General features: G+C 53.7%; 56 protein-coding genes. 25 read left to right on the forward strand and 31 right to left on the reverse strand.

All coding sequences use genetic code 11. The annotated features are described in order from the left end of the window. Nucleotides 1-877 precede the first annotated feature (877 nt). Nucleotides 878-3,625, reverse strand: coding sequence for an aconitate hydratase AcnA (gene acnA / locus B2Z72_RS05850; RefSeq protein WP_297004362.1), 2,748 nt, complete (start codon nucleotides 3,623-3,625; stop codon nucleotides 878-880). A 202-nt stretch (nucleotides 3,626-3,827) separates the two neighbouring features. Then, complete coding sequence (locus B2Z72_RS05855) at nucleotides 3,828-4,229, reverse strand: MAPEG family protein (protein WP_296980613.1); 402 nt, start codon at nucleotides 4,227-4,229, stop codon at nucleotides 3,828-3,830. 257 nt (nucleotides 4,230-4,486) lie between these two features. Here B2Z72_RS05855 and B2Z72_RS05860 point away from each other — a divergent pair, with 257 nt between their 5' ends. The 3 genes from B2Z72_RS05860 (at nucleotide 4,487) to B2Z72_RS05870 (ending at nucleotide 7,195) form a co-directional block, all read left to right on the forward strand. Continuing rightward, nucleotides 4,487-5,437 (forward strand): glycine betaine ABC transporter substrate-binding protein, encoded by a 951-nt coding sequence (locus B2Z72_RS05860; RefSeq protein WP_296980616.1) that lies wholly within the window; start codon nucleotides 4,487-4,489, stop codon nucleotides 5,435-5,437. A gap of 172 nt (nucleotides 5,438-5,609) precedes the next feature. Further along, nucleotides 5,610-6,548, forward strand: coding sequence for a S1/P1 nuclease (locus B2Z72_RS05865; protein WP_296980618.1), 939 nt, complete (start codon nucleotides 5,610-5,612; stop codon nucleotides 6,546-6,548). Nucleotides 6,549-6,664: 116 nt separating this feature from the next. Next, nucleotides 6,665-7,195, forward strand: a complete 531-nt coding sequence (locus B2Z72_RS05870) for a hypothetical protein (protein ID WP_296980620.1) — start codon at nucleotides 6,665-6,667, stop codon at nucleotides 7,193-7,195. Between the two features lie 75 nt (nucleotides 7,196-7,270). On the opposite strand, the gene B2Z72_RS05875 is transcribed toward B2Z72_RS05870, so the two are convergent. From B2Z72_RS05875 to B2Z72_RS05885, 3 genes are all read right to left on the reverse strand, one after another. Next, entirely contained in the window at nucleotides 7,271-8,164 is an 894-nt protein-coding gene (locus B2Z72_RS05875) for a hypothetical protein (protein WP_296980622.1), read from the reverse strand. 276 nt (nucleotides 8,165-8,440) lie between these two features. Then, nucleotides 8,441-10,147 carry an acyl-CoA dehydrogenase family protein gene (locus tag B2Z72_RS05880; protein WP_297004364.1) on the reverse strand — a complete coding sequence of 569 codons (1,707 nt, stop codon included), beginning with the start codon at nucleotides 10,145-10,147 and terminating at the stop codon, nucleotides 8,441-8,443. A 97-nt stretch (nucleotides 10,148-10,244) separates the two neighbouring features. Then, nucleotides 10,245-10,934: a TetR/AcrR family transcriptional regulator gene (locus B2Z72_RS05885; RefSeq protein WP_296986270.1), complete on the reverse strand. Its 690-nt coding sequence runs from the start codon at nucleotides 10,932-10,934 to the stop codon at nucleotides 10,245-10,247. A gap of 204 nt (nucleotides 10,935-11,138) precedes the next feature. On the opposite strand from B2Z72_RS05885, the gene B2Z72_RS05890 reads away from it, so the two are divergent. Continuing rightward, nucleotides 11,139-12,023, forward strand: coding sequence for a prenyltransferase (locus tag B2Z72_RS05890; RefSeq protein ID WP_296986267.1), 885 nt, complete (start codon nucleotides 11,139-11,141; stop codon nucleotides 12,021-12,023). A gap of 1 nt (nucleotide 12,024) precedes the next feature. On the opposite strand, the gene B2Z72_RS05895 is transcribed toward B2Z72_RS05890, so the two are convergent. The 5 genes from B2Z72_RS05895 to B2Z72_RS05915 form a co-directional block, all read right to left on the reverse strand. Continuing rightward, a complete protein-coding gene (locus B2Z72_RS05895) occupies nucleotides 12,025-12,654 on the reverse strand; it encodes a TetR/AcrR family transcriptional regulator (protein WP_296986265.1) in 630 nt (209 codons plus the stop codon). 239 nt (nucleotides 12,655-12,893) lie between these two features. Next, nucleotides 12,894-14,969 (reverse strand): M48 family metallopeptidase, encoded by a 2,076-nt coding sequence (locus B2Z72_RS05900; protein WP_296986262.1) that lies wholly within the window; start codon nucleotides 14,967-14,969, stop codon nucleotides 12,894-12,896. A gap of 68 nt (nucleotides 14,970-15,037) precedes the next feature. Continuing rightward, the gene (locus tag B2Z72_RS05905) at nucleotides 15,038-15,634 is read right to left on the reverse strand and encodes a LemA family protein (RefSeq protein ID WP_296986259.1); all 597 of its coding nucleotides are present in this window, start codon (nucleotides 15,632-15,634) and stop codon (nucleotides 15,038-15,040) included. Nucleotides 15,635-15,646: 12 nt separating this feature from the next. Beyond that, complete coding sequence (locus tag B2Z72_RS05910; protein WP_296986258.1) at nucleotides 15,647-15,967, reverse strand: YdbL family protein; 321 nt, start codon at nucleotides 15,965-15,967, stop codon at nucleotides 15,647-15,649. 28 nt (nucleotides 15,968-15,995) lie between these two features. Then, nucleotides 15,996-16,172: a YnbE family lipoprotein gene (locus tag B2Z72_RS05915; RefSeq protein WP_296986256.1), complete on the reverse strand. Its 177-nt coding sequence runs from the start codon at nucleotides 16,170-16,172 to the stop codon at nucleotides 15,996-15,998. Between the two features lie 408 nt (nucleotides 16,173-16,580). On the opposite strand from B2Z72_RS05915, the gene B2Z72_RS05920 reads away from it, so the two are divergent. The 4 genes from B2Z72_RS05920 (at nucleotide 16,581) to B2Z72_RS05935 (ending at nucleotide 18,905) form a co-directional block, all read left to right on the forward strand. Then, nucleotides 16,581-17,309, forward strand: a complete 729-nt coding sequence (locus B2Z72_RS05920) for a substrate-binding periplasmic protein (RefSeq protein ID WP_296986255.1) — start codon at nucleotides 16,581-16,583, stop codon at nucleotides 17,307-17,309. Between the two features lie 160 nt (nucleotides 17,310-17,469). Then, complete coding sequence (locus tag B2Z72_RS05925; protein WP_349676766.1) at nucleotides 17,470-17,871, forward strand: c-type cytochrome; 402 nt, start codon at nucleotides 17,470-17,472, stop codon at nucleotides 17,869-17,871. 373 nt (nucleotides 17,872-18,244) lie between these two features. Beyond that, entirely contained in the window at nucleotides 18,245-18,541 is a 297-nt protein-coding gene (locus tag B2Z72_RS05930; RefSeq protein ID WP_296986253.1) for a hypothetical protein, read from the forward strand. Between the two features lie 154 nt (nucleotides 18,542-18,695). After that, nucleotides 18,696-18,905 carry a hypothetical protein gene (locus B2Z72_RS05935; protein ID WP_296986252.1) on the forward strand — a complete coding sequence of 70 codons (210 nt, stop codon included), beginning with the start codon at nucleotides 18,696-18,698 and terminating at the stop codon, nucleotides 18,903-18,905. A 110-nt stretch (nucleotides 18,906-19,015) separates the two neighbouring features. Here B2Z72_RS05935 and B2Z72_RS05940 read toward each other — a convergent pair whose 3' ends face one another. The 9 genes from B2Z72_RS05940 to ftsY form a co-directional block, all read right to left on the reverse strand. Beyond that, nucleotides 19,016-19,726 carry an HAD family hydrolase gene (locus B2Z72_RS05940; RefSeq protein WP_296986249.1) on the reverse strand — a complete coding sequence of 237 codons (711 nt, stop codon included), beginning with the start codon at nucleotides 19,724-19,726 and terminating at the stop codon, nucleotides 19,016-19,018. A gap of 2 nt (nucleotides 19,727-19,728) precedes the next feature. Then, entirely contained in the window at nucleotides 19,729-20,400 is a 672-nt protein-coding gene (locus B2Z72_RS05945) for a DUF484 family protein (protein ID WP_296986246.1), read from the reverse strand. A 79-nt stretch (nucleotides 20,401-20,479) separates the two neighbouring features. Further along, nucleotides 20,480-21,310, reverse strand: coding sequence for a diaminopimelate epimerase (gene dapF, locus B2Z72_RS05950; protein ID WP_296986245.1), 831 nt, complete (start codon nucleotides 21,308-21,310; stop codon nucleotides 20,480-20,482). A gap of 10 nt (nucleotides 21,311-21,320) precedes the next feature. Continuing rightward, the gene (lysA, locus tag B2Z72_RS05955; protein ID WP_296986243.1) at nucleotides 21,321-22,574 is read right to left on the reverse strand and encodes a diaminopimelate decarboxylase; all 1,254 of its coding nucleotides are present in this window, start codon (nucleotides 22,572-22,574) and stop codon (nucleotides 21,321-21,323) included. Further along, nucleotides 22,574-22,705, reverse strand: coding sequence for an LPS translocon maturation chaperone LptM (lptM, locus tag B2Z72_RS05960; RefSeq protein WP_296986240.1), 132 nt, complete (start codon nucleotides 22,703-22,705; stop codon nucleotides 22,574-22,576). The genes lysA and lptM overlap by 1 nt, the downstream gene beginning before the upstream one ends. A gap of 134 nt (nucleotides 22,706-22,839) precedes the next feature. Beyond that, a complete protein-coding gene (gene rpoH / locus B2Z72_RS05965) occupies nucleotides 22,840-23,709 on the reverse strand; it encodes an RNA polymerase sigma factor RpoH (protein ID WP_296986238.1) in 870 nt (289 codons plus the stop codon). Between the two features lie 216 nt (nucleotides 23,710-23,925). Continuing rightward, complete coding sequence (ftsX, locus tag B2Z72_RS05970; protein ID WP_297004367.1) at nucleotides 23,926-24,939, reverse strand: permease-like cell division protein FtsX; 1,014 nt, start codon at nucleotides 24,937-24,939, stop codon at nucleotides 23,926-23,928. Next, entirely contained in the window at nucleotides 24,932-25,615 is a 684-nt protein-coding gene (ftsE, locus tag B2Z72_RS05975; protein ID WP_296980681.1) for a cell division ATP-binding protein FtsE, read from the reverse strand. Before ftsE ends, ftsX begins: the two co-directional genes overlap by 8 nt. A 56-nt stretch (nucleotides 25,616-25,671) precedes the next feature. After that, the gene (gene ftsY / locus B2Z72_RS05980; protein WP_296980679.1) at nucleotides 25,672-27,024 is read right to left on the reverse strand and encodes a signal recognition particle-docking protein FtsY; all 1,353 of its coding nucleotides are present in this window, start codon (nucleotides 27,022-27,024) and stop codon (nucleotides 25,672-25,674) included. A gap of 136 nt (nucleotides 27,025-27,160) precedes the next feature. Here ftsY and B2Z72_RS05985 point away from each other — a divergent pair, with 136 nt between their 5' ends. Beyond that, nucleotides 27,161-27,970: a hypothetical protein gene (locus B2Z72_RS05985; protein ID WP_296980677.1), complete on the forward strand. Its 810-nt coding sequence runs from the start codon at nucleotides 27,161-27,163 to the stop codon at nucleotides 27,968-27,970. 13 nt (nucleotides 27,971-27,983) lie between these two features. Next, entirely contained in the window at nucleotides 27,984-28,538 is a 555-nt protein-coding gene (rsmD, locus tag B2Z72_RS05990) for a 16S rRNA (guanine(966)-N(2))-methyltransferase RsmD (protein WP_296980676.1), read from the forward strand. Nucleotides 28,539-28,637: 99 nt separating this feature from the next. On the opposite strand, the gene B2Z72_RS05995 is transcribed toward rsmD, so the two are convergent. Together B2Z72_RS05995 and B2Z72_RS06000 are read right to left on the reverse strand one after the other, a co-directional pair. Then, complete coding sequence (locus B2Z72_RS05995) at nucleotides 28,638-29,690, reverse strand: DUF3080 family protein (protein WP_296980675.1); 1,053 nt, start codon at nucleotides 29,688-29,690, stop codon at nucleotides 28,638-28,640. Then, entirely contained in the window at nucleotides 29,690-30,400 is a 711-nt protein-coding gene (locus B2Z72_RS06000; RefSeq protein WP_296980674.1) for a TetR/AcrR family transcriptional regulator, read from the reverse strand. Before B2Z72_RS06000 ends, B2Z72_RS05995 begins: the two co-directional genes overlap by 1 nt. 398 nt (nucleotides 30,401-30,798) lie before the next feature. On the opposite strand from B2Z72_RS06000, the gene B2Z72_RS06005 reads away from it, so the two are divergent. From B2Z72_RS06005 to elyC, 8 genes are all read left to right on the forward strand, one after another. Beyond that, on the forward strand, nucleotides 30,799-32,241 hold the full coding sequence (locus B2Z72_RS06005; RefSeq protein ID WP_296980672.1) for a coniferyl aldehyde dehydrogenase: 1,443 nt from the start codon (nucleotides 30,799-30,801) through the stop codon (nucleotides 32,239-32,241). A gap of 51 nt (nucleotides 32,242-32,292) precedes the next feature. Then, entirely contained in the window at nucleotides 32,293-32,829 is a 537-nt protein-coding gene (locus B2Z72_RS06010) for a hypothetical protein (RefSeq protein WP_296980670.1), read from the forward strand. A gap of 61 nt (nucleotides 32,830-32,890) precedes the next feature. After that, a complete protein-coding gene (locus tag B2Z72_RS06015; protein WP_296980668.1) occupies nucleotides 32,891-34,594 on the forward strand; it encodes a GMC family oxidoreductase in 1,704 nt (567 codons plus the stop codon). A gap of 176 nt (nucleotides 34,595-34,770) precedes the next feature. Then, nucleotides 34,771-35,403 carry a TIGR02466 family protein gene (locus B2Z72_RS06020; protein WP_296980667.1) on the forward strand — a complete coding sequence of 211 codons (633 nt, stop codon included), beginning with the start codon at nucleotides 34,771-34,773 and terminating at the stop codon, nucleotides 35,401-35,403. 113 nt (nucleotides 35,404-35,516) lie between these two features. Further along, nucleotides 35,517-35,993, forward strand: a complete 477-nt coding sequence (coaD, locus tag B2Z72_RS06025) for a pantetheine-phosphate adenylyltransferase (RefSeq protein ID WP_296980665.1) — start codon at nucleotides 35,517-35,519, stop codon at nucleotides 35,991-35,993. Nucleotides 35,994-36,018: 25 nt separating this feature from the next. Beyond that, nucleotides 36,019-36,276 (forward strand): YfhL family 4Fe-4S dicluster ferredoxin, encoded by a 258-nt coding sequence (locus B2Z72_RS06030; protein ID WP_296980663.1) that lies wholly within the window; start codon nucleotides 36,019-36,021, stop codon nucleotides 36,274-36,276. A 70-nt stretch (nucleotides 36,277-36,346) separates the two neighbouring features. Next, a complete protein-coding gene (ggt, locus tag B2Z72_RS06035) occupies nucleotides 36,347-38,119 on the forward strand; it encodes a gamma-glutamyltransferase (protein ID WP_296980662.1) in 1,773 nt (590 codons plus the stop codon). 1 nt (nucleotide 38,120) lies between these two features. Beyond that, complete coding sequence (gene elyC, locus B2Z72_RS06040; protein ID WP_296980661.1) at nucleotides 38,121-38,861, forward strand: envelope biogenesis factor ElyC; 741 nt, start codon at nucleotides 38,121-38,123, stop codon at nucleotides 38,859-38,861. 85 nt (nucleotides 38,862-38,946) lie between these two features. Here the strand turns inward: elyC and B2Z72_RS06045 are convergent, their stop codons facing one another. The 5 genes from B2Z72_RS06045 to radC form a co-directional block, all read right to left on the reverse strand. Then, nucleotides 38,947-39,789, reverse strand: a complete 843-nt coding sequence (locus tag B2Z72_RS06045; protein WP_296980659.1) for an outer membrane beta-barrel protein — start codon at nucleotides 39,787-39,789, stop codon at nucleotides 38,947-38,949. Nucleotides 39,790-39,908: 119 nt separating this feature from the next. Then, nucleotides 39,909-40,718, reverse strand: coding sequence for a bifunctional DNA-formamidopyrimidine glycosylase/DNA-(apurinic or apyrimidinic site) lyase (mutM, locus tag B2Z72_RS06050; RefSeq protein WP_296980657.1), 810 nt, complete (start codon nucleotides 40,716-40,718; stop codon nucleotides 39,909-39,911). Between the two features lie 121 nt (nucleotides 40,719-40,839). Then, nucleotides 40,840-40,998, reverse strand: a complete 159-nt coding sequence (gene rpmG, locus B2Z72_RS06055; protein ID WP_296980655.1) for a 50S ribosomal protein L33 — start codon at nucleotides 40,996-40,998, stop codon at nucleotides 40,840-40,842. A 10-nt stretch (nucleotides 40,999-41,008) separates the two neighbouring features. Next, entirely contained in the window at nucleotides 41,009-41,245 is a 237-nt protein-coding gene (gene rpmB, locus B2Z72_RS06060) for a 50S ribosomal protein L28 (protein ID WP_296980652.1), read from the reverse strand. Between the two features lie 226 nt (nucleotides 41,246-41,471). Beyond that, the gene (radC, locus tag B2Z72_RS06065; protein WP_296980650.1) at nucleotides 41,472-42,146 is read right to left on the reverse strand and encodes a RadC family protein; all 675 of its coding nucleotides are present in this window, start codon (nucleotides 42,144-42,146) and stop codon (nucleotides 41,472-41,474) included. Nucleotides 42,147-42,261: 115 nt separating this feature from the next. On the opposite strand from radC, the gene coaBC reads away from it, so the two are divergent. From coaBC to slmA, 5 genes are all read left to right on the forward strand, one after another. Continuing rightward, nucleotides 42,262-43,509, forward strand: coding sequence for a bifunctional phosphopantothenoylcysteine decarboxylase/phosphopantothenate--cysteine ligase CoaBC (gene coaBC, locus B2Z72_RS06070; RefSeq protein WP_296980647.1), 1,248 nt, complete (start codon nucleotides 42,262-42,264; stop codon nucleotides 43,507-43,509). 2 nt (nucleotides 43,510-43,511) lie between these two features. Next, nucleotides 43,512-43,967, forward strand: coding sequence for a dUTP diphosphatase (dut, locus tag B2Z72_RS06075; protein ID WP_296980645.1), 456 nt, complete (start codon nucleotides 43,512-43,514; stop codon nucleotides 43,965-43,967). 43 nt (nucleotides 43,968-44,010) lie between these two features. Further along, nucleotides 44,011-46,491, forward strand: coding sequence for a phosphomannomutase/phosphoglucomutase (locus B2Z72_RS06080; RefSeq protein ID WP_296980643.1), 2,481 nt, complete (start codon nucleotides 44,011-44,013; stop codon nucleotides 46,489-46,491). A 108-nt stretch (nucleotides 46,492-46,599) separates the two neighbouring features. After that, nucleotides 46,600-47,502, forward strand: a complete 903-nt coding sequence (gene argB, locus B2Z72_RS06085; protein WP_296980642.1) for an acetylglutamate kinase — start codon at nucleotides 46,600-46,602, stop codon at nucleotides 47,500-47,502. Between the two features lie 11 nt (nucleotides 47,503-47,513). Further along, the gene (gene slmA, locus B2Z72_RS06090; protein WP_296980640.1) at nucleotides 47,514-48,131 is read left to right on the forward strand and encodes a nucleoid occlusion factor SlmA; all 618 of its coding nucleotides are present in this window, start codon (nucleotides 47,514-47,516) and stop codon (nucleotides 48,129-48,131) included. A 75-nt stretch (nucleotides 48,132-48,206) separates the two neighbouring features. Here slmA and B2Z72_RS06095 read toward each other — a convergent pair whose 3' ends face one another. Both B2Z72_RS06095 and pyrE read right to left on the reverse strand, forming a co-directional pair. Further along, entirely contained in the window at nucleotides 48,207-48,881 is a 675-nt protein-coding gene (locus B2Z72_RS06095) for a hypothetical protein (protein WP_296980639.1), read from the reverse strand. A gap of 2 nt (nucleotides 48,882-48,883) precedes the next feature. Then, on the reverse strand, nucleotides 48,884-49,531 hold the full coding sequence (gene pyrE / locus B2Z72_RS06100; RefSeq protein ID WP_296980638.1) for an orotate phosphoribosyltransferase: 648 nt from the start codon (nucleotides 49,529-49,531) through the stop codon (nucleotides 48,884-48,886). A gap of 142 nt (nucleotides 49,532-49,673) precedes the next feature. Here pyrE and B2Z72_RS06105 point away from each other — a divergent pair, with 142 nt between their 5' ends. Next, nucleotides 49,674-50,447 carry an exodeoxyribonuclease III gene (locus B2Z72_RS06105; protein ID WP_296980636.1) on the forward strand — a complete coding sequence of 258 codons (774 nt, stop codon included), beginning with the start codon at nucleotides 49,674-49,676 and terminating at the stop codon, nucleotides 50,445-50,447. A gap of 58 nt (nucleotides 50,448-50,505) precedes the next feature. Here the strand turns inward: B2Z72_RS06105 and B2Z72_RS06110 are convergent, their stop codons facing one another. From B2Z72_RS06110 to rph, 3 genes are read right to left on the reverse strand one after another with little or no spacing between them, the layout of a single operon-like run. Further along, on the reverse strand, nucleotides 50,506-50,721 hold the full coding sequence (locus tag B2Z72_RS06110; RefSeq protein ID WP_296980634.1) for a hypothetical protein: 216 nt from the start codon (nucleotides 50,719-50,721) through the stop codon (nucleotides 50,506-50,508). A gap of 60 nt (nucleotides 50,722-50,781) precedes the next feature. Continuing rightward, nucleotides 50,782-51,321 carry a hypothetical protein gene (locus B2Z72_RS06115; RefSeq protein WP_296980632.1) on the reverse strand — a complete coding sequence of 180 codons (540 nt, stop codon included), beginning with the start codon at nucleotides 51,319-51,321 and terminating at the stop codon, nucleotides 50,782-50,784. 60 nt (nucleotides 51,322-51,381) lie between these two features. Then, complete coding sequence (rph, locus tag B2Z72_RS06120) at nucleotides 51,382-52,116, reverse strand: ribonuclease PH (RefSeq protein ID WP_296980630.1); 735 nt, start codon at nucleotides 52,114-52,116, stop codon at nucleotides 51,382-51,384. Nucleotides 52,117-52,231: 115 nt separating this feature from the next. Here rph and B2Z72_RS06125 point away from each other — a divergent pair, with 115 nt between their 5' ends. After that, on the forward strand, nucleotides 52,232-53,095 hold the full coding sequence (locus B2Z72_RS06125; RefSeq protein WP_296980628.1) for a YicC/YloC family endoribonuclease: 864 nt from the start codon (nucleotides 52,232-52,234) through the stop codon (nucleotides 53,093-53,095). The last annotated feature ends 95 nt before the right edge of the window (nucleotides 53,096-53,190 follow it).

The raw sequence follows: 53,190 nt of genomic DNA on the forward strand, positions 1-53,190 counted from the left end.
GATCAGGTCTGAACTAATTCAATTTATGACTTTACGTCTGTAATCAAGACATCCCTCAACAGCTTCCCAAATACTCTCTAAGGATTTTTCTGGGTTCTCTATAAAACAGAAATCCTTTGGGATAATCAGCTGTGACCTTTTACCTCCTTTTTCATTATAAATACCTGACCTAAACTTTCGAAAACAGTTGATAAAGTAGCCAGTATTCTGCTTTCGTTTTTCTCTTCCATCTATGGAAATAGGTCCGAATTTCCTTACATGCTTAAGTCGCTTAAAAGATTTAACCCTTTGGACTGATCGCAAGTGTCTTCGCCATCCCCTCTGCTGATATATAGAAGACCCTCTTTTACCAAATCCATTCATTCATTGTTTCCCTTGCAACATAGTGTATCAAAAGCCACTCAAATCAGATGATATTATTAATTGTTATCAATATAACATTTTGTCTTCCAACTGATCACTAAAGCCTTCCTTCCATTAAGACCACACACGCTATAAATAATACCATCAATACAGACTACCAACAGCCTTCTACTCACGATCCGAATGCCTATCACGAACTTCACTTAAACCCAAACTTCGATCTTAAAACCAGCTCATAGATGTCATCCAGACGATAATGGGACTAATAGACTATTCAACGGGTCAATTTTATTAGTTGCTCATAAGGTATGACAGCTTGCCAACCTACCACTAGCCCTCTCAAATTTCCTCTGCGGCATTACTGCACCAGGCAAGTAGTCAACAGGAAAACCCCGGCTGCTTTCACAGCCGGGGTTTCTGCGCTAAGTCTCTCACCAGGAGAGACATATGTTTAAAGCACCGCTTTAATCTGAAGCGACGTTTTTATTTAACGCAATTCAGCAAAGCTCACTGCTCAGGCTGCTGATCCCAGCATACGACGCAGCACGTAGTGCAGGATGCCGCCGTTGCGGAAGTATTCCAACTCGTTGAGTGTGTCGATACGGCACAGTGCTTTAAAGGTCACTTTGCTGCCGTCGCTTTTCTCAGCTTCAACTTCAAGTTGCTGATGCGGTTTGAGCTCGTCGCTGATGCCTTTAATGCTGAATATTTCATCACCTTTCAGGCCCAGTGAGTCGATGCTTTCGCCGTCGGCAAACTGCAGTGGCAGCACGCCGAAGCCCACCAAATTTGAACGGTGAATACGTTCAAAGCTTTCTGCGATCACAGCTTTAACGCCCAGCAGTTGGGTACCTTTGGCTGCCCAGTCACGGCTGGAGCCGGTGCCATATTCTTTACCGGCCAGTACCACCAGTGGTGTATTACTTTGCTGGTATTTCATCGCCGCATCGTAAATCGCGACTTTGTCTCCAGTCGGAAAATAGATGGTGTTACCACCTTCTTCACCGTTGAGCAGACGGTTGCGGATACGGATGTTGGCGAAGGTACCGCGCATCATGACTTCGTGATTACCCCGGCGTGAACCGTAGGAGTTAAAGTCCTGCGCTTTAACGCCCTGCTGCTGCAGGTAAATACCCGCCGGTGATTCCGGTTTGATATTACCCGCCGGTGAAATATGGTCGGTAGTAATGGAATCACCAAACACGGCCAGTGCCCGGGCGTTTTCGATATTGCTCAGTGCTGGCAGCGGCTGATCGATGGCGGTGAAGTACGGTGGATTACGCACGTAGGTGGAATCCTCACGCCATTGGTAAGTCTCGCTATCGGCCACGGCGATGCTGCGCCAGTGTTCGTCACCGGTAAATACATCGGCGTAACGGCTGCGGTACATATCGCTGCTGACCTGGGCCACAGCGGCTTTTATCTGCTCACTATCGGGCCATACGTCTTTCAGATACACCGGCTCACCCTTGTCGTTCAGACCCAGAGGTTCAGCTTCAAGGTCCATGGTGGTTTTACCGGCCAGTGCGTAAGCGACAACTAACGGCGGCGAAGATAACCAGTTTGCCCGTACCAGTGGGTGAATACGGCCTTCAAAGTTACGGTTACCGGACAGCACTGCGGACACGGTCAGATCGTGCTCGGCAATGGCTTTGCTGATCGGTTCCGGCAGTGGGCCTGAGTTACCGATACAGGTGGTACAGCCGTAGCCACTCAGATAGAAACCGAGTTTTTCCAGATACGGCATCAGGCCAGCTGCGGTCAGGTAGTCGGTCACGACTTTAGAACCTGGGGCCAGTGAGGTTTTTACCCAGGGTTTGGTGACCAGACCTTTTTCCACGGCGTTTTTCGCCAGCAGACCAGCGGCCATCATCACGCCCGGGTTGGAGGTGTTGGTACAGGAAGTAATCGCGGCAATCACCACCGCGCCCTGCGGCAGGTCGTGAGTTTCGCCGTTCAGTTCAAAGCTGGCGCCGCTGTCTTCAGCCTGAGCACCACCCTCGCTTTCGAGACGGGATTCTTCATTGTTCTGTGGCACCAACTGCAGTGCTAACAGATCGTGGAATGCGTCTTTGACTTTAGCCAGAGGTACACGGTCCTGCGGACGACGCGGACCGGCCAGTGCAGGTTCGACTGTGCTCAGATCCAGCGTCAGGCTGTCGGTGAAAGCGGGTTCTTCTTCCGCCGGATCGTGCCATAAGCCCTGAGCTTTGCAGTAATCTTCCACACGCTGAATCACGGCATCATCACGGCCGGACAGGCGCAGATAATTCAGGGTTTCGTTATCCACCGGGAAGAAACCACAGGTTGCCCCATATTCCGGTGCCATATTGGCGATGGTTGCACGGTCAGCAAGTGCTAACTGGCTCAGACCCGGGCCATAGAATTCAACGAATTTACCGACCACACCTTTCTGGCGCAGCATTTCGGTTACGCGCAGCACCAGGTCGGTGGCGGTAACACCGGCCGGCAGGCTGCCTTCAAATTTAAAGCCCACCACTTCCGGCACCAGCATAGAAACCGGCTGACCGAGCATGGCGGCTTCGGCTTCAATACCGCCGACACCCCAGCCGAGAATACCGAGGGCGTTAATCATGGTGGTGTGTGAGTCTGTACCCACTAAGGTATCCGGGTAGAGCACATCGGCATCACCCTCTTTACCCTGCCAGACGACCTGCCCCAGATACTCAAGGTTTACCTGGTGGCAGATACCTGTGCCCGGCGGCACCACGCTGAAATTATCAAACGCTTTCTGACCCCAGCGCAGAAACTCGTAACGCTCGCCGTTACGTTCCATTTCTTTTTTCACGTTGTCATCAAAGGCGTGGGAGGAACCGAATTCATCGATCATCACTGAGTGGTCGATGACCAGATCCACCGGAGACAGCGGGTTAATCTGCTCAGGGTCGCCACCAGCTTTCACCACCGCATCGCGCATGGCAGCGAGATCGACCACGGCGGGTACGCCGGTAAAATCCTGCATTAATACCCGCGCCGGACGGTATTGGATTTCACGGTCGGAAGATCGGGTTTTCAGCCAGTCGGCCAAACCCTGAATATCGTCTGCGGTAACGGTTACGCCATCTTCGTGGCGCAGCAGATTTTCCAGTAAGACTTTAAGAGAGCGCGGTAAACGCTGGATGTTGCCGATGCTTTCGGCGGCTTTTGGCAGGCTGTAATACGCGGTGGACTTACCGCCTGTGGATAACGTGCTTCGGCTGTGGAAGCTGTCTTTGGAGCGACTGTCATTCTTCCCGGACATAACTCATCTCCTTATCTCGGTTGATTAACCGACAGAGCGGAGACAGTCAGCCTGCATCCGGCCCTGCTGGTAATACTTTTTAAGTACTGCATTACCGACAAGGCCGTTGCGGGCTTAGTTCATTCCATGTGGCGAACGCACTATTACACTGATGAATCAGTATTAATACGCATGCTTTGCCGCTGCTCTCATCAAGCGCTTATCAGGCGCCCAGCAGAGCCACAGAACGAACCAGAACGGTTACGATCAGAACCAGCATCACCAGCCAGGTAACCATGGTGCCGTACACACGACCGGAATGGGTGCCACCTTCACTGATGGTAAAGCCCCAGGCATGCAGCAGGCGGGCAAGAAGAAATACGATGCCGCAACCATGCAGCAGCCAGACTGGCGCACCATTGGCCTCAGCCACCATTAACAGCAGCAGAACCGGCAGCGCATGTTCCAGCAGGTTAGCGTGGGTACGGATAGCAACGGCAAGCTGCGGCAGACCGCCATCATGAATACCGACATTGTTTTTTAAACGGGAACTGACGACCCGATAGGCTAATACCAACATCAGCAATGCGGATAATGCGACATAAATTCCGCTGACGGGAAACATAGATAACTCCTGAGTGATGGTTAATACTTACGGAGGATACACACTGACGCTGTACGAAAAAACAACGGAATGAAAAGATGATTAAAAAGTCCGGCTTACACAGATACCTTTTACCCTGAATTTAACGCCTTTTTCTTTCTTTTAGGTATTTACATAAGTATTAATACCTAAAATTGAGTGCCTATTCCGGGGAAGTGTTCACTTAGTCTGCGCTGCATACACTGGCGATTTGATTATTCGTTAACAGCGGAGCAGCTATGAAGATTTTTCTGACCGGATTGTTACTGATTCTGGCACTGAACACTCAGGCATCCCCCTCTCCTGACGCCTGCCATACCGTGAATATCGGCGTGGTCGACTGGACCGACCTGCACGTTGCCAATGGCATTGCCGAACAACTGTTGCTGCGCCTTGGCTATAACGTCAACCTCAACGAACAACCGGCTACACCGGAGATATTCGCCAGCATGGCAGACAACCAGATTGATGTTTTTCTGGGCTACTGGACTCCGGCGATGAGTACTATTGCCCGCCCCTATTTTGCTGACGACAAAGTCGTACTGATTAACGACAACCTGCAGAACGCACGCTGGACATTGGCAGTGCCGACGTATCTGTACGAACAGGGCCTGCAGAGCTTCGCCGATATTGCACGCTTTGACGCGCAACTGGAAAGCCGCATTTATGGTCTTGAAAAGGGCAGCAGTGGTAACGCCGCTATTCAGGATATGATTGAGAAAAATTCTTTTGGTCTGAAGGATTTTAAGCTGATTGAAACATCGGAACGACTGATGCTGGCGCAGTTGCGCGGCCGCAGCCGGCGTCAGGAAGCCGTGGTCATCCTCGGCTGGGCACCACATCCGATGAACCTGAATTACGATATCCGTTACCTTGCCGGTGGCGATGATTACTTTGGTCCGGATTATGGTCATGCCACGGTGAACACCACGGCACGACGGGAGTTTGTTGATCAGTGCTCCAACCTGAAACGGTTTTTCAGCAACCTGAAATTCACCGCCCCAATGGAAGAAGCCATTATGGATCAGACCACCAATGGCTTTGTGCCGGTGGATCGTGCAGTGCGCATGTGGATGCATAAAAATCCACAGCAGGTCAAAGTCTGGCTGGATGGTATCACCGACCTGAACGGTAAGACGCCGGATATTGATGGTCTGATTGATGGTATGAAACTGAGCATGAACGACTGAGCCGTTTACGCCAGCGGCTTTTGTTCACCAACTTCTGCCAACACCTTATTATTCCGTCTGCCACTACTCCCACAAAATGGATGAACAGTGGCAGCGTAATAGCATTGAGTATCCGGGCAAACACGGGCAGCATAAGCGGACAATAAGGAAATTCCGCAGGCGGTACCGTCCTATGCAACGACCTATGCAACGACTTTGTGTCCGTTACTCTCTGGCGCTGATGCTGATCTTTCAGCTGGCTGTTCTGAGCGCCCCCCAGGCCCGGGCTTTTGAAGTCCGTGCGCATATCGCTGCCTGTGAACTGGCCTGGCAGCTGGCCCAACCACAAACCCGCCAGTGGCTTAAAGACACATTAAGAGACAGCCCCTTCAAACGTTTTAACGCTGCCTGCCCATGGCCGGATAAGGCACGGGATGAATCGCGCTTTAAAGATACCGGCCCCTGGCATTACGTCAATGTCGATGAAAATGCTGTTAAGGTGTCAGAGCAGGACTGCTCGCGCAAAGGCTGTGTTTTAACGGCCATTGAGGCTATGAAACAACGGCTGCTGCAGGCGTCCTCGCCCTCGCCTTCAACCTTAACCTCAACCCCAACCCCAACTTCAGCCCAGACTGGAGCAGAAATCAGCGGGCTGAACCGGCAATACCGCACAGACGAACTTGAGCCCTGGCAGGCGTTATTATTTTTCAGTCATTTTGTAACCGATCTGCACCAGCCACTGCATGTCAGCTACGCCGATGATCGTGGCGGCAATCGTGCAAAAATTAAATTTAATGGTGAGTGGACTAATCTGCATCGGCTGTGGGATGGCGAATTACTTGGCATGTACAGCGTCAGTCAGCTGATTAACGACTGGCAGCAGCACCCCGTCAGCGACGACAGGCTACAGGGCACAACAGCGGAGTGGGCAACAGAATCTCTGCTGCTCACACGGCGGATTTATCTCGACTATCAACAGCGCAAAAACAAGCAGCAAAAAGAAATCGGCGACCAGTATCAGGCTATGCTTGCACCTGCGCTGGAACAGCGTCTGCAGCTGGCGGGCAGCCGCCTTGCAGCCGAATTGGATGCAATTGCGACACAGGTCACAGCCCGTGCACAGGCAGATTGAACCTTTACCGGCATCCGGGTTCAGTGACATACAGGTTCACCGGATATGAAGCCCAGGCATCCGGACTTCAGATGAATCGTCGCTCTCAACAGACAACGTAAGCAGAAGGAAAAACAATGAAAACATTGATGTTCACCAGTGCGGCAACCGCCGCAATTTTATTGGCTGCCCCTGCAGCTCAGGCCGGCATGGTCAGCACCTGCACCCACGCGGATCAGACCCGCGTTATTGAAGTGGTTTATACCGGCGAGGGCGTACTGCCCTGCGAAGTTCACTACAGCAAAGATGCCGGCACCCAGACATTGTGGAGTGCAACCAACGTCGCCGGTTACTGTGAAGAAAAAGCCGCAGCCTTCGTCGAAAAACAGCAGGGCTGGGGCTGGGAATGCACCACCGCTATCAGCGACGATATGCAACAGACCATCGACGAATCGGTTGCCGCTCCGACAACGCAGGAATCAGAATCTGTTGAGACTGTCAGTGAAGCTGAGATGACCAGCAGCGCAGAAACTGAAGCAGCTGCAATGCCTGTGACTGAAGCAGCATCGGCAGCGCCAGAAACTACAGCGCCAGAAACTACAGCACCAGAAATTGCAGAGCCGGAAGAAAACGTACCGGCGGCAACAACACAGGCGATTGCTGACTGAGTTATTCGCTTGGGTGAATAGAGTGGCAATAAAAAACCGGCAAATGCCGGTTTTTTATTGCTTAAAGCAAATCGATTACAACGCCTTCAGATTAAACGACACGCCCACATAGGACGAATCATCAATATCGTATTTGTGCTCGATATCGGTATCAAAACCATGGCTGTCGTCAATTTCCAGACGCTGACCAACCTGACGGCCCGCTTCCAGCTGCATTTCAAATGGTCCACCAACATCAAAGGTTATACCCGCACCAACACGGAAACCGGTCTGGCGTAAGTAGTAATCACGGTTGCTGTGGCCATCGTCATACACGTGCCAGCTGCCACCGTAAGGGAACAGGCCAGCAAAATAACTGTAGGTTTTTTCCGGGAAGTAACGCACTCCTGTAGCCGGAAAGCCCAGTGTAACTTCCAGATTGGATACACCTTTGTAGCTGTAGCCACCAATCGGAATCAGACGGTCGGCGCCCAGCAGACGGCCATACATCAGACCCAGGCTGTAGTTGTGATTACCGGCATCCCAGGTGTATTGACCAAAGGTACTGAAGGTAAAGTCTTCACTCTGAATATCGTCCAGAGATGAGCGGATGGATGGATTTGCACCAAATGAAAAGCTGTCACCACTGGCCAGTTGCTGACGGAAACGCAGTGGCATAGAAATATCATATACACGCAGTGTCTGATCCATAAAGCCGGTATCTTCCACCTTAAACTGACGTTCAGCCACGTTTACTTGCATCAGAAACATGCTGTCTTCAGGGGAACCAAAAGTGCCTGCTGGTACCGTCAGACGGATATCCTGCTGTTTTACTTTACCGTCACCGTCTTCAAAATCGGCGGATGAAAAGTAGGTGTAACTCAGCGTGCCGGACGGTGGTGCGGCAAAAGTGACCGGGGCTGCCAGAAGCATGCAGGTGGTTGGTAACAGGAATTTACCTGACGTCATCAGGTGACTGCGCAAGAACATATTAAGTACCGTCGCTGAGAAATTTCACGAACGATAGCAAAATAATTGATCATTAATCTGAACAAGTCTGTTACGATTGGCCGTAATACTCCCATTCCGGTCAATAATCGGCGGATTAATTACAGCGACTCATTAAAGATTTAAATATCAGCGGATACAGGCAGTATTTATCTGCCTGCATCATAATGTAATAAAAAACAAAATCCCTGTTAATACGATGTTAATGCTTTATCGCTGATTATGATTGCTCGATCAGCGTGACATCAGAGATGTGATTTACACCTTAGGCAATGCTCTTGCCATAATCGCTTCACAATCGATTCCGCTTTCCAGCGTACCGTAGTTAAAGGCACCATTGCGGGCGATCCGCGAACGGATGAAGGCATCGGCAATCAGAGCGTCACCGTGCTGAATCAGCACACTGGCCTGCAAACCGACAGCAAGTTTATCCACCACGGTGCGGGAGCGATATTCCAGCGTGCTTATATCGCTGAACTCGCCCTGCAGATCCTGCAGAAACTGATCGTATTGCGGGTATTTACCACAGCCTTTTTTCAGTTCGTTAAAGAAAGCGTCAACGACTTTTGGCTCTTTGCTCATGGCGCGCAGCACATCCAGACACTGTACATTGCCGGAGCCTTCCCAAATAGCATTAACCGGCGCTTCGCGGTAAATACGCGGCAGAATGTTATCTTCTACGTAGCCAACACCGCCAATACACTCCATCGCCTCATAGGCAAAATGTGGGGCGCGTTTGCAGATCCAGTATTTACCGACGGCGGTGGCCAAACGCGCGAATAAGTTTTCCTGTTCATCGTTAAGATTATCCAGCGCGTGACCAACACGCATGGTAATGGCCAGTGCCGCTTCACTTTCAATGGCCAGATCCGCCAGCACATTCTGCATCAGTGGCTGCTGGTGCAGATTTTTTCCGAAGGCTGCACGCCCGGACGTATGGTGCATTGCCTGGGCCAGTGCGCCGCGCATTAAAGCTGATGAACCGATCATGCAGTCGAAGCGGGTCATGGACACCATTTCGATAATGGTGCGTACACCTTTACCTTCTTCCCCCACCATCCAGGCAAAGGCACCGCGATATTCAACTTCTGACGATGCGTTAGACACGTTGCCGAGTTTATTTTTCAGGCGCTGAACGTACATCTGGTTTTTGCTGCCGTCCGGACGCCAGCGCGGTAGCAGAAAACAACTCAGACCTTTTTCTGTATGCGCCAGCATTAAAAACGCATCACACATAGGCGCAGAGCAGAACCACTTGTGGCCAACGATTTCGTATTCACCGCCATTGCCGGTTTTTTCATTCAGAGGATAGGCCCGGGTGGTATTGGCGCGCACATCAGAACCGCCCTGTTTTTCCGTCATGGCCATGCCGATGGTCACGCCTTTCTTATCGAAGTAAGGGACGTTACGTTCGTCATACACAGGCGCCATAATTTTCGGCAGCCATTCTTTTGCTACTTCTGGCGCGTGCTGTAACGCCGGAACAGCGGCAAAGGTCATGGTCAGTGGGCAACCGGAACCAGCATCGGCATTCATGTGCTGATAGACCATTCCGGCGCGGGCAACATGGGCGCCTTTTTTATCGCTTTTCCATGGCAGCGAATGCATATCGGCTTCGATCGCCGTACGCATTAACTCATGATAAGCCGGATGAAATTTCGCCAGATCAATGCGCTTACCAAAGCGGTCGTGGGGATAAAACTCCGGTTTATTTTCGTTGGCCTGAAAACCGGCTTCGATCAGATCACCACCACAGCGTTCGCCATATGCAATTAACTGCTCTTCCGCCCAATCCCCGCTGTAGGCTTTTACCCAGTATTGCAGCGCGGTATCGCTGAGGTAGGTGTTAAAGTTTTCCAGCGCCGTTGGCTGGTTAAAAACCGGATGGGTTTCTGCCTGTGTTTTATGCTGCTGGCAGTCAAACTGTTGATAATCCAGCGCTGTAAATTCTGTGTGTTTGTTCATTACCGCCTCCTGATTTTTTTAGTTATCGTTATTCACTTTTTATTTTTAAAGGTCGCATGCTTTACGACTGAATGTTTTATGACTGAATGCTTTATGACTAAACAGTCACCGCAGTCCCCAGTGCACGCATGCACAATGCAGTTAACTGTCTGACCAGCTGTGCCTGCTGCTCGTCGGTTTTCTTGCCATCACAAATATCGCTGTCACTCTGAGCGTCGTCACCATATTCAGCAATACAGGCTCCACGCTGGGTCGACAGCGGACCGACTAATGCTTCAGACAACAGGCCAACCAGCGCCGCCGCACTGATGCTGGCATCCTGCAGAGCAAACTCACCACGCTGCATGCCTTCGTCGATCAGATCTTCAAAAATTTCGGCATAGGCCAGACGATACTTAAGACGCTCCTGTTCAACCCTTGGGTCGACCGGCTCAGCGATCAGGGCGTATGCCAGTTTTGGCCCCTGCAATGCCCGCCGGGCAAATACCGTGACGGCGCGGGACAGTCGTTTAGCACAGGCTTCGTCATCACTTAACGGCGCGCTGGCAGTCAGCACATTAGCGACTTCATGCTCAGTGGCGTAGCGGAACACCTCCGCCACCAGCTCGGATTTATTGGCGAAATGGCGATAAATACTGCCGGCAGCTACGCCGGAGCGTGAGGCAACCGCCACCGCAGTGGCCGCAGCAAAGCCGGATTCGGCCACCAGATCACGGGCCGCTTTCAGCAGGCGTTCGCGGGTCTGGGACTTCTTTGCCCGGGTATGTTCTGTCTCGCGGTAGACCATATCATCAGCACACAAAGTAATCAGATACAAACAAGTGAATCACGATTCATTTTTTATCTCAAGGGCAATTCCGCGGCCATTACTCGGACCCGCTTTGTGCGCATCGGCAATCAAGCTGACGTTATCGCTAGACACCTGTCATATCCCCTCTTTAAGCTTGGTTTAAAATCCATTGAGTCATCTTTGCCAAGAAAGGAATCCAGCATGCAAGCCGTTATTCAGTCCGCCCGTGGACCGTTTCTGATTCTTACCCCGATGTGCGTGCTCGCCGGCGTTGGCGCTGTGGTTGAGCAGGGCATTGCGGTGCAGCTCACTGACCTGCTGCTGGTACTGCTGGGGGCTATGTGTGCGCACATCAGCGTCAATGCGCTGAATGAGTATCTGGACTTCCGCAGCGGTATCGACCTGCACACTCAGCGTACACCGTTCAGTGGCGGCAGTGGTGGTCTGCCGCAGCATCCGCAGGAAGCCGGTGGCGTGCTGATGCTGGGCATTGTGACGCTGGCCATCACCATTCTCACCGGTTTTTATTTTCTGTTTCAGGGCGAATATGGCCTGCTGCCGCTGGGGTTGGCCGGAGTAGTTATTATCATCGCGTATACGCGCCCGATTAACCGCAGCCCCTGGCTGTGTCTGATCGCACCGGGCTTTGGTTTTGGTCTGGCGATGGTTGCCGGCACAGGTTATGCGCTGGGCGCCTCCGACAGTGCGACTTTGTGGCTGGCGGCTCTGGTGCCGTTTTTTCTGGTGAATAATCTGCTGTTGCTGAATCAGTATCCGGATATTGAAGCCGACCGCGCCGGCGGCCGCCGTCATTTTCCGATCGCTTATGGCGTGAAGAACAGCACGCTGGTATTTGCTCTGAACCTGCTGGCCACGGCACTGACGATTGTCATCGGCGTGGCTCTGGGCAGCTTTCCGCTGTGGTCTCTGCTGGCTCTGGCCGGTCTGATTCCCGGCGTGATTGCCTGGCGGGGCGCGGTGCTTAATGGCGCTGATATTGGCCAGCATCCGCAGTTTATGGCTGCCAATGTGGTGGCCAATCTGCTGACACCGGCCCTGCTCGGTGTAACGCTGATTGTGTTCTGAATCAGCTCTGAATACGCGGCTCAGGTAACGGCGGTAATTCTGCGGTTGCCAGTGCCCGCGCTCTCTCTTCCGATACCCCTAATGCACGCAGCAGCAGTTCCGCACAATCGGTACCGGCATCGCGCCAGGTGCGTAAACCTTCACGCACCAGATAAATAGCGCCAAGCACCGAACTGCCGATCATGGTGATCACCGCCGACAGCTGATCCGCACGGATACGGTATTGTCCGGTCTGCACGCCATCCATCAGGATCTGCATCGGAGCACCGGAACCAAGACGACGCAGCGCAGCGCTGCTGAAGCCAAAGCGGCTGATAAAGTTACCCCAGGCCGGATCTTCGTGGGCGCGGCGGATGTAATGACGTACGCCGGTGGCCAGTTTCAGCGCCGGGTCCTGCTGCTGACGCAGGGCACTGAGAATACGCTGGTTCATTTCGTTGGCCAGATGCACGGCAACGTCTTCAAACAATGTCTGTACCGAATCGACGTGGTTATAAATGGTGCCACGGGCAACGCCCGCGGTGTCTGCCAGCTCACTGACCGTTACCTGGGTGGAGCCTTTTTCGGCGAACAGATAGATGGCGGCGTTATAAATACGTCGCTGGGCGGATGTCAGCTGAGGCTGCAACATCGTCTGCTCCTGTTTTTAATTCAGCTATCCCTGACCGGTAAAGTCACAGGGTCCGTTCGTCCGATTACTCAGACGACTATTGAGGGTAAGGCAGGCTGTTTTATTCGACACCGCCTCGTACTGCCGCGGGCGGTTTGTTGAACCTGCCGGAACCGGCAGGTCAGATTTTGTGCAAGAATATCACAGTACGCAGATAGCCGGTGTTATCCGTCTGTGACTATTCAGTAACCATGTATGAGTCAGACGGCGGACAATACCACCGGCACTTCCAGAATCGCGGCAATAGTACGCACCAGATCCAGCTCCACCGGACGCTGTACACCATCGTGATCCATACAAGTTTTCATCGCTTTCACGAAGCGGCCTTTAATGTGCGGATAAGCTTCCGTGAGCTTTGCCAACGCCAGATTGAGCGGCTTCAGGCTGTGATCGCGCGGCTGTAACTGCACACCGCTGAAGCCAGCGCTTTTGGCCGCAGCATCCAGCGCGGCGCGGGCGGCGTTTTCGTTATCGTTACCGTACCAGGCCAGTGCCGACAGGACGGTGGCGATTTCGGCGCTGAGTTTTTCCGCCTTGGCGTGCTTCGCCGCCACCGGCTGTACCGTTTCAAAATGCGGATTCAGATACTGCAGTACAAGGCGATAGAGACACCATTCAAAAATGTCGATCTGACCATCGGCTTTGGCCAGCTTCACCAGCAACTGGCGATAACTCTGATACTGGCTGAGTGACAGCTGCTTCAGTGCCGGAATGGCTTTTTCTACCAGAATCAGACGCTCGTCCGCCGGAAAACCATTCAGCACAGGCAGCAGCCGCAACACGTGTTTAAGGAAATCCATGCCCTGCTCGGCCTGCACCATATCCAGCTGCTGCTGGTGTACAAAGCGTTCTTCCGGTGCCAGTAACAGAGCGACGACCAGGGCCCGTGCGGTATACGTATCGCGGGCGGTTTCTTCCAGAACCTGGCGCCTGGAGCTGGTGTCGGAGCTGGCGCTGTCATCCTGCTGAGCAAAGTCGTCATCGCCCTGCTGGTAATCAATGGCCTCAAAAGCCTGATGCTCATCCTTGCGATCGGTGCCATCACCCACCTGATTCTGCACGCCTCTTAAGCGCCCGTTCATGCCGGCTGCGACAGCTGCTGCACCCATTCCGGCTGCAGTCAGGGCAGCAATGGTCGCTGCCGCGCTGGGTTTATCCGACTCAGCGGCGATCTCTGCATCTTCTGCTTCGGCCTGTTGCAGCAGCTGCGGTGGCAGATACCTGCCATCCCAGTTGGGTTCAACGCGGCGGATGCGGTCTTCCAGAGGCGGATGCGTAGCGAACATACGCATGTGAAAACTCATCGCCTGACCGAAAAACATGTGCGCGGTCTCTTCCCGCTCCGGACTGCTGATTTCAGAACCGGCACCATAGCCGATCACTTTCAGCGCACCGCCGATGCTTTCCGGATTGCGGGTAAACTGCACCGCTGAGGCATCGGCGAGAAATTCACGCTGGCGCGATACTGCGGCCTTAATCAGATTGCCAAAAAAGACGCCACCGTAACCTATAACGATCAGGCCAAAACCCAGCGCCAGAAACGGCACTGTACTGTTGTTGCGGTTATTGCTGCGCACCCGCGCACCACGCCCGGCGGCTTCGAGCATAAAACGGCCGATCATGCCGATGAACAGAATGCCGAACAGTACCGCCATCAGGCGGATATTAAGGCGCATATCACCGTTAAAAATATGACTGAATTCGTGGGCCATCACACCCTGAAGCTGATCGCGGCTGAGCTTGGTCATACAGCCACGGGTCACGCCGATCACCGCATCGGAAGGCTGATAGCCGGCAGCGAAAGCATTGATACTGGTGTCTTCCAGAACGTAGACCGGCGGCACTGGCATGCCGGAGGCAATGGCCATTTCTTCAACCACATTAAGCAGGCGGCGCTCGTAGAAATCGCGGGTCTGAGGTAACAGCAGACGACCACCAAGCGATTCCGCTACCCGGCGGCCACCGCCACGCAGCATCATCCATTTCACCGCACTGGCCCCCAGCACAACGATCAGTACGCCAGCAGTCACCAGCAGCCACTGCTCAATGCTCATGTAGTCGAATAAGCCAAGGCGGCCGGGCATCCCGGTGTACGGGTCATCGGCCAGATAGACGGTGTCGCGGTAGGTGCCGACCAGATTTTCATCCATGCCCCACAATACGGCCGCTAACAGCAGGTTAAGCAGAACAATCAAGGTGATGACAGCGCCGGCGAAGAGAAAAACCAACTGACCCGTGCGCTTGCGGGCCTGATCCTGATGAGCAAAAAAATCCATGGCGGGGCCTGGCTGCGAACTAAATTAAATCCCTGTCCGGCCGCCGGGCGGCAGCCGGACAATCCACATCAGAAGCTGACTTTTGGCGCAGCCTGAATCTGCGCACTGTCTTCAAATTCCAGCAGCGTAGCATCGGTCGGATGACCAAAGGCGGATGCCAGCATCACAGGCGGGAAAGACTGACGGAAAGTGTTGTAAGCCATCACGGCATCGTTAAATGCCTGGCGGGCAAACGCTACTTTGTTTTCAGTGTTGGTGAGTTCTTCCGATACCTGCATCATATTCTGATTGGCTTTCAGATCCGGGTAGGCTTCCATCACCACATTCAGACGACCCAGCGCGCCAGCAAGGTGACCTTCAGCACCGGACAGCTGCTTCATGGCATCTGCCGCACCCGGCGTGCCGGCGGCGGCTTTCAGCATGGAGGCTGCTTCGTTACGGGCAGCGATCACAGCTTCCAGCGTTTCACGTTCGTGCTTGAGGTAACCCTTGGCGGTTTCCACCAGATTGGGAATCAGGTCGTAACGGCGCTTGAGCTGCACTTCGATCTGCGCAAAGCCATTCTGGTAACGGTTTTTCAGGGCCACCAGCTTGTTATAAATACTGATGGCATAAACCACCAGCAAAGCGATGACGACCAGAATAACGATGGTAGATGTCTGCATTTTATTATGTCCTTATCGGGTCCAGTTTCCTGCGGTGTTCTGATAATAGCTGCCTTCTGAGGCGGCTTTTTGCGTCAGTTTTTCACCGGCAATTTTTTCGATATTCACCAGTTCGGTGTTCTGTTTGGAGGCGATCTTCATATACGCAGACTTGCGCTTGTTGTTGATCTCCGCCACCAGGGCTTCCACATCAGAATTACCCGCCACCACAGGTGCCAGGTAACCATTCAGTGCTTCACCCACCAGCCCCATTTCTTTGGCGCTGTCGAGATCCATTGCCCAACTGCTTAACGATACCAGTAAAGCCATCAGCGTCAGTGTGATTCGTTTCATAAATATCTCCGTTTTTCCCGACCTGAGCTCAGAACAGTTCATCGTTTTGTTCGAACAGGTTATCCAGGTCTTTTTCTACTTTGACGCGGATTTCATGTTCAATTTTTACGTTCAGATTAATCACTATGGGTTCTTCCGGCGCCGCCAGTCTGACCGTACAGGCAGTCAGCGGGAGCAGCAGCAATAATGTAAGAAACGGTTTCATTGGGGTTCCTGCCAATTAGGATATAAATCTCAGACAATCACTCTACCGGCAGGTGCCATGAAAGCAACAACAAAACAGTCCTTAATAGTCCGTTCCACGCGTTGTCCGAATCCATCAGCGCCGTGCCAGCTTCAGCTCGCTGGCGCAATCCGCCTGTCGTCATAAGCTAAACTTTGACCAGAAGGTCAGGTATTTGTACACAACCCCATCGACGCCAGAAATCCTCAGAATAATTACTGAGGCCACGCCATTCGTGGCCTGCAGAAATCCACTGCACAGACACAGCTGAAAACCTGACCACAGCAGGTTGATAAATCTGACATTTACCCATTCTGGACTGACTGGTCAACTTTTAGACTGCTGCGCAACCCGTTTGTTAATCCAACCCAATGATGGAGCGCGACCCCAATGAAAATAATCTGTGCCCTGATTTCCTGCCTGCTGGCTGCCACTGCAGCCAGAGCCGATACCGTAACCGTTGCCGTCGGGCTGGCCCTGCCACCCTACGTATTAGCCGACGATGACCGCGGTGCGGAGCTGGATGTTGTACGTGAGGCACTGGCCGTGAAAGGCCATGAACTCAAACCTGTGTATGTCCCTTTCCGCGAAGTCGTACCTATGGTGGTTGGCGGCAAAGTGGATGCCTCCATGACACTGAACGAAGACTCTGGCGCCGCCTCACTGTTTTATTCTGACGTACATATGATTTACCAGAATGTGGCCGTCGGCCTGAGTGAGCGTGAAATCAACGTGGAATCGATCGCAGACCTCGGCCGCTACTGGGTGCTCGGGTTCCAGGATGCCGCCAAATATCTGGGTGATGAGTTTGCCCTGATGTCCCGGAACAACCCCAGATACGGCGAAACCTCGCGCCAGAAGAGCCAGGTAAGCATGCTGTTTAAGGAGCGGGTCGACCTGGTCGTCTCTGATAAGAACATTTTCAACTGGTACCGCCGCCAGCAGGAAAGAGTGAATGTGAAGCGCCCGGTAACCCAGTTCGCGCTGTTTCCTCCGACTTATTACAAAGTTGCCTTCAACCATGAGAATCTACGCGATGACTTTAACGCCGGACTGGCAGAACTGAAGAAAACCGGGCGTTACGACCAGATTCTGGAGTACTACTTCCGCGAAAGTTAAGGCTGCTGATATGGGTGTTTTTTTGAGGCGTGTCATGGCTTTTGCGCAGGGTTTTAATTTAAACCCCTACAAAATGCCGCTATAATGCCCGGCGATTTTAACTACGCTTAGCCGTGACCCGGAAAGTAAGCCGTGAACTCCGATTAGAGAGGACCCTCAAGTGAAACAACTGAAAGCACTGATTCTGGCCGCTGCCACCCTGATCATGGCACAGGCCCATGCTGCAACTGACGCTCAGGCAGACAAAATTGCTGAGCGCATCAAGCCTGTAGGCGAAGTCTGTGTAGGTGCAGAATGTGGCGGTGCCGCAGTAGCAGCTGCAGAGCCACGCTCTGGTGAGGAAGTTTACAATGGTGCATGTACTGCATGTCACGGCAGTGGCCTGCTGGGCGCACCAAAAACCGGTGATAAAGCCGCATGGGATGACCGTCTGGCCAAAGGTATGGACGCAACCCTGCAGAACGCTATCAATGGTATTAACGCTATGCCGCCTAAAGGCACCTGCGCTAACTGCTCTGACGATGAGCTGATGGCTGCTATCAAGTACATGTCTGGCCGCTAAGCGCCGGATGTAAAAAGAACCGCGCCGGGAACACCCTGCGCGGTTTTTTTGTGCCTGCAATCTGCCCCGCCGGGCACAGCACAAGGTCCCGCCGTCAGCTCTGTCTTTATATGCGCCTTCATATCTGACCGCGGCGCTGCATCACCTCAACACTTTGTAATTACTGAACAACTGCTCGTTAGGTTTCAGTCGCGCAACGCGCTTTCTGACGGATAAAAACCGCCTGATTACAGTCACAGCAGAATATTTCGTAAAAATTTTTATCTGACCATGGCAAGCCTCCGCAGCTCGACTATAAGTATTGGCAAACGGCGGCGGTCTGGCAGTACTGCCCAGCCGGCATAACAATCAGTAATTCAGGTGGAGAAACATTATGTCTGATGAAGATCTGGAAATGGATGATCAACTCGAAGACGACAGTGATATGGAGTCTGAGGACGAGAACAACAGCAACGACAACAGTGATGACAGCGACAGCAAAGAAGAAGATCTGGTCGCGGCTGATATCAGCCATACCTCACTGGAAGCACGCAACAAGATCAGAGAAAGCATGGCAGCAGAGGTAGAAGCCTTTCTGTCACGCGGTGGTCAGATCCAGCAGATCGACGATAACGTCATGGCGGATCCCCCACGTAAACCTCAGACCAACTATGGCAGCCGCCCTATCTGAGCAGTAGCAAGCGCTGGCAGCCCACAAAAGACCCGTACGCGCAGGCGTTACGGGTCTTTTTTCGTATTTTTGCCGTTAACGGGTTCCATGCAGGCCAAAGAGAGTCGAGGATGACGACTGATCTCTGAATAACGCCCATGGCAAGGAAGCCCGGATGTACACCTATTCAAAGAAATCCCGCCGTCGTATGCACGCCATTCCCGCTGCCGCCGCGTTACTTACCGCCTCATTGCTGTGGCTGGCATTGGGCAGTCATGCACAGGCCGCAGACACACTGCAGCCACTGGCGTCTGATGAACCATCGGTGATTGAAGATTGCGCGGCCAGCCAATCGGGCATGCAACCTGTCAGGCAAGTAAACTAAGGGGAAAGGTGCCACAGCGGATGCCCGGCACACAGAAAGGATTCGATTACTGGGCTGTGGGGTTACTTGGTACTGTACTACTGAACGTTCAGAGTGAATGTTCAGAGGGCTCAGCCCGCCTGAACGATAGCCCGTACCGCCGCCGGCAACTGCGACAGATGAGTAATTTCCTGATCCGGCTGAGCTTCGGCTTCCGCCCAGGCAGCATCGGTCAGATTCACCCAGATGGTTTTCATACCGAGCCGTGCGGCAGCCACCACATCCTGCTCCTGATGATCACCGATATGAATGCCTTCATGAGCCGGCACGCCAGACGCTGCAAAGGCCGCTTCAAACATGGCTGGCTGCGGTTTGGGCGCACCCACATCTTCGGCATTAAAGTGCTCAGCAAACAGATGATCAATGCCGACCAGCTTCAGGTCAGAATTGCCATTGGTCAGCGCCATCAGGGTGTAGTCTTTTTTGAGGTCTTCGAGGATCTGCTCGGCACCGTCGAACAGCGTGATTTCACTGCGCGCGCGGTAGAACACATCAAAGGATTCTTTGGCCAGCTGTGCTGCCTGTTCGCGCTCAATGCCAGCCTGCAGAAAGACCCGCAGCATCACTTCTTCACGCAGTTTGGATACGCGGAAACGCAGATCCGGATAGCTGGCCGCGATCTGATTACGGTACTGCAGCAGGGCATCCAGCGAGTAAAGCGAAGCGGCCTGAGGCACATGCTCACAGACCCAGTCATGGGTCAGTTTCTCAGCCCGGGCAATCACCGGGTCGGCATCCCACAGGGTATTATCGAGATCGAACGTCAGCAGTCGGATGGTCATACTCAGGCCACCGGAATCTGTGGCAGACGCAGCGCCAGAATATCAGCGATGTAATCGAGGAAGAGGGTATCCATCGAGCTGCGGTAGTAACCCGGATCTTCGCTGGCCACGACTAACGCGCCAATATTCCCCTGACCACGGATCTGTGCCGCCGCTACAGAACGGCATTCCGTCTGTGGGCTGGCCAGCAGCAGAGCAATCTCGGTCTGATCCAGCTGACCGCACAAAGCACGGTGACCTTTGAACATGCGGTGAATATGACGCTGAGTCTCCGCACTGCGGATGGCGATCAGAGGTTCTTCCAGATTACGTTCGGTAAAGTGCAGCAGCGCCCAGGCGTCGACGTTGAAGTCTTTGCGCAAGGAGTCATCCAGTGCCGCCTGCACAGCCAGCCAGTTATCTGCCTCAACCAGCGCCAGTACCAGGCGACGGCTCTTTTCAAACAGCTGATCGTTACGGCGGGCATTTTCCAGCAGATCGGACAGACGCTGGCGCAGCTCAACGTTACGCTCACGGTGTACCGACAGCTGACGCTCCACCAGACTGGTGGCCGGACCGCTGTTATGAGGAACACGCAGGTCTGCCAACAGATCGTCTTTGCCGATAAAAAAGTCCGGATGATCCTGCAGATACTGCATCACATCGGAGTCGGTCAGGCGGGGCTGTTGGCTCATTGCTTATCCTTGATTGTTCTTACTTAGTCACTGGTGATTCGTTCACTGACCGCGGCTGCACAACCGGCCGGTCATCTCATCAGATGTTCATCCGGCCTTCAAACACAGTCTCTGCCGGACCCGTCATCTTCACGCTGGATTCGCCGTCCCATTCGATGAACAGGTCACCACCGGGCAGACGGACGTTAACACCCGGCTTCAGCCAGCCGCGCAGCTGTCCGGATACAACCGCCGCACAGGCACCGGTACCGCAGGCCAGCGTTTCCCCGGCACCACGTTCAAATACCCGCAGACGGATATTGTGTTCATCAATCACCTGCATAAAACCGACGTTTACTTTGCGCGGAAATACAGGATGCGGTTCGATCAGCGGCCCCCAGCTTTCCACAGGTGCTGTGTCGATATCATCAACACGCAGCACAGCATGTGGATTGCCCATGGACACAGCGCCGAGTTTTACCTCGCCGATGCCTTCAATCTGTACTGTGTATTCCGGGCTGAACTCAGCCGCTTCAAACGGAATCAGTTTAGGATCGAGCACGGGATTGCCCATATCGACCACCACCTGACGATCATCGGTCAGATGCAGTTCCATCAGACCGGAGGCGGTTTCCACACGGATATCACGCTTGCCGGTCAGACGCTGATCATACACAAAACGGGCGAAACAACGCGCACCGTTACCGCAATTTTCCACTTCGCTGCCATCGGCATTAAAGATACGGTAGCGGAAATCGACGTCTGCTCTCGACGGCTGCTCAACGATAAGCAGCTGATCGAAGCCAACACCAAAGTTGCGGTCAGCCAGCTCACGTACACGGTCGGGACGGATATGGCCGGCCTGAGTCACCAGATCGATAACCATAAAGTCGTTGCCAAGCCCGTGCATTTTACTGAATTTTAACCACATATCCCGATACTCAGTCCGCCGGCAGCAGAGATTCGCCTGCAAACAGGCTGGTCACAGTTTCGCGCTCGCGCACCAGCTGTGCACGGGCACCATCTACCATTACTTCCGCAGCACGGCCACGGGTGTTGTAGTTGGAGGCCATCACAAAGCCATAAGCACCCGCCGACATGACCGCCAGTACATCGCCCTGCTGCAGCGCCAGTTCACGGTTTTTACCGAGGAAGTCGCCGGTTTCACACACAGGGCCAACCAGATCGTATTCACGTACCGGTTCATCACTGTGCTCGGTCACCGGTTTGATGTCCTGCCAGGCGCTGTACAGAGCCGGGCGGATCAGGTCGTTCATGGCGCCGTCGATGATGGCAAAATTTTTGTGCTCGCTCAGTTTCAGATATTCCACTTTGGTGAGGAATACGCCGGCGTTAGCGGCAATAGAGCGGCCTGGCTCAAAGATCAGTTTAAAGCGGCGCGCGCCCAGACGTTCTTTGACCGCAGCGATGTAGTCACCGGCTGACGTTGGTGTTTCATCACGGTACTGCACACCCAGACCACCACCGAGATCAAGGTGCTCGATTTCGATGCCCTGCTCTGCCAGCTGATCGATCAGCGCCAGCAGGCGATCCAGTGCATCCAGGAACGGACGGATTTCCGTCAGCTGACTGCCAATGTGACAGTCCACACCTTTCACCACCAGACCCGGCAAAGAGCAGGCTTTGACGTACACGCGCGGCGCTTCGTTAATATCGATGCCGAATTTGTTTTCTTTCAGACCGGTGGAAATGTACGGATGGGTTTTGGCATCCACATCCGGATTCACCCGCAGTGATACATGGGCGGTTTTGCCCAGTTCCGTGGCCACAGCACTCAGGCGCTCCAGCTCAGATTCGGATTCGACGTTGAAACAGTAAACACCCACTTCCAGCGCACGGGCCATTTCTGCGGCTTGCTTACCAACACCGGAGAACACAACTTTAGAGGCTTCACCACCAGCAGCCAGAACACGTTCCAGTTCACCCAGGCTGACGATATCGAAACCGGCACCCTGACGGGCCAGCACGTTCAGCACAGCCAGGTTGGAGTTGGCTTTCACCGCGAAACACACCAGGTGCGGCCAGTCGCCCAGTGCATCAGCGTAGGCACGGAACTCCTGCTCCAGTGCACTGCGGGAATAAACATACAGCGGCGTGCCGTATTCGTTGGCCAGCGCCGCCAGCGACACCTGTTCAGCGTGCAGGGCGCCATTCTGATAAGTAAAAATCGACATCAGGATTGGGTTTCCGTAAACGAGTTGGAGGGAGCATCTTCAGGCAGGAACAGATCACCCTTCTGACCACAGCCGGTCAGGGCGAGCGTAAAAAAGGCCAGCAGCGTAAGGAGCAGTCGCTGTCGTTGCATTGTCAGATTCTCCGGAAAATGCCCGCATTATACGGGGATTGCACCGGGCTGTCTGCCGCCCGAGGGGCAAACACCAGGCATAAAAAAACCGCCGGCAAGCGGCGGTTTCTGTTGTTGATAAAAGCGTTGAACAATCAGGCTGTCATCAACTCACCGCCCATGGCAGCTTTCAGTTTCTTCATGGCGTTCTTTTCCAGCTGACGGATACGTTCAGCGGACACCTGATAAACGTCAGCCAGCTCGTGCAGTGTGGCTTTCTGATCGGCCAGCCAGCGCTGTTGCAGGATGGCACGGCTGCGCTCGTCGAGATCACCCATGGCCTGCAGCAGACGGTCGTTGGAATCCTGTTCGAAGTTATCGGCTTCGACTAACAGCGCCGGATCGGCACCACGGTCTTCCAGATACGCTGACGGCGCCTGCCATGCAGTCTCATCATCGTCATCAACACCTGCGTCGAACGCGGCATCGTGAGCGTTCAGACGGGTTTCCATCTCGAACACAGTTTTGGTTTCCACACCCAGATCATCGGCGATCGAGCGTGCTTCGTCCTGGCTCAGCCAGCCCAGACGTTTTTTCTGACTGCGCAGGTTAAAGAACAGCTTACGCTGAGCTTTGGTGGTCGCCACTTTGACGATACGCCAGTTACGCAGAATAAATTCATGGATCTCGGCTTTGATCCAGTGCACCGCGAAGGACACCAGACGTACGCCCACTTCCGGATTAAAGCGCTTAACCGCTTTCATCAGGCCGACGTTACCTTCCTGAATCAGATCACCCTGATTCAGACCATAACCGGAATAGCTGCGGGCAATGTGCACAACAAAACGCAGATGCGACATAACCAGACGACGGGCAGCTTCCAGATCTTCGTGATAATGGAGTCGCTCGGCCAGCTCACGCTCCTCTTCCTGTGTCAGCACAGGGATGGCGTTCACCGTCGATATGTAGGACTCCAGATTGGCACCTGGGGTCAAAGCATTAACGGCTTGCAAACCTTGGTTCATTAAACACTCCTGATATGAATTCTCTGAGGTTTCACCCTCGTTAACTCATGGTCATCTGTAACGGGTCAACTTAATCGACCATGAGTTTAGCATCTGTATTGTAGGACATCCAACCTGTGGATAAGTTCCTGTTTGCGACTTTCTGGCGGAACAATTTATTGCACAGAAATGACCGCAAAACACACCGCGGGCGGTAAATGTCAGCCTGCCAGTATGTCAGGGTTCTATTTCACCCAGATGACGACTGACCGACCACCAGGCACCTAACCAGCCCAGCAGCATGGCCGCCAGCAGCAGAATCATGGCCGCACCAGCGGACAGAGGTTTCAGAGTAAAGCCGGAACCGTATAGTTCCGCCAGCTGTGATACCGGACCCTGCAACAGAACCCAGCAAAGAATAAGCAACAGCCAGGCCAGCAGGCCACCGACCATGCCATACCAGAGCCCGGTGTAGAGGAACGGCCGGCGCACCCAGGCATCGGTACCGCCCACCAGTTTAACCACGCGGATTTCATCCACCCTTGCGGCAATGGCCAGGCGGATGGTATTTCCAACCACCAGCAGAATCGCCAGCGCCAGCAGAATGCCCAGTACCCAGATCAGGCGTTCGGACAGATCCAGAATGGCCTGCAGACGCTCCAGCCAGGCCATGTCCATCTGCACCGAATCCACCAGCTGATAGCTCTTCAGCTGAGTCACCAGATTCATCAGTTCAGCATGCGGCAGCTGCAGCGGCGGCTCCACCAGTATCACCGATGGCAGCGGGTTTTCCGGCAGGAAATCCAGCGCAGCATCCAGCCCGCTGTTGCGGCGGAAGTCCTCCAGCGCGGTGTCGGCGTCAATAAATTCGGTTTTGGCGACGCCCGGCAATTGATCAATCCGCTGTGTCAGCTCACGCCCCTGCACTGTTTCAGTGCCCGGCTGCAGATAGACACTGATACGCCCGGATTCCTGAAAGCGGCCACTGAACTGCTGCATGTTATCCAGCGCCATCCACAGCGCACCCGGCAGAGTCAGAGCGATGGCCACGACCATCCAGGTGAGCAGACTAGCGAGGGGATTTTTCAGCAGGCGCAGCAGGGTTTCCACCGCCACCAGCTGATGATGGGCACCCCATGAGGACAGGCGCTTACGTTTGCCGATTTTCTGCAGCGAGGCACCGGCGCTCTGTTTGTCCTGAGCGCGCTTATCGTTGGTTTTTGCCGCCGGCTTTCTGCGTACTTCAGACATACTGACCTCCGGCGGTCAGGTGTCCTTCGTGCAGCTGGCCGTGATCGAGAATCAGACGACGATGGCCAAGACGCTCAACCAGAGCGATATCGTGCGTGGCGATCAGTACGGTCACACCAACCTGCTGAAAGCGCATAAACAGATTCATAATTTCTGCCGACAATTCCGGGTCAAGGTTACCGGTGGGCTCATCCGCCAGCAGCAGCGGCGGCTTATTCACCACCGCCCGGGCGATACCCACACGCTGTTGCTCACCGCCGGAGAGTTCAATCGGGTTGCGCTTTTCCATGCCCAGCAGACCGACAGAATCCAGCGCGGCGCGCACGCGGCGCCCCGCTTCTGCCGGGGTATAACCCGCAATCTGCAATGGCAGAGCGACATTTTCATAGACGCTGCGGTCAAACAGCAGCTGGTGATTCTGGAACACCACGCCGATCTTGCGGCGCAGGTAAGGGATCTGCGACGGACGCAGACGACTGAGATTCAGACCATCAACGAAAATCTGACCGCGGCTGGAGCGCTCCATCAACATCATCAGTTTCAGCAGCGTACTCTTACCGGCACCACTGTGGCCGGTAAGAAAGGCAAATTCACCACGCTCCAGATCAAAGTTAATGCCGCTGAGCGCTTCACGTCCGCTGGGGTAGCGCTTGCCAACCCGGTCGAAGCGGACCATTACGTTGCTGTTTCCCTGCGTCACTGCTTATCTCCGCTGGTCTGGTTCAGGCCGGGTTACTGCTCGTCGGCATCACGCTGAAACAGCGCTTTGGTAAATTCTTCGGCGTTGAAGGTACGCAGATCATCGATGCCTTCACCGACACCAATGTAACGTACCGGCAGGCCAAACTGCTGCGCCAGCGAGAAGATAATCCCGCCCTTGGCGGTACCATCGAGTTTGGTCAGGGTCAGACCGGTAACACCCACTGCCTGCTGGAATTGCTTCGCCTGATTCACGGCGTTCTGACCGGTACCGGCATCCAGCACCAGCATGACTTCGTGCGGCGCCGTGTCATCGAGCTTCCTCATGACCCGCACAACTTTCTCCAGTTCCTGCATCAGGTTGTCTTTGTTGTGCAGACGACCGGCTGTATCGGCGATCAGGATATCGGCTTTACGCGCCTTGGCTGCCTGCACCGCATCAAAAATCACCGAAGCAGAATCGGCCCCGGTATGCTGGGCAATCACCGGCACATTATTGCGCTCACCCCAGACCTGCAGCTGTTCAACCGCTGCGGCACGGAAGGTATCGCCGGCGGCCAGCATGACGCTCTTGCCGTCGTTCTGAAACTGCTTGGCGAGCTTGCCGATGGTGGTGGTTTTACCCACGCCATTGATGCCCACCATCAGAATCACATACGGCGTCTTGCTGCTGTCGATGGTCAGTGGTGCCTGCACTGTGGCCAGAGTTTCCTGCAGCTCAGCGATTAAGGCGTGATACAGGGCGTCAGAATCGCCCAGCTCTTTGCGACTGACGCGATCGGTCAGACGCTGCATGATGGCCTGAGTGGTTTCTACACCAACGTCGGCCATGATCAGCTGGGTTTCCAGATCTTCCAGCAGATCATCATCAATCTCTTTTTTGCCCAGCAGCAGGTTCGCCAGACCATCGGTCAGACCACTGCGGGTTTTGCTCAGACCCTGACGGATACGGCTGAAGAAACCTGGTTTTTTAGCGCTGGCTTTTTCTTCGCCCGGACGGGCTGCGGTGGTATCCAGACCAAACGGCACATCTGCAACGCTTTCCACAACCGCAGAGACGGCTGGTTCCGTAGCTTCAGGTTCAGTAACTTCGGGTTCCGCTTTTTCCGCTTCAGTAACCAGCGCGTCTGCCGCTTCAGGTTCTGCCATTTCAGCTTCAACTGCAGCAGGCTCTTCCGCCTGCTGAGATTCTTCCTCAGCATCAGCTTCAACATCATCTCCAACAGCAACCTCGGTGACCTGCTCAGCAGCCAGCGATTCTGCTGCTTCACTGACCGCAGCGTCATCGCTGCTGTCGTTTGTTTGCTCTGTGCTTTCCGCGGCCGCTTTGGCTTCCGCTTCTTTATTGTCGTCAGCGCCTTTTTTGCGCTTAAAGAAATTAAACATCGGGTACTCTGACTGTCAGATCCGGTAACAATGGTTAAGGTTGCACGGCGGTATTGTTCGATAAGACTTTTCACCACCAGCGACCGCTGGCTATCCTACCATCATTCGACAGGAATCGCGCTCAGGACAATCCGATATGCTGCAGGGCTTAAGCCGCAAAACACTGAACATCATTATTCTGGTCTGTCTGGTGGCCATCACCTGGCTGCAATTGATGGGCAAAGAGGACGAACAGGCCGCACTCGAGCCGCTGAAACTGCCACCACTGCACGACGCTGGCTGGCAAAGCTGGGCGAACAGCGAAGGCGTCAGTGTGTGGTTTCAGTCCGGTGGCACCATTGATGGCGGCACGCTGGTCATCCGTGGCGCACACAACAGCAGCACACACTTAACACTGCCTGCGGCCAGCTGGACCATTCCCCTGCATCAGGGACTGGCAACCGCACCGTCAGAAGAGCCCGCGGTGATTCTGATCAATGGCCCCTGGTCCGATATTGAAAAGCAGGCCATGGCGGCGCTGATTATCCGCGAACAGAAGTTGCAGCCTATGCCCACCACCACGGAATCCTGGCAAACCTGTATCCGCCAGCATCTGCCCGGCGCATTATGGCTGGCACAGCAGCAGGGCATGGAATGGCAGCAGCTTGGCCAGTTACCACAGCAGCTGAGTGGCCGCCCGCTACAGGCACCGGAATTACAGGAATGGGCGGTGTGGCGTCTGCAGCAGAGCCGCGAGCTGCGCCGTAACTGGCAGGACGAGCAAACGCGCATCGACATTCAGGCTGATCTTGCCTACCATCGCCTGCCCGCCGGGACCTATGCCGATCTTTATACGTCATTGGCCGACGCGTACCCACAGGATGTCACTCAGGCGGTCGATTGCCTGCGAACCATTCCAGTGGCAACTACCCCGGCAGAAAGCAACCAAACAGCCAGTCAGCAGTAAGTGAACAAAGAACATGAGTAAAGCCCAGTCTCAGCAATTACGGATCATCGGTGGCGAATGGCGTTCGCGGCGGCTGAAATTTCCGGCACTGGATGGCCTGCGCCCGACCATGGACCGGGTACGTGAAACCCTGTTCAACTGGCTGCAGTTTGATATTGAAGGTGCGCGGGTACTGGACGCATTTGCCGGCAGCGGCGCCTTAGGTTTTGAAGCGCTTTCCCGTGGTGCTAAAGAAGTTATCTTTCTGGAAAAGCATCCCAACGCCGCGATTCAGCTGAAAGAAAATCTGCAATTACTGGAAGCCAGAAACGCTCAGGTCTGGGCCGGTGATGCGCTGGTGTGGATGGAAGAAAACCCGGAACCGTTTGATCTGGTATTCCTTGACCCACCGTTCCATAAAAACCTGCTGAAGCCAGCCATCGAACAGTTACAGCTGTTACCCGGCGCCCTGGTGTATGTGGAACACGAAGCCACGTTAAAGCCTGTTTATCCGGCCAACTGGCGTGAAATAAAATCAAAGAAAACCAAAGAGTTTGTTTTTTCGCTTTTCGAAATTCAGCCTGTCTGATTTCGAAAGGTATTAAAAAGGAATACAAATCAAACAGGCATTAAAGGTATTAAAATAAAATACCTTTCAGCTGATTTTCATCCCTGTAAATGCCGTGCTTCAGCTGCCCGGCATTAATCCGCACTGCCGCAGAATCGTCTGCCATGCCTGAACGTGGCGTTTATTCGCCTGATTAAATGTCTCATTCACCGTAACCACCTGCTGGTACCAGTGATTAAACGCCTGTGGTGGCTGTTCTGCTAACAACGCGGTCATGGCATCTGTTCTGGCTAACAAAGACTTTCCGGTCTGATCCGTAAGACTGATATAAGGCTGCACCTGCGCAGCGTAATATTTCATAAACACATTGTGCAGAATTTTTGCATCCGGGGTTTCCTGCCCGGTCGGACACAATGGTTTGCGCGCCAGGCGGTTTTCAATAATGGCAGCGCTGCGATTGAGTTCTGAGATCAACAGATAGGCACTGGCCAGCCAGCGACCAAACGTTTCGCCAAGCATTAATTGCTGCAGCTGACTTTCCATATTATCCGGAGCGGTAAAATCTCCGCCAGCCACAGCCTCACCCTGTGCAATAGCATAATCCAGAGCATTGAGAGTGAGGGAAATATGCGCAGGCTTTTCATAAGCCGTTTCAGGCCAGTCCAACGGCTGTGCAGCTGAGGCGATCAATTTCTGCCATTCATCCGCCGTTACCCAGGCGTTCCACCAATAATGCAGACGGGCGTCGTACTTCTGCTGCAGCGCCGTCTGTAATTGCTGCGCCAGTTGCGGATCATCCTGCTGTAACTGCAGCACACACTCATCTCCGTCACGCAGAATGGCCATTTCCTGAATCAGCGACTGACTGGCTGCCGCCAGACGCCCCAGGGTGGAATTTTTCTGTGCGATCGCCTGACTGATGCGGCAATCGTTGAGGCTGAGTAATTCCAACAGATTGATGCGGTAATCCGGCAGAGCCAGTGCAAAGTGTGTGACAGCAACCCGCGCTATACGCGGTGTTCTGGTTTCAGGAGGAAGTTCTTCGTTAAGAACCCGGGCAACCCGTTGATGATAGTCGCGCAGATGATCTTCAGCTGTGTCACTGCAGCCGGCCAGCGTTAACGTCATTAACAGCGACGGCAACACACCAGCCAGCAGGCGCAGCGCGGGCATTATTCTGCGGCCGGCGGATTGGCCAGCCAGGAAGGCCGTGGCATATAGCGTTGCTGCAACTCACACATCACATCGCGATATTCTTCCGTCAGATAAGGACGTTCCAGCGTAAACACCTGATAAATTCCGCCCTGCAGCAGTTCCGGCGAGATTGTCTGTGATTCATCACTGAGCAGATTACAGCGCAGAAATGAAAACCAGGAGGTCACGATAATCCAGGTATTTAATGCCAGGTCGATAATATCTTCTTCAGTTACATCGAGAATTCCTGCCCGTCCAAGGCCACGAAAAATCTCCCGTACGCGGCTTTCACAGGTACGGAAAAATGCACGATAATGGCCATGCAGTTGCGGATCGGACAACAGCAGGTGTTCCATATCACGGTGCAGAAAACGAAAATCCCATAAACCTTTAAAAACACCCTGCAGGTAATTCAGTTTATCCATGGGTTGCAGCTGACGGTCTTCCGGCACCTGCAGAATATTCAGAACGCGCTTCTGATATTGACCAAACAGGGCATAAATAATCGCCTGCTTGTTTTTAAAATGGTAATAAAGATTACCCGGCGATATATCCAGGTGCGCGGCGATATGATTGGTGCTGACATTACGCTCACCCTGCTCATTAAACAGCTGCAGGCTGGCGCAGAGGATACGCTCCCGGGTACTGACTGCCTTACTGTTGGTATCTTTCGTTGAGCTCGGTTTCATAACAGCCATTATCGCCATTTAGCGTCCGATGACCAGATTTGCGACCACAACAATCTGTATTCGGCCAACATTTGTTTCTGTCTCAGCTGGCCTTTGTGCAAAATCTACAATAACCAGTATCAGTGCAGTACCTTCACCCCACATTGGCCTCTGTGGTCCATCGCTATGTCCTTTCGCCTGTTGTCTGCAGATTGTTATCCATAGTTCTTGCCCATAAGTTGTTGTCCATGGATTGTTACCTGCTGATTCTTGACTTCAGAATAATTAGAGTAAACACTCTAAACCTTTAAAGCGCAAACTACTAATAACAACAAACTGCTTCGGTAGAGCTTCGGATATCCGCCCCACGGCGCCGGCAGCCCCGCAGCGCCCCGGATATTACTCAGGAGAAATACGCTATGGTCGCGACTGCCACCAGCCTTGTTGCCGCGGATCAGGAACTGCAGCGCATGCAGCAGCTGTTTAACCAGCAGCAACTTGCTTACCGCCAGCACCCTCTGCCAACCGCAGCTGAACGTATCAGCGATCTTAAGCGCCTTAAGCAGGCCCTGCTGAAATACCGCACAGAACTGGCCACGGCGGTGAACGAGGATTTCAGCTGCCGCTCCATTGATGAAACCGAAATCGCTGAAATCATGACCTGTGCCCAGGGTATCGATTATTCAGTAAAGCATCTGAAGCGCTGGATGAAGCCCTCGCGCCGTCACGTCAGCATGCTGTTTGCGCCATCGCACAACCATGTGATGTACCAGCCATTAGGAGTCGTCGGCATCATGGTGCCGTGGAACTATCCGATTCAGCTGGCAATACTGCCATTAGCCACCGCGCTGAGTGCCGGTAACCGCGCAATGATCAAAATGTCGGAATTCACTCCGGCGACCAATAAAGTGCTGCAGAAAATGCTGTCCGATGTGTTTAATGAAAGTCAGGTAGCGCTGATCGAAGGGGAAGTCGAAGTGTCCTCTGCCTTTGCTGAACTGCCCTGGGATCATCTGATTTTTACCGGTTCAACGGCGGTCGGCAAAATCGTTATGTCCGCTGCGGCGAAAAATCTCACCCCGGTAACGCTGGAGCTGGGCGGTAAATCGCCGGCTATTATTGCTCCCGGGGCCAGCATGGAAGATGCCGTTGAACGCATCTGTTTTGGTAAATCACTGAATGCCGGGCAGACCTGTATCGCGCCGGATTATATTCTGCTGCCTGAGGGTCAGGAGCAGACGTTTATTGATACCTACCAGAAAACCTTCGCCCGCATGTACCCATCACTGCGCGACAACAGTGATTACACCGCCATCGTCAATCAGCGTCAGTTCGGACGCCTGCAAAGCTGGGTGGAAGATGCCCGCCAGAAAGGTGCAAAAATCACCGTGGTGAATCCGGCAGCAGAAGATTTTTCCGGCACTCGCAAAATGCCGCTGCATATTATTGAAAACGGCAACGCCGATATGAAAGTTCTGCAGGAAGAGCTGTTTGGGCCGGTACTGCCTGTAGTGCCATATAAAACACTGGATAGCGCCATTGATTACATCAACGACCGCGACCGTCCGCTGGCACTGTATTTATTCAGTTACGACAAAGCCATACAGAATACCGTGCTGCAGCGTACTCACGCCGGTGGTGTAAGCATCAATGATACGTTAATGCACATTGCTCAGGATGATATGCCTTTTGGCGGTGTCGGACCTTCCGGCATGGGACACTATCACGGTAAAGAAGGTTTTATTGCATTATCGAAAGCCAAAGCGGTTCACCGCAAAGGTAAATTCAACAGTGGTCAGTTTATTTATCCGCCTTATGGCAACGGCATACAGAAACTGATTAAAAAATTCTTTATCCGTTAACGGCTGACTGAATAAATTCACCTGCATCCGGAAAAACATACAGAAAAAACCATGCTGAAAACAACAACACGACGCGGTTTTATGCAGCTGAGCACCGCTTCAGCTGCGCTGTTAACACTGGCTGGAACAGCGGCTGGTCTCAGTGGCTGCAGCAAACAGCCTGCCGCAGAAGGCTACCGTCTGCTGCGTCAGGGAGATATTGAATTGCTCTCGGCGCTGGCACCTGTGATTCTGGCGGACGGCTATCCCGGTCAACTGGGGGCGCAGGCTGAGACACGCCTGATGCAGGCCCTCGATAATCTGATCGGCACCCTGCAGGAATATTCGCGAAGTCAGCTGATGCTGTTGCTGGACGTACTGCAGGTCGCGCCAATCCGATCTGTCATGGGCGCCCAATGGCGCAGCTGGACTGCCGCTTCAGAAGAAGACATTAACGACTTTTTGAATGACTGGAAAAACAGCAGCCTGCAATTAAAACGTATGGGCTATGGCTCTTTGTGTAAGCTGCTGACCATGTGCTGGTATATGCAGCCGGAAACCTTTGCAGTCTCCGGTTACCCCGGACCACCAAAGAAAATTCCTGCCTGACCGATGTGCAGCAAGGAAAGGCGCTTGTAAATAACAATAACTAAAACCAGGGTTCACAGTCATGCCGCCATCACGATACGGCGCTGAGAGTGAGCCAGCGAATAAAGACAAAGGCAGAGAGACAGGTATGCAGGATTCAGCAAAACGTCAGCCGGATATTCCAGTGGTTGCCGGTATTCCCGATCCGATTCTGGAAGGCATCGCCAATGGCTGGGATGTCAGTGCCGCGACTGACTTTGATAACGACACCATTATCGAAGCCGATGTGGTGATTATCGGTACCGGTGCCGGGGGTGGCACCAGTGCAGAAATTCTCAGTAACGCCGGCCTGAAAGTGTTAATGCTGGAAGAAGGCCCACTGAAAAGCACCAATGATTTCCGAATGGATGAACGTGAGGCTTACCACGACCTGTACCAGGAATCCGCCGGACGCATGAGCAAAGACGGCAGCATGTCGATCCTGCAGGGACGCTGCGTGGGCGGCACCACGGTAATTAACTGGACTTCCTGTTTCCGCACACCAGAGCCGACGCTGGATTACTGGGCGCGGGAATTTAAGGTCGAAGGTTTTTCTGCTGACGATATGGCGCCCTGGTTTGAGAAGATGGAACAACGCCTTAACGTTGCGCCATGGCAGGTGCCACCCAATGAAAATAATTCCGTACTGGCTAAAGGCTGCACTCAGCTGGGTATCGACTGGCATTTAATTCCACGTAATGTCGCCGGTTGCTGGAATCTGGGTTACTGCGGTACCGGGTGCCCGACCAACGCCAAACAATCCATGCTGGTCAGCACCATTCCGGCAGCGCTGGATAACCAGTCACAATTAATTTACAGCGCCCGCGCCGAACGCCTGATTATCGAAGGCAATAAAGTACTGGGCGTCGATGTTACCGCGCTCGACCGGCATTATCAGCCGAGCGGCAAGCGTCTGGTTGTTAAGGCATCTCACATTATTATGGCCTGTGGTGCGATCAACGGCCCTGCGCTGCTGCTGCGCTCGGATGCACCTGATCCGCAGCAACGCATTGGTAAACGGACCTTTTTCCATCCGACCACCTTCTGCTTCGCCGAATTTGAGGAGCAGATCGATCCGTATTACGGCGCCCCACAGTCGGTGTATGTGGATCATTTCCAATGGCAGGAAGTGAATGGCCGCGTCGGTTACAAACTTGAAGTGCCACCACTGCAGCCCGGTTTAACTTCGGTACTGCTGCTCGGTCATGGTCACCAGCATTTCACCGACATTCAGAAATTACCCAATCTGCAGGCCACCATTGCCCTGCTGCGTGATGGTTTTCATCCGCACAGTCAGGGCGCCAGCATTGAGCTGAGCGATGATGGCTCGCCCATTATCGATCACGAAATTAACGATTACCTGTGGGATGGTGTGCTGCGTTCCTGGCTGACCATGGCGGAAATTCAGTTCGCCGCCGGTGCCAAAGCGGTGCGTCCATCTCATGTTGATGCGCCCTGGTATCAGAGCTGGGAAGAAGCGCAGGCGGCTATCCCGCAGCTGGCATTCCGCTCTAATGCGTTTACCGCCGGTTCGGCACATTGCATGGGCGGACTGGCCATGGGCGAAGATAAAAGCCGCTGCCTGGTCAACAGCCAGGGCAAATACCATTATCTGGATAATCTGTATGTGTTTGACGGCTCGGTATTTCCATCCAGTATCGGTGCCAATCCGCAGCTTTCCATTTACGGTCTTGCCTGCAAACAGGCGACGGAACTGTTGGAAACAATTCGTGCCGGAGCCGTTTAACCGTTGGCGGAGCCTGCGGGCTCTGCCTGCTGTTCAAATTAATCCATCCAAACACGTCATTCCGACAGGCTGAATCTGTGCAAATCCTGACCTGCGTCTGTACCTTACTGCCATTCTGCGGCAGACTGCAGCGCATTATCTTTCCGTCAGCAACAAGCATAAAAAGAGTCTGAACCATGAGCACCAATATCGACAGCCACCAGCACTTTGGCGTACCCGTTTTTGAAGCAACGCTGGCGGATTTCAATGATCATCAGGCTGAGCTGGCAGATTACCTGTTGTCCATGCGCGCCCAGGCCGGTGGCGTTGAACGCAGCAATATGGGTGGCTGGCACAGTGACGACAAACTGCACGCCGACAAACATCCGGCTATCCGCTGGCTGACCCAGGCGGTTTACAGCACAGCCTCAGCCTGTATCCGCCATCAGAATCCCAAAGCCGCAAACCAGAAGATTCTGCTGACTCAGATGTGGGCCAATATCAATGAAGCCGGTGACTGGAATTCCGTACACCATCACCTGCCGTGCGAATGGTCCGGCTGTGTGTACATCTCAGTCGGTGCTCTGAAGCGCGTCGAAGGGCGCAGCATGCAGGACGGTGATATTATCTTTATTGATGGCGATGCCCGCGGCGAACAGTATGGCCGCCCTACCAGCGTCTCTTACCACCCGGCTAATGGCCGCCTGTTCCTGTTTCCCGGCTACCAGCTGCACATGGTGGCACCGCACCGTGAAGAAGAGCCGCGTATTTCAGTGGCTTTCAACTTACGCCTGCAACCTGCAGATAAAAGCCCGGTCGTCGGCCGTTGATGCACGGCAATATAACTGCAGAGATATACGAGGATATCGCCACTGTTATTGGCAGACTTCGTACTTTTGTTTACTATGCGCCGCACTCACTACCGTCCTTTTAAGGTTTTGATATGAACACAGCTGTTTATCCCGGTACCTTCGACCCGATTACCAACGGCCATACCGATCTGGTTGAGCGGGCGGCACGCATGTTCGACCACATTATTGTGGCGGTAGCCGATAACCCTAAGAAAAAGCCGATGCTGGACCTGGAAGCCCGGGTTGATCTGGCACAGAACACACTGGGCCACCTGGCCAATGTGGAAGTGACCGGTTTCAGCAATCTGCTGGCGGACTTCGTCAAAGAAAAAAATGCCAATATCATTCTGCGCGGCCTGCGGGCGGTGTCAGACTTTGAATACGAATTCCAGCTGGCCAACATGAACCGAGTGTTGGCACCGAACGTAGAAAGTATTTTCCTGACACCTGCAGAACAATACTCCTATATATCATCTACCCTTGTGAGAGAAATCGCGTCCCTTGGCGGCGATGTCAGCAACTTTGTCCATCCTGAAGTTGCCCGCGCCCTGAAGCGGCTCGTGAAGTAATTGCCCGAGACTGAGAGGTAACAACATGGCTCTGATTATTACCGACGAATGCATCAACTGTGATGTATGTGAACCGGAATGTCCGAATGAAGCGATTTCCGCTGGTGACGAAATTTACGTTATCGATCCAAAGAAATGCACCGAGTGCGTAGGTCACTACGATGAGCCTCAGTGCCAGCTGGTATGCCCGGTAGACTGCATCCCTCAGGATGAGGACAACATGGAAACTCAGGAAGAGCTGGAAGCAAAATACGAAAAGCTGACCGGTAAAAAGATCGCCTGATCGCTGTGGCAGTTGCACCCTAAAGTAAGCTGCCACACACTAAGGCCTCCCGACAACGGAGGCCTTTTTTATGCGCGCAATCTGCCGCCGGATGCTATTTGTTCCGGTAATACTCGCTTTTACCGCCTGCAGTACGCAATCTGTCCCGCAGAAATCAACAAAAACAGATGCGATTGCTCCAGAGCGCGCAGCGCAGACAAGTGCCCCCGCCAAAAACACCCGCCTCAGCGGCGCTATTGCCAGCGCCCATCCACTGGCGACCCGGGCCGGTATGGATATTCTTGCCAATGGCGGCAATGCCTTTGATGCCGCCATCGCAGTAGCCGCTTCCCTTGGTGTGGTTGAGCCCTACAGTGCCGGTCTGGGCGGTGGCGGCTTCTGGCTGATCTACAACGCCAAAAAAGATCAGTACCGCTTTATTGATGCCCGCGAAAAAGCGCCATTGGCCGCGCACCGGGATTACTTTCTTGATGAAGACGGCAAGGTCGACAGGGATAAGGCCATTAATGGCCCCACCGCCGCCGCTATTCCTGGCCAGCCTGCAGCCTTCGCCCATATCGCAAAGAACTACGGCAAACTGCCGTTAAGCCGCACGCTGGCAGCGGCCATAAAACAGGCACAGCAGGGCTTCCCGGTGGACGAGGTTTATCGTGAACTGGCGGGCTGGCGTTTACAGACGCTGCAGCGTTATCCGGGCAGCGCCGGCATCTTCCTTGATAACGGCAATATTCCCGCCGCCGGCTATGTGATCCGCCAGCCACAGCTGGCAACCACACTGCAGCGCATTGCTGAGCAGGGATTTAACGGTTTCTACCATGGTGCAACAGCACAACAGCTGGTGAACTCGGTCAGGAGCCATGGCGGTAACTGGAGCCTGCAGGATCTGGCGGAATATCAGGTTGTCGAGCGCCAGCCGATTCATGTGCAGTATGGCCGTACCGAAATCATCAGCGCGCCGCCGCCATCTTCCGGTGGTGTTGCTCTGGTCGAAATGCTCAACATGATCAATTACTTCAACTGGCGGCCGCTGGATAACGTCCGTCAGACGCATCTGTTTACCGAAGTGATGCGCCGTGCCTACAAAGACCGGGCTGAGTATCTGGGCGATCCGGATTTTGTCGATGTGCCACTGACGGAACTGATGGCAGAACAACGTGCGGAACACTGGATCAGCAGCATCAATATGAACCAGGCGACACCGAGCCTGTCGCTCAACGGCCCGAAGAATATTAAAGAAGGCTTCCATACCACGCATTTTTCCGTGCTCGATAAAGACGGCAATATGGTATCTGCCACGCTCAGCATTAACCTGCCATTTGGTTCTGCCTTCGTGGCCGACGGCACTGGCGTGGTACTCAATAATGAAATGGACGACTTCTCCGCCAAACCGTCAGCACCCAATGCTTATGGCCTGACCGGCAATGAAGCCAACGCCATCGCACCGGGCAAACGTCCACTGTCGAGCATGACACCAACCATAGTCAACAGCCCGGACAGCACCGCCATCATAGGCACGCCGGGCGGCAGCCGGATTATCAGCATGGTGTTCCTCGGCGTGCTTGAGCATCTGCAGAAGAAGCCTGTCACCGACTGGGTCAGCCGTCAGCGCTTCCACCATCAGTACCTGCCGGATGTGCTGCAATACGAACCCGGCGCCTTCAGTGATGAAGAAAAAGAAGCCCTGCAAAGCCTGGGGCACACCCTGCGCGAAGTGGGTTATAACTATGGCAACATGCAGGCCATTCGGTGGGATAAAAAATCCGGACGTGTGACGGCCGCTGCCGATCCACGCGGTATCGGTGAAGCTGCGGTCGGCGGCGTACGTATATCTGGAGCAAAATAATTTGCTGTTTTTCTATTTAAAGAAAGTCATCGGCATGCTGCTGATGCCGATTCCGTTGACCGTGATGGGTCTACTGCTGGGACTGCTGCTGTTAAAGAAGCGTCCTTTTACCGGCAAAAGCCTGATTCTGCTGTCAACGCTGTTTCTGGCGCTGACCAGCTGGAACCCGGTTGCCGATTCCCTGCTGGCACCGTTTGAAAAGCAGTACCCGAAATTCGATCTGGATCAGCCGGTGGATACTGTGGTGGTGCTTGGCTCCTGCCATAAAACCGACCTGGACGTTCCGCCCGCTGCGCAGCTTTGTTCACCCGCCCTTTTCCGCCTCACCGAGGGCCTGCGGATTCTGGCCGCTAACCCGCAGGCGGAGTTGTTCGTCTCAGGGTATGCCGGTGTCGACCGCCGCTCCCACGCGGAAGTCATGCGTGAAGTTGCCATCAGCATGGGCGTGGCTGAACAGCGCATCCGTATCTTCCCGCAGGCCAGGGATACAGAAGAAGAAGCGCAGCAGATGGCTGCCGATCTGACCGGTAAAAGATTCGCCCTGATCAGTGAGGCCTCTCATCTGCCGCGAGCCATGGTCTTTTTTCAGCAGCAACAGCTTGAACCCATAGCCGCACCGGCGGTGGTGCTCAGCAGTGAAGATTCCGACTGGCGTATTGATGCTAACGCCGCCCACAAAAGTGAACGGGCTTTTTACGAGTGGATTGGCCAGCTGTGGCAAAGCCTGAAGGCAATGATCTGAGAGAAACCGGTCTGAGACAGACGAGCGGACATAAAAAACGGGAGCCAGGCTCCCGTTTTTTTACTGATATAACAATATCAGCAGATCAGAACAGATAGCTCAGGCTGAGATCGACCGTCGCAATATCTGCGTCGTAGTCGTCGTCTGAGTTATCCATGCTGTAAGAGGTGTAATCCAGACCGAGACGGAAAGAGTCTCCCAGGTCGGTGTCCAGACCAACACCCCAGAGGAAGTCGATACCGTCTGTGCTGCCGGAAGCAGTGACACCTGAGACTTCAACATCACGATCCACGCTCCAGCGGTGCAGACCCAGTTTGAACATCAGATCGGTGTTGGTGAAGATCTCTTTACCGAAGCGGGTAACGATCTGGTAAGACAGAACGTCGTCAGTGTAGGTCGTGGTGTCGTCGATATCATAATCAAGATCCGCGGCCAACTTCTTAGCACCCAGCATGACATCAAAGCGGCTGTGATCAGCCAGCTCAAAATGCGTACCCATGTACAGGCCATAACCGGCGCCGTCACTGTTTTCGCCTTCGGCGTCCATCATGCTCAGGCCGCCATTCAGCATAACAAAATGACGGATGCTTTTGCCTTCACCTTCTTTGACTTCGCTGACTTCGTTAGGAATCTTGCCACAACCCAGACAGCGCACAAAAGCGGCCTGCAGAGGTGTAACCACGAAGGTTTCTGCGGCTTCATCTGCGTTGCCACCCAGCAGGGTGAAAGGCAGCGTCGCACCGTAAATCAGTGCTCCGGCCTGTGACAGAACAAAATACAACGGACGGGCAAACAGAGCGTCCGCGACCATTGCGCCAGCTCCCGGCGTTTCCTCAATCGTTTCCGCGGCTGACATAGAGCTCAGTCCGATCAGCGCACTTGCTACAACAATGTTTACGGGCTTCCGTAATGCCACCATAGGTTGCATTGTCCTTCCTCTTTTATACGAATGCGAATAAGCCGACTATATCAGCACCTTCAGGCTCCGTCACGACCACCGAATGTGCTCTGCGTCCCGCACGGGCGGTAAATCACGCTTTTTTGATTTCAGTGCTGGCATTTTGGGCAATATACCGTCGCCCGCTGGCCCTGACGTATCTCTTTCAGGGTAGCATCACATACTTTGCACAGTTTGCCGCCACGACCATAAACGAACAGCTGCTGGGCAAAATAGCCGGGTTTACCATCACCGCCAACAAAATCCCGCAATGTCGTACCACCCTGTTCGATGGCCGCCGCCAGCACGGTTTTGATTTCACTGACCAGACGCTCGTATTTTGCTTTGCTGATTTTCCCGGCGGCGGTCTGTGGACGGATACCCGCCTTGAACAGGCTTTCATTCGCATAGATATTGCCGACACCGACTACCACTTTGCCATCCATAATAAAGGTCTTGATGGCCTGGCTTTTTCCGCGCGAGCACTGCCAGAGATAGTCGGCGGTGAATGCCTCTGACAGAGGTTCCGGGCCGAGATGGGTCAGATGCTCACAGTCCTCACCCGGCGCCACCCACAATAAAGCGCCAAACCGGCGCGGATCATGGTAGCGCAGCACTTTGCCGTTACTCAGTTGCCAGTCGATGTGATCATGAACCCCGGGATCTTCCTGCGGTTCGACCAGGCGAAGTGACCCGGACATCCCCAGATGCCAGATCGCGGTGCCTTTGGCAGTCTCCACCAGAATGTATTTGGCGCGCCGCGTCAGGCCGGTAATGGTCTGCCCTTCGAGCTGATGAATCTCAGCGACCACCGGCCAGCGCAGTTTCGGCTGACGCACGATTACTTTTTCAATCCGCTGCCCGGTAAGCCAGGGGGCTATTCCGCGTTTGGTCGTTTCGACTTCGGGTAATTCCGGCATCCGCTCTGAGGCTCCTTATGGGTTGTGACCAGCACAGACCATCAATAACAAACATCGTGAAGGGTAAATGACAGGCATAAAAAAACCCGGCAAGCCGGGTTCTTTTCAAGCACAAAGAAACTTATTTGATTTTAGCTTCTTTGTATACAACGTGCTGACGAACAACGGGATCAAATTTTTTGATCTCGAATTTCTCAGGCATGGTGCGCTTGTTTTTGTCAGTGGTATAGAAGTGACCGGTACCGGCACTTGAAACCAGACGAATCTTATCGCGTGGCATAAAATGCTCCTTAAACTTTTTCGCCGCGAGCGCGGATTGCGGTCAGCACAGCATCGATACCTTTCTTATCGATGATACGCATACCTTTAGTGGAAACACGCAGACGTACGAAACGTTTTTCGCTTTCTACCCAAAAGCGGTGATATTGCAGGTTAGGCAGGAAGCGGCGCTTGGTTTTAATGTTGGAGTGGGAAACGTTGTTCCCTACTACAGGACTTTTGCCTGTAACTTGGCAAACCTTAGACATTTGATCTTCGCCCCGATTCTTAACTGTATCGAAATCTGTAAATTCGTTACCAACCGTGGGCGTTAGTCTCCGATTCCGGAAGACCTTGGACGACCCTGGCTGAAATGAGCTGCGCTTTATACCAAAACACCAGATCACTCGCAAGCAAAAGGATGTTTTTTGTACGAAAGACAGGGTTATCGGTGAATATTCGTGACGGAATCACGATTGAAGGTCACAACCGGCATCAAAGCCAGCCCCGTTCGGCAAACGACACAGCGTAACCGTCCCCGACAACCAGATGATCCAGCACACGGATATCGACCAGCCCGAGCGCCTGTTGCAGCCTGTCGGTGATGGCCCGGTCCGCCTGACTGGGTTCAGCAATGCCTGAGGGGTGGTTATGCGCGAGTATGACAGCAGCGGCACCCTGTTCCAGTGCCTGTTTGACCACTTCACGCGGATAAACCGCAGCGCCGTCTATAGTACCACGAAATAATTCCTGATACCTGAGCACTCTGTGCTGGTTATCCAGAAACAGACAGGCGAACACCTCATAACTGAGATCCCGCAGCTGCGCCTGCAGATACTGACGCGTCAGTTCCGGGCTGGTCAGGGCATCACCGTGTTGCAGCTCTTCAGCCAGATGACGACGTGCCATTTCCAGTACCGCCTGCAACTGAGCAAATTTGGCACTGCCCAGTCCCAGCGGCTCACAGAAGCGCTGCTGGTCTGCGGTCAGCAATGCACGCAGGCTGCCAAAATCGGATAACAGCTCACGGGCGAGATCCACCGCGCTTTTACCTTTCACGCCAGTGCGCAGGAAGATAGCCAGAAGTTCGGCATCCGATAGTACATGAGCCCCGTGAATAAGGAGTTTTTCCCGCGGCCGCTCCAGTGCAGGCCAGTCGCTGATCGCCATTACCAATCCCTGTAAAAGCGGCAGGGCAAGGCGGCTGGAACGGCCCCAATGCCATGCTGAATTATTAATTACTTCCCTTTATACTCGGGCCATTCTAGTCAGCCTGAAGATCACTATGCAACAACTCTCCAACAAGCGTGTCCTGCTGGGAATCACTGGTGGAATTGCAGCTTACAAAGCTGCTGAACTGGTGCGTATTCTGAAGAAAGCCGGAGCCGAAGTCCGTGTCGTCATGACCATTGGGGCCATGGAATTTATCACCCCACTGACACTGCAGGCCCTGTCCGGCAACCCGGTTCACCATGAACTGCTGGACTCCGCCGCCGAAGCCGGCATGGGGCATATCGAACTGGCCCGTTGGGCCGATCTGGTTCTGGTCACCCCGGCTTCCGCTAACTTCATAGCGCGCCTGACCAACGGCATGGGCGATGATCTGCTGACCACTATATGCCTGGCAACCGATGCCCCGGTCGCACTGGCCCCGGCCATGAATCAGGCAATGTGGCGTGACCCGGTCACGCAGAACAACATTGGTCACCTGATCGACCTGAAAGGCAGCAAACTGTACATATTCGGTCCGGCGGAAGGCAGTCAGGCCTGTGGCGACATTGGCCCCGGCCGCATGCTGGAGCCGGAAACCATCGCACTTATGGCCGCCGACCTGTTTGAAACCGGTCTGTTAAGCGGTAAGCATGTGGTCATTACCGCAGGTCCGACCCGCGAAGCCATTGACCCGGTGCGTTACATCTCCAATCACAGCTCCGGCAAAATGGGTTATGCCCTGGCTGTTGCCGCCCGCGATGCCGGCGCCCGGGTAACCATCATCAGCGGACCAGTCACTATCCCGGCCCCGGATCACATCACAGTGATCCCTGCGTACAGCGCGCGGGAAATGCTGGAGACCTCCCTGGCGCAGCTGGGGCAATGCGATATTTTCATCGCCGCCGCGGCTGTCGCTGATTACCGTCCGATCGCACCAGAGGCGGAGAAGATCAAAAAGTCGTCAGAAACCGTCGAACTGACACTGGTGAAAAACCCCGATGTGGTGGCCACCGTAGCCAACCACGAGTTGCGGCCGTTCACCATTGGTTTTGCAGCTGAAACCCAGGACATCGACACGTACGCACGTGGCAAACTGGTCAGCAAAAATCTGGATATGATCGTTGCCAACGATGTGTCACGCAGCGATATCGGCTTCAACAGTGATGAGAATGCGGTCACCGTTTTCTGGAATCAGAACCAGCAATCCTTCGAGCCGCGCAGTAAAAGTGCACTGGCCGCTGAGCTTATTGATCTGATTGCTCATCAATATGCCGCCAAGCAGACCGACAAAGACGCCACATTAACTCAGGAAAAAGGCTGAACATGCAGAAATTACAGGTAAAGTTACTGGACGATCGTCTCGGAAAAGATATTCCGCTGCCGGAGTATGCCACCACAGGCTCTGCCGGTCTGGATCTGCGCGCCTGTCTGGACGCCGCCCTGACTCTGCATCCGGGCGAAACCCAGCTGATTCCTACCGGCATGGCGATCTACATTGAAGATCCTGGTCTGGCGGCGATGATTCTTCCGCGTTCCGGACTGGGTCATAAGCATGGCATTGTACTGGGCAATCTGGTCGGTCTTATCGACTCAGACTATCAGGGCCAACTGATGGTCAGTTGCTGGAATCGTGGTAACACGCCCTTTACTATTGAAGTGGGCGAACGCATCGCTCAGCTGGTTCTGGTCCCGGTTGTGCAGGCTGAGTTTGAGTTGGTCGACGAATTCGAAAGCACAGAACGTGGCAGCGGAGGATTCGGCCACACCGGCACTAATTAGTGCCCAGCGGTATTCATAACAATTACATAGGAAAGTAATCAGCATGAGCAGCCTTGGTAAAAAGCCGGCAAGAACCATTATCTATTACAGCCGGATTTCAATCTGGCTTGCTCTGCTTTTTATCACTGGCGGAATGGCGGTGCAGAGTATTCAGATCAACCTGTTTACTCAATCGGACGTCGACAAAGTGTTCGCCAATGCCATGGCCGAACAGATGGCCCATTCCCTCAGCCTGCGCCTGCAGGACACCATCCGTCTGCAGCAGGCCGCCAGTAATCATCCTGACACACTGAATGCTCTGGAAAATGGTGATGCCCGCTGGAAACTCACCCTGCGCCAGTTCATGCCCGGCGTACGCTCGCTGTCGCTGATCAAACGCAATGAAGCCATGGGCCTGCAACGCACTCATGGTTATGCCGTACAGGATCTGGTCAGCCGCACTCTGGACGGCGCAGCCATGCGCTTTGAAGCAGTAACCCGCGATGACAGCGCGGCCTTTTACTGGGCCTCCCCTATCCACGACCGGCAGAAACAGATTGTTGGTGTGCTGCTGGCAGAGTACGGCCCGCAATGGCTGAACCAGTTCCAGTCCGGTGCTACTGACACCCTGGGCCAGGTGGTAGTGAATCAGTTCGTCGATGGCGACCGTAAAAATGGTCTGGAAATTTTCCGCGCCGGGCAGGAGCCGGATTTACGCGGTACCGTGGTTACTTATCCGATCAATGACTACTGGTACCTGACCTATATTCCATCCAACAAGCGTCCGCAGCTGGAACTGGTGCCACTGATTACCCCATGGATTGTTTCTCTGGTCGCCACCCTGCTTGGTCTGTTCCTGGTTATAGGGATGCAAAAACGCGGCATCCTGCAGAACCAGCTGAAACTGCTCACATACGTGCGCGGACTGCGCCGTGATAACGAGACGCCAGCTCCCAAATTTACCCTGCAGCTGTTCCATGATCTGGCGGACTCCATGCATCACCTGTTCTCCACCATGAGACCGACGACGGAAGATGCTTCACAAATGTCGACTACACGTCAGCGCGTAGATTTACCGGCACAGCCACAGCAGCGCCGGGCACCGGCTAAAACCGCGTCTGCCGCCCCAACGATGGGGATGATGGTTGAAGAGGTCGAAGAGGAGTCCGTGGATCTCAATCCGGATATCTTCCGCGCCTATGACATCCGTGGTATCGCCGGAAAAGATCTGACCGACGACACCGTTTACTGGATTGGTCGCGCCCTCGGTGCAGAACTGGCAGAACGCGGCCTGAAAAAAGCCTGTATCGCCTGGGATGGCCGTTTATCCAGCCCGGCTCTGGCGCAGGCTGTGCAAAAAGGTCTGCAGGAAGCAGGTTGTAACGTCATAGTACTGGGGGCCCAGCCAACCGGCCTGATGTATTTCGCCACCCACGAAACCGATGCCAGTTCCGGTGTCGTGATCACCGGCAGCCACAATCCGGCTGAATTCAATGGTCTGAAAATCGTCGTCAACCACCAGCCGCTGGCCGGCGATGAACTGATGGCGCTGTATCACAGAATCAAACGCAATGATCTGCCGCGCGGGACCGGCATGGCAGAGAGCCGCCAGCTGGAAGATCACTATCTGGAACGCATTGAAGGCGACGTTCAGATCGGCCGTGATCTGAAAGTCGTGATCGATGCCGGCAACGGTATCGCCGGCCCACTGGCGCAGCGCCTGTTTGCCGACCTGAATATTGAAGCTGAATACCTCTACTGCGATGTGGATGGTCACTTCCCGAATCACCACCCGGATCCGGGCAAACCGGAAAACCTGGCAACTCTGCAGGCCAGAGTTACCGCCAGCGGTGCCGACCTGGGTCTGGCCTTCGACGGTGACGGCGACCGCCTGATGGTGATCGATAACACAGGTAAGATTATCTGGCCGGATCGCCTGCTGATGCTGCTGGTGCAGGATATTCTGCCGCGCAATCCGGGCCGTGACGTGATCTTTGACGTGAAGTCCTCACGCCATCTGACGGGCTTCATCAGCCGCCATGGCGGACGTCCGACCATGACCGCCACCGGCCATTCACTGATGAAGCGCCAAATGGCAGAAACCAAAGCTGTGGTCGGCGGTGAATTCAGCGGCCACATCTACATTGCCGAGCGCTGGTACGGTTTCGATGACGGTCTCTACACCGCCGCCCGGGTGCTGGAAATTCTCAGTATGAGAAGCGAGCCGGTCAGTGAAGTCTTTGCCGCCCTGCCGGAAGACGTCAGCACACCAGAGCTGATCATTGAAACCGATGATAAGCGTAAATTCGCCATTCCCGAGCTGCTGAAGCAGGATTCTGAACTGACGGAAGGCGCCCGGGTGTTTACCACCGATGGCCTGCGTATTGAATTCAGCACAGGCTGGGGGCTGATCCGCCCGTCCAACACCACGCCAACGCTGACCCTGAGATTCGCTGCCCAGGACGAACAGACCATCGCCCTGATCCAGCAGAAGATGAAGCAGGCACTTACCCGTCACGCACCGGAACTCAAGGTTCCATTCTGATAAACGGCTAAATTGAATAGCCCCTGCCTCACCGGTCACGCTATAATGTGCGGCTGGTGAGGTTCCTCACCGAACAGAATCCACCCCTTCCCAGCAAGGAGCCAGCCCATGCCTCTGACGCGTGACCGCGCCATCAATGCCACTCAGGTTCTCAGTGAAGCACTGCCTTATCTGCAGCGTTTTGTCGGCAAAACCATCGTCGTAAAATACGGCGGTAACGCCATGATCGACGAAGAACTCAAGAACAGCTTTGCGCGTGACATGGTAATGCTCAAGCTGGTTGGCATTAATCCGATCGTGGTACACGGTGGTGGCCCGCAGATCGGCGAGCTGCTGGAAAAGCTGAAAATCGAAAGCCGCTTCGTTAACGGCATGCGCGTGACCACGTCAGAAACCATGGACGTCGTGGAAATGGTGCTCGGCGGTCTGGTGAACAAAGACATCGTTAACCTGATCAACCAGAACGGCGGCAAAGCTATCGGCCTGACCGGTAAAGACGGCCAGCTGCTGCATGCACGTAAGCTGCACGTCACCAAGAAATCACCGGAGCTGGAAAAGCCGGAAATCATCGACATCGGCCACGTCGGCGAAGTATCGCGCATCAACACGCAGGTGTTGGACATGCTTACCAACAGTGACTTTATTCCTGTGATTGCGCCGATTGGTGTTGGCGAAGACGGCTCGTCTTACAACATCAACGCTGATCTGGTCGCCGGTAAAGTGGCTGAAGTTCTGCAGGCGGAAAAACTGATCCTGCTGACCAATATTCCGGGTCTGATGGATAAGAATGGTGAAGTACTGACCGGCCTGACCACCAAGCAGGTCGACGAGCTGATTGCCGACGGCACGATTTACGGCGGTATGCTGCCGAAGATTCAGTGCGCTCTGGACGCCGTGCACTCCGGTGTAGTCAGCGCCCACATCATTGATGGCCGGGTTGCACACTCGACGTTGCTGGAACTCTTCACCGATGAAGGTGTGGGTACCCTGATTACCAATCGTCGCAACTGAACGGAGACACCATGACCGAACAGAGTGAGAACATCTCACGCCGCGATCAGATTCTGCAGGCGCTGGTGCATATGCTGGAAACCAATCCTGGTGCCCGCATCACCACCGCCAGCCTGGCGAAAACCGTCGGGGTGTCAGAGGCAGCGCTTTATCGTCATTTTCCGTCTAAGGCGAAGATGTTCGAAGGCCTGATCGCTTTTATCGAAGAGGCGGTTTTCTCCCGTATCAATCGTATTCAGGCGGATTTTGAAACCGCCAGCGACCGCTGCGAAAAGACCCTGACCCTGGTACTGACCTTTGCTGAGAAGAACCCGGGCATGTGCCGCCTGTTGTCCGGCGACGCGTTATCGGGTGAAACCGAGCGCCTGCGTCAGCGTATTCAGCAGTTCTTTGATCGCATCGAAACCGAGCTGAAAAAATTCCTGCGTGAAGCGGAAATGCGTGAAGGCAAAGTGCCACAGCAAACCGCCAGTGCGGCAGCCAATCTGCTGACCGCCGTACTCGAAGGCCGCATCCGCCAGTATGTGCGCAGTGAATTTGCCGCGCCGCCAACCCGTTACTGGGACGAGCAGTGGCCGATGCTGAATCAGACTCTGCTGCGCGAGAAGAATCTGACCTCCCTCGCCTGATCCTGATATCAGACGCATACGAAAAAGCCGGACAATGTCCGGCTTTTTCGTATTCTTAATCGGTAATACAGAACGTCAGTCCCCGGCCAGGGCTTTATCTACCCGGTCGTAATCCACATCCCGCTCCAGCGTACCCGGCGGATAAATCTGCAGAACCCGCAGGCGCTCAAACTCTGACGCATACTCCTGAGTAATGCGGATCATCTCCTGCTGACGGTCTTTGATCGTATTCTGCGAATCACGGATAGCACCCTGCAGCACAGCGATTTCTTCGCGCAGATCTGCCGGTACTTCCTGACCTTTACGTTCAATGTTTGCCGCCTGAGTTTCCGCCCGGCTCAGTTTTTCTTCCAGCTCAGTAATACGCCGGCGCTGCAGGCCAATATAAGAACTCACTTCATCAGCACGACGCTGACGGGCACGCTCAACATCGTTGGGCGAGGCATACAGACGCAGCAGACGCATATCTTCTTCCTTGCGTTCAGCCGTCGCCTGCTGGCGGGCCTGTTCGCGGGCTTCTGCCGCACGCTTTGCCTGTAGTTCTTCATCAGTGGGGGCGCGGTCGACATGGCCAATCACCATACCGCGGCTGTTGAGAATGTCGTAAGCCAGGTGGGAATATTCTGCAGGGACATAGTCTTTAATGATCACGTCACCGTTCACATTAAAGCGGTACATCTTTTTCGCGGCATAGCTGGGGGTGGCTGCAATCGCCAACACAAACGCCAACACCCCAACTACTGCTTTCATACTCAGGAAACTCCGTACTGATCCCTATAAGCGCTGATCGCTTCGGCATATTGCTTCAGCTCTGGCTTTTCTGACACATAATCCAGCACCTGGTTCAGACCGACGATGCTGATCACTTTCATTCCAAAATCGCGTTCCACTTCCTGAATGGCTGACAGCTCACCCTGGCCTTTTTCCTGACGGTCCAGCGCAATCAGCGCCGCCGCAGGAACAGCACCCGGTGCAGCTTCAATCATAGCCATTACTTCGCGGATTGCTGTACCGGCAGTAATAACGTCATCAACGATCAGTACATTACCTGTCAGTTCAGCCCCTACAAGATTACCACCTTCACCATGGGTTTTGGCTTCTTTACGGTTAAAGACATAAGGCATATCTTTGCCATAGTGGTCAGCCAGTGCGACAGAAAGCGACGCGGCCAGAGGAATGCCTTTGTAAGCCGGGCCAAACACCACATCATAGGCAACACCAGCGTCTTCAATGGCGGCTGCGTAGAAGCGACCAAGTTTTGCCAAAGCCATGCCGGTATTGAACAGGCCAGCATTAAAAAAGTAGGGGCTGATGCGCCCGGATTTGAGGGTAAATTCGCCGAATTTCAGAACACCCTGTTCGATGGCAAACTCAATAAATTCTTTCTGATAACTTTGCATACTGCACCTGATGATATGGCCGGGCGGTCAGTCAGGCGGTCTATACTGGAGCATCCGGGAAGGCCGGATATTGCACCAGACAGTTTTACCCGCTTTCCTGAGGATGCGGTATGATACACGCTTCACCAGTTGGGAACCATGTATGAGGATAATCAGTTTACACGTCGACGGCCTTCAGCAAGCAGTGGAGAACGGGCTGTATACCTGGCTGCAGACAGCCGGTGCAGACGTAGTCGCAATTCAGAATCTGAAGGCAAAGGAATATCAGCTGCCCGATTCCGTGCTCTATCCGGAAGGGTTCAACGCCTATTTTTTTGATGCAGAAGCTGACGGTTACTCAGGCGTAGCCATCCTCACCAAAGATATGCCGAAAGCCATTATGACCGGCCTGGCATTTCCGCAGTGTGATATGCAGGGTCGTTTTATTCAGGCGGACTTCGACCACGTCAGTGTCGGTTCCATTCTGTTTCCCCCGGTTGACCAGTACAACACACTGGAAGACAAACTCGCGTTCCAGCAGGAGTTTCTTGAGCACCTTATCAAGACCCGTCGCAAGCGTCGCGAATTTATTTTCTGCGGTAACTTCGAAGCCACCCACAAAACAGTGGATCTGTCTGATTGGCAGAACAACCAGAACGTACCGGGCTTCCTGCCGGAAGAGCGTGCCTTCTTCGATCAGATGTTTGGCCCGGCGGGTTATGTCGATGCTTTCCGTGAAGCCAACTTCGGGGAAAATCAGTACACCTGGTGGCCGGACGCCGACAGCGCTCGCCGCAACATCAATGGCTGGCGCAAAGACTTCCAGATCTGCACACCGAACATCCGCCAGTACGTGGTGGAAGCCAAACTGGATACCAACCTGAAGTTCGGCGATCACGCTGCGGTGATGGTGGAATACGAGTTTGACGAAGAATAGGTCTGAATGGCCAGATCAAAAAAGCCCGCTTTCGCGGGCTTTTTTGATCTATTCAAATTTACAATGCTTCAGGCCACTCAACGGTCTCAGCCAGGCTTTTTTCCACCATGGCTTCCCATTTAGCTGACCTTTTTGAACTTTTTTTACCACGCACAGCAATGATCGCGGCATCAAATTCTTCTTGGGTGACTTTGGCTGTGCACACAGAGCTGCTGGAACAGACAGTCTTATGCTGTGTAGAGTCCATTTTTAGTGCTGTATTCATGTCACTCACCTCTATTTCGGGCCGAGAAGGCTATAGCCAAGGGCCCATTCTGTCAAACATCTTCCATTACTATGATACAACTGGGATGCTAACGTGTTCATAAGGAAACGAATTCCACCCCAGTTCATGACTTCCGTTGTATACATCTATCAGAGTAGACACTAATTTGTCCATTGGTTCAGTTATTTTAAGTGACTTTGCTCCCAATTTCTGAGCATAAGTCATGGCTATATCGACAACTAATGGAACAACAAGACGTTTAAGCTCATCACATGAAGGGTTACGAGCAATCCTGTCTATCCTGACAATTCTTTTTCCTTTAGACACTCTCCCATGAGCGAGAGCCCCTAGTTTGCCATCAACGAACACAGCAACATCAAAATGCCTTGGTTCTTTATCATTAGCTGTTTCAAGAATTCCATTCCAATTTAGCTTAGGCTCGGTCTTCCATTCATGCGCTTCCCTGACGTTAGAAGGATGTGCAATTTCCAAGCATATCCTTCCCTTGAGAGTAGCCAGCTTTTCAATCCATACAGAGGAACCAATAACCTCGGCATAACACCTCTGCCGTATTATGTGGTAGTACTTTCTTCGCTCAGAATATTCCATCACCCAAAACCATCTAATCCCTAACGAAAGAGCTTACACAAAGAACTATTAGTTAACTCTTTAGATACTATCAGTGGTATATGCAGATAGGGAGCTTTTCTGTACCTCAGATAATTCTGCGATAGCTTTCTGTGCCAGCGCCAGCATGGCGTTCAGTTCATCCGGCGTGAAAGCTTCGCCTTCTGCGGTGCCCTGAATTTCCACAAAGCCGCCTTTCTCGGTCATTACCACGTTCAGATCGGTTTCCGCGCTGGAGTCTTCAGCATAATCCAGATCCAGTACCGCTTCGCCTTTGTAAATGCCGACGGATACCGCAGCAATCTTCTGCTTCAGTGGTTCGCCTTTTACTTTACCATTGGCTTTCAGCCAGTTAATGGCATCGGCCAGAGCCACGCAGGCACCGGTAATGGATGCAGTACGGGTACCGCCATCAGCCTGGATAACGTCACAGTCGATGGTGATGGTGTTTTCACCCAGCGCCTTCAGGTCTACCGCGGCACGCAGGCTGCGACCGATCAGGCGGGAAATTTCTACAGTACGGCCCTGCTGTTTACCTTTGGCTGCTTCGCGGATCATGCGTGATCCGGTGGAGCGTGGCAGCATGCCATATTCAGCGGTCACCCAGCCCTGACCTTTACCGCGCAGGAAAGGTGGCACACTGGTATCTACAGAAGCGGTGCAGATGACTTTGGTATCACCGAATTCCACCAGCACAGAACCCTCTGCGTGTTTGGTGAAGTTACGGGTGATGCGTACGTCGCGCAGTTGATCGTTGGCGCGGCCACTTGGTCTCATAATCGGATCCCTGTTGTCATCGGATTGAATGTTTCAGCAGCGGCATTATAGCGGCATGGCAGCAAAATACCTCAGGCCTTACAATAACGGACTGTTGAGCAGAGGAATAATGACTATGGTTTTCAGTATGACCGCGTTTGCCCGGACCACGGCAGAATCCACCAACGGCCGCTTCACCTGGGAAATACGCTCGGTAAACAGCCGCTATCTGGAACCACATTTCCGCCTGCCTGATGCCCTGCGTGATATTGAACCTGCTCTGCGCGAACAGCTGAAAAAGCACCTCAACCGCGGCAAAGTCGAATGCTTCCTGCGCTATCACCCGACTACCAGCCAGGGGCAGATGAAAATCAACGAAGATCTGGTGCACGAACTGAATGCGGCTGCCGATGCGGTGCACGCCATCATCGGTCCGGGCAATACCATGAATGTGCTCGAAGTGCTGAAATGGCCCGGGGTTATCAGCGCCGAAGAAACCGACAGCAAAGTCATCAGTCAGCAGGCTGTCAGCGCCTTCGCTGATTGCGTGTCATCGCTGAAAGACATCCGCCAGCGTGAAGGCGAAGAACTGGGCAAACTCATCTCTCAGCGCATTGAGCGTATTGCGGAGATCGTCAGTGATGTACAGCAACAGCTGCCGGCTGCGTTGGAAGCCCAGCGTCAGCAACTGCTTGAGCGCTTCAAAGAACTGGCAGTAAGCGTTGATGAAGATCGTCTGGAAACCGAGATGGTTATGCTGGCGCAGAAAGCTGACGTTGCCGAAGAACTCGACCGCTTAAATACCCACGTCAATGAAGTAAAACGCATCCTGACCATGGACGAACCCATTGGCCGGCGTCTGGATTTTATGATGCAGGAGCTGAACCGTGAGGCCAATACTCTGTCATCCAAATCCCTGACCACAGGTATTACTCAGGCCGCGGTGGATCTGAAAGTGCTGATCGAACAGATGCGCGAGCAGGTGCAGAATATTGAATGATGTTCTTGGGTATTCGACGTTGTTCTTGATAGCATTATAAATCAAAGAGTTATGTGATTTTGACGCTCATGGTGTTCGTGTAAGTTCTGCCAAGT

Source organism: Thalassolituus sp. UBA6592 (assembly GCF_002433655.1).
In the GTDB taxonomy this organism is placed as follows: Bacteria; Pseudomonadota; Gammaproteobacteria; order Pseudomonadales; family Oceanobacteraceae; genus Venatoribacter.

Coding starts and splice junctions, on each gene's coding strand:
- coaD (WP_296980665.1), top strand. CDS start 35,517: ATGAACACAGCTGTTTATCCCGGTACCTTCGACCCGATTACCAACGGC.
- B2Z72_RS06030 (WP_296980663.1), top strand. CDS start 36,019: ATGGCTCTGATTATTACCGACGAATGCATCAACTGTGATGTATGTGAA.
- B2Z72_RS06010 (WP_296980670.1), top strand. CDS start 32,293: ATGCTGAAAACAACAACACGACGCGGTTTTATGCAGCTGAGCACCGCT.
- B2Z72_RS05870 (WP_296980620.1), top strand. CDS start 6,665: ATGAAAACATTGATGTTCACCAGTGCGGCAACCGCCGCAATTTTATTG.
- B2Z72_RS05910 (WP_296986258.1), bottom strand. CDS start 15,967: ATGAAACGAATCACACTGACGCTGATGGCTTTACTGGTATCGTTAAGC.
- lptM (WP_296986240.1), bottom strand. CDS start 22,705: ATGCAACGACAGCGACTGCTCCTTACGCTGCTGGCCTTTTTTACGCTC.
- B2Z72_RS06045 (WP_296980659.1), bottom strand. CDS start 39,789: ATGCAACCTATGGTGGCATTACGGAAGCCCGTAAACATTGTTGTAGCA.
- radC (WP_296980650.1), bottom strand. CDS start 42,146: ATGGCGATCAGCGACTGGCCTGCACTGGAGCGGCCGCGGGAAAAACTC.
- ftsY (WP_296980679.1), bottom strand. CDS start 27,024: ATGTTTAATTTCTTTAAGCGCAAAAAAGGCGCTGACGACAATAAAGAA.
- ftsE (WP_296980681.1), bottom strand. CDS start 25,615: ATGGTCCGCTTCGACCGGGTTGGCAAGCGCTACCCCAGCGGACGTGAA.
- B2Z72_RS05900 (WP_296986262.1), bottom strand. CDS start 14,969: ATGGATTTTTTTGCTCATCAGGATCAGGCCCGCAAGCGCACGGGTCAG.
- B2Z72_RS05875 (WP_296980622.1), bottom strand. CDS start 8,164: ATGTTCTTGCGCAGTCACCTGATGACGTCAGGTAAATTCCTGTTACCA.
- coaBC (WP_296980647.1), top strand. CDS start 42,262: ATGCAACAACTCTCCAACAAGCGTGTCCTGCTGGGAATCACTGGTGGA.
- argB (WP_296980642.1), top strand. CDS start 46,600: ATGCCTCTGACGCGTGACCGCGCCATCAATGCCACTCAGGTTCTCAGT.
- rph (WP_296980630.1), bottom strand. CDS start 52,116: ATGAGACCAAGTGGCCGCGCCAACGATCAACTGCGCGACGTACGCATC.
- rpoH (WP_296986238.1), bottom strand. CDS start 23,709: ATGAACCAAGGTTTGCAAGCCGTTAATGCTTTGACCCCAGGTGCCAAT.
- dut (WP_296980645.1), top strand. CDS start 43,512: ATGCAGAAATTACAGGTAAAGTTACTGGACGATCGTCTCGGAAAAGAT.
- B2Z72_RS05895 (WP_296986265.1), bottom strand. CDS start 12,654: ATGTTGCAGCCTCAGCTGACATCCGCCCAGCGACGTATTTATAACGCC.
- B2Z72_RS06020 (WP_296980667.1), top strand. CDS start 34,771: ATGAGCACCAATATCGACAGCCACCAGCACTTTGGCGTACCCGTTTTT.
- ggt (WP_296980662.1), top strand. CDS start 36,347: ATGCGCGCAATCTGCCGCCGGATGCTATTTGTTCCGGTAATACTCGCT.
- B2Z72_RS05930 (WP_296986253.1), top strand. CDS start 18,245: ATGTCTGATGAAGATCTGGAAATGGATGATCAACTCGAAGACGACAGT.
- lysA (WP_296986243.1), bottom strand. CDS start 22,574: ATGTCGATTTTTACTTATCAGAATGGCGCCCTGCACGCTGAACAGGTG.
- rpmB (WP_296980652.1), bottom strand. CDS start 41,245: ATGTCTAAGGTTTGCCAAGTTACAGGCAAAAGTCCTGTAGTAGGGAAC.
- rpmG (WP_296980655.1), bottom strand. CDS start 40,998: ATGCCACGCGATAAGATTCGTCTGGTTTCAAGTGCCGGTACCGGTCAC.
- ftsX (WP_297004367.1), bottom strand. CDS start 24,939: ATGTCTGAAGTACGCAGAAAGCCGGCGGCAAAAACCAACGATAAGCGC.
- B2Z72_RS06015 (WP_296980668.1), top strand. CDS start 32,891: ATGCCGCCATCACGATACGGCGCTGAGAGTGAGCCAGCGAATAAAGAC.
- B2Z72_RS06080 (WP_296980643.1), top strand. CDS start 44,011: ATGAGCAGCCTTGGTAAAAAGCCGGCAAGAACCATTATCTATTACAGC.
- B2Z72_RS06005 (WP_296980672.1), top strand. CDS start 30,799: ATGGTCGCGACTGCCACCAGCCTTGTTGCCGCGGATCAGGAACTGCAG.
- B2Z72_RS06115 (WP_296980632.1), bottom strand. CDS start 51,321: ATGGAATATTCTGAGCGAAGAAAGTACTACCACATAATACGGCAGAGG.
- B2Z72_RS05915 (WP_296986256.1), bottom strand. CDS start 16,172: ATGAAACCGTTTCTTACATTATTGCTGCTGCTCCCGCTGACTGCCTGT.
- B2Z72_RS05880 (WP_297004364.1), bottom strand. CDS start 10,147: ATGAACAAACACACAGAATTTACAGCGCTGGATTATCAACAGTTTGAC.
- B2Z72_RS05940 (WP_296986249.1), bottom strand. CDS start 19,726: ATGACCATCCGACTGCTGACGTTCGATCTCGATAATACCCTGTGGGAT.
- B2Z72_RS05860 (WP_296980616.1), top strand. CDS start 4,487: ATGAAGATTTTTCTGACCGGATTGTTACTGATTCTGGCACTGAACACT.
- B2Z72_RS05945 (WP_296986246.1), bottom strand. CDS start 20,400: ATGAGCCAACAGCCCCGCCTGACCGACTCCGATGTGATGCAGTATCTG.
- B2Z72_RS05935 (WP_296986252.1), top strand. CDS start 18,696: ATGTACACCTATTCAAAGAAATCCCGCCGTCGTATGCACGCCATTCCC.
- B2Z72_RS06105 (WP_296980636.1), top strand. CDS start 49,674: ATGAGGATAATCAGTTTACACGTCGACGGCCTTCAGCAAGCAGTGGAG.
- B2Z72_RS05920 (WP_296986255.1), top strand. CDS start 16,581: ATGAAAATAATCTGTGCCCTGATTTCCTGCCTGCTGGCTGCCACTGCA.
- B2Z72_RS05995 (WP_296980675.1), bottom strand. CDS start 29,690: ATGCCCGCGCTGCGCCTGCTGGCTGGTGTGTTGCCGTCGCTGTTAATG.
- B2Z72_RS06000 (WP_296980674.1), bottom strand. CDS start 30,400: ATGAAACCGAGCTCAACGAAAGATACCAACAGTAAGGCAGTCAGTACC.
- dapF (WP_296986245.1), bottom strand. CDS start 21,310: ATGTGGTTAAAATTCAGTAAAATGCACGGGCTTGGCAACGACTTTATG.
- B2Z72_RS05890 (WP_296986267.1), top strand. CDS start 11,139: ATGCAAGCCGTTATTCAGTCCGCCCGTGGACCGTTTCTGATTCTTACC.
- B2Z72_RS05865 (WP_296980618.1), top strand. CDS start 5,610: ATGCAACGACCTATGCAACGACTTTGTGTCCGTTACTCTCTGGCGCTG.
- B2Z72_RS05905 (WP_296986259.1), bottom strand. CDS start 15,634: ATGCAGACATCTACCATCGTTATTCTGGTCGTCATCGCTTTGCTGGTG.
- pyrE (WP_296980638.1), bottom strand. CDS start 49,531: ATGCAAAGTTATCAGAAAGAATTTATTGAGTTTGCCATCGAACAGGGT.
- B2Z72_RS06095 (WP_296980639.1), bottom strand. CDS start 48,881: ATGAAAGCAGTAGTTGGGGTGTTGGCGTTTGTGTTGGCGATTGCAGCC.
- B2Z72_RS06125 (WP_296980628.1), top strand. CDS start 52,232: ATGGTTTTCAGTATGACCGCGTTTGCCCGGACCACGGCAGAATCCACC.
- rsmD (WP_296980676.1), top strand. CDS start 27,984: ATGAGTAAAGCCCAGTCTCAGCAATTACGGATCATCGGTGGCGAATGG.
- B2Z72_RS05985 (WP_296980677.1), top strand. CDS start 27,161: ATGCTGCAGGGCTTAAGCCGCAAAACACTGAACATCATTATTCTGGTC.
- acnA (WP_297004362.1), bottom strand. CDS start 3,625: ATGTCCGGGAAGAATGACAGTCGCTCCAAAGACAGCTTCCACAGCCGA.
- B2Z72_RS05855 (WP_296980613.1), bottom strand. CDS start 4,229: ATGTTTCCCGTCAGCGGAATTTATGTCGCATTATCCGCATTGCTGATG.
- mutM (WP_296980657.1), bottom strand. CDS start 40,718: ATGCCGGAATTACCCGAAGTCGAAACGACCAAACGCGGAATAGCCCCC.
- slmA (WP_296980640.1), top strand. CDS start 47,514: ATGACCGAACAGAGTGAGAACATCTCACGCCGCGATCAGATTCTGCAG.
- B2Z72_RS05885 (WP_296986270.1), bottom strand. CDS start 10,934: ATGGTCTACCGCGAGACAGAACATACCCGGGCAAAGAAGTCCCAGACC.